This is a genomic window from Micromonospora sp. NPDC049374 (assembly GCF_040677165.1).
Taxonomy (GTDB): domain Bacteria; phylum Actinomycetota; class Actinomycetes; order Mycobacteriales; family Micromonosporaceae; genus Micromonospora.
Map to the genome: position 1 here is coordinate 113,504 of NZ_JBFAQH010000008.1, position 57,671 is coordinate 171,174.

Here is a 57,671-nt window from a genome sequence, read left to right on the forward strand (position 1 = left end):
GACTGGCCGACCTTCGCCGAGAAGGCCGAGAAGCTGATCCGGGAGGACCGCGTCGCGGCCGTCTTCGGCTGCTGGACCTCGGCCAGCCGCAAGGCCGTCAAGCCCGTGTTCGAGAAGAACAAGGCGCTGCTGTTCTACCCGGTGCAGTACGAGGGTCTGGAGCAGTCGCCGTACATCTTCTACACCGGGGCCACGACGAACCAGCAGATCGTCCCCGGCCTGGACTACCTCAAGGCCCAGGGCACCACCTCGCTCTACCTGGTCGGCTCCGACTACGTCTTCCCGCGCACCGCCAACAAGATCATCAAGGCGTACGCCGAGGCCAACGGGATGAAGGTGCTGGGGGAGGACTACGCCCCGCTGGGCTCCACCGAGTTCGGCACCATCACGAACAAGGTGAAGTCCTCCGGCGCGGACGCGGTCTTCAACACGCTCAACGGCGACAGCAACGTGGCGTTCTTCAAGGAGTACAAGTCCGCCGGGTTGACCGCCGCCAGCATGCCTGTGGTGTCGGTGTCGATCGCCGAGGAGGAGGTCAAGAGCATCGGCACCCAGTACCTGGAGGGCCAGCTCACCGCCTGGAACTACTACCAGACCACGCCCGGGGCGGCGAACGAGAAGTTCGTCGCGGCGTACAAGGCCAAGTACGGGGCGGACAAGCCGACGAGCGACCCGATGGAAGCCGCGTACGTCTCGGTCTATCTGTGGAAGGCGATGGTCGAGAAGGCCGGCACCTTCGACGTGGAGAAGGTCCGTGAGGCCTCCGACGGCATCACCTTCGAGGCACCCGAAGGGCTGGTCACCGTGGACGGTGCCACCCAGCACATCGCCAAGACGGCACGCGTCGGCAAGGTCGGTGCGGACGGGCTGATCACCGAGGTCTGGAACTCCGGACAACCGATCACCCCCGACCCGTACCTCAAGAGCTACCCGTGGGCCGGCGGCCTGAGCTGACCCGGTGGGCCCGGGCGGCGCGACCGCCCGGGCCCACCCCCACCAGCAGTTCGGAGTACGCACCGTGACAGTTCTCATCGGCCAACTCTTCACCGGCGTCAGCATCGGGGCGGTGCTGCTGCTCATCGCACTCGGCCTGGCCCTGACCTTCGGCCAGATGGGCGTGATCAACATGGCCCACGGCGAGTTCATCATGGCCGGCGCCTACACCACCTACGTCCTGCAACAGGTCATCACCGCGGCCGGCTGGTCGCTGCTGATCGCCCTGCCGGTCGCCTTCGTGGTGGCCGGCGCGATGGGTGTGCTGCTGGAGATCCTGCTGATCCGCCGCCTCTACGCCCGCCCGCTGGACACCCTGCTGGTCACCTGGGGCGTGTCGCTGATCCTGCAACAGCTCGCTCGGGACATCTTCGGCAGCCCCAACGTGCAGACCCGGGCACCGGAGCTGCTCACCGGCAACATCGCGCTGCCCGGCGGCATCACCGTGGCGAACAACCGGTTGTTCATCCTCGCTCTGGCCGGCGGCGCCGTCGTCGCGTTGACCCTGGCCCTGCGGGTCACCCCGCTGGGTCGCCGGATCCGGGCCGTCGTGCAGAACCGGGATCTGGCCGCCGTCTCCGGCATTCCCACCGCCCGGGTCGACCGGATGACCTTCTTCATCGGCTCCGGTCTGGCCGGCATCGCCGGAGTGGCCCTCACCCTGCTCGGGCCGATCGGTCCCACCATGGGCACCAACCTCATCATCGACGCCTTCCTGGTCGTCGTGGTCGGCGGGATCGGCCAGCTCAAGGGCACCGTCATCGTCGCCTTCGCCCTGGGTGTGCTCCAGGCGAGCGGCGAATACCTCACCACCCTCAGCGTCGCCAAGGTGATGGTCTTCATCGCCATCGTCGCGTTCCTCCAGTGGCGACCCCAGGGCCTGTTCACCCTGCGCACCAGGAGTCTGGCATGACCACCGTCGCCCGAGATCCCGTCGCCGCCGCCGACCCCGCGCCGGCACCACCGACCAGACCGGCGGCCGGACCGTCCCGCCACCGGTACCGGGCCGCCGTCGGGTTCGCCTTCGGCGCGGCCCTGCTCTTCGCCGTCGCGCCGCTGCTGCTGTCGGACTTCCGGCTCTCCCTGTTGGCGAAGTACCTCTGCGTGGCCATGGTCGCGGTCGGCATCGGCCTGGCCTGGGGGCGCGGCGGCATGCTCACCCTCGGCCAGGGCGTCTTCTTCGGCCTCGGCGGCTACGCGATGGCCATGCACCTCAAGCTCGCCGACGCGGGTCCGGGCAACATGCCCGATTTCATGCTGCTGTACGGGCAACTCGACGAGCTGCCACTGTGGTGGCGACCGTTCGCCAGCCCGTGGTTCGCCCTGCCTGCCACGGTGCTACTGCCGATGGCGGTGGCCTTCGTGCTCGGATCGCTTGTCTTCCGCCGTCGGGTGCGCGGTGCCTACTTCGCCATCCTCAGCCAGGCCCTCGCCGCCGCCATGGTGATCCTGTTGATCGGCCAGCAGGGCACCACCGGCGGCACCAACGGGCTCACCGACATCCAGGGCTTCTTCGGCTACGACCTGGACGACCCGGTAAACCAGCGGATGGTCTACTTCATCATCGCCGGCACGCTGCTGGCACTGCTGGCCCTGGCCCGGCACCTGATGCAGAGCCGCTACGGCGAGCTGCTGGTGGCCGTCCGCGACTCGGAGGAACGGGTCCGCTTCCTCGGCTACGACCCGGCCACCGTCAAGCTGGTCGCGTACGTGGTCGCGGCCGGCATGGCCGGGCTGGCCGGCGCGCTTTTCGTGCCGGCGGTGGGCATCATCTCCCCGGCGCTGATCGGGATCGTGCCGTCCATCGAGTTCGTCATCGGCGTCGCCGTCGGCGGGCGGGCCACGCTGCTCGGGCCGGTACTCGGCGCGGTCGCGGTGGCGTGGGCGCGTACCGCCCTGTCGGAGCGCTTCCCGGGCACCTGGACGTACCTTCAGGGTCTGCTGTTCGTGGTGGTGGTGGCGTTCCTGCCCGGCGGCCTGGCCTCGCTGATCGGTCTGGCCCGCCGCCGCGACGACGGCGAACCCCGCCCGAGCCGATTCGGCCGATTTCGACCACGGCGGCGGGAGGGGGCGGCATGACCGGGCGGTTGCACGGGCTCTACGTGCGTGACCTGCGGGTCAGCTTCGACGGGTTCACCGCCGTCGACGGGGTCTCCCTCGACGTCGCCCCCGGCGACATCCGGTTCCTGATCGGGCCCAACGGCGCCGGCAAGACCACTCTGGTGGACGCGGTCACCGGGCTGGTCCGGGCCACCGGCTCGGTGCGCTTCGGCGACCGGGAACTGCTCGGCCGGCCGGTGCACCGGATCAGCCGGCTCGGCGTCGGCCGTACCTTCCAGACCTCGACGGTGTTCGAGGAGCTGACCGTGTTGCAGAACCTCGACATCGCCGCCGGGGCCCGACGCGGCTGGGCGACGTTGCTGCGTCGCCGCCACGGCGTGCCCGACGAGGTGGCCGAGGCGCTCGACGTGATCGGCCTGGCGCGCTGCGCCGACCAACTCGCCGGCACCCTCGCCCACGGGCAGAAGCAGTGGCTGGAGATCGGCATGCTGCTGGTGCAGGACACCCGGCTGCTGCTGCTCGACGAGCCGGTCGCCGGCATGAGCCACGAGGAACGCGACGCCACCGGGCAGCTGCTGGAGAAGGTGAGCCAGGACCGCACGGTGGTGGTGATCGAGCACGACATGGACTTCCTGCGCCGGTTCGCGCGTACCGTCACCGTGCTGCACGCCGGTCGGGTGCTGAGCGAGGGCACCGTCGCCCAGGTGCAGGCCGATCCACGCGTGCAGGAGGTCTACCTCGGTCACCCGGTCGACGCCGGGTCGGCCCCGACGCAGACGGAGGCATGATGCTCGCGATGCGCGGCGTGCACGCCGGTTACGGGCGCAGCCGGGTGCTGCACGGTGTCGACGTGGCGGTGCCCGCCGACGGGGTCGCCACGGTGCTGGGCCACAACGGCGCCGGCAAGTCCACCCTGCTGCGGGTGGCCGCCGGCCTGCTCCGCCCCACCGCCGGACGGGTCGAACTGGACGGCGAGGACATCACCCGGCTGGCCCCGCACGAGCGGGTCGCCCGGGGCATCGCGTACGTGCCGCAGGGGCAGCAGTGCTTCCCGCACCTGACCGCGGCGGAGAACCTGCGCCTGGTCGCCGACGGCCGGCGGGACGGAGCAACCGCCACCTCGGAGGTGCTGGACCTGTTCCCGGCGCTGCACCCGCTGCTGCGTCGACGGGCCGGGCTGCTCTCCGGCGGTCAGCGGCAACAGCTGGCCATCGCCCGGGCACTGATCACCCGGCCCCGGCTGCTGATGCTCGACGAACCCACCGAGGGCATCCAGCCGTCGGTGGTGACCGAGATCCAGGACCGGATCGTGGCACTGATCGCGCAGACCGGGTTCAGCGTGCTCCTGGTCGAGCAGCACCTCGGCTTCGCGCTGCGGGTGGCCGACCGCTACCACGTCCTGGAGTCCGGCCGCGTCACCTCCGCCGGCAACGGCGGCGCCACCGCCGAACACACGGTCCGCGAAGCCCTAGCGGTCTAACCCACCCCTACCTCGTCGATCTTGCACTTTCGGTCGTCGATATGCGCATCCTGACCGCCTTTGCGGCGACGGAAAGTGCAAGATCGCGGAGGTTGCGGGGTGGGTCTTCCGTTGTGGGGGTTGACCGCCTAGGGTGGGCGTGGAAGCGCTCCCACGGTCCCTGGGCAGGACTGTTGTCGACGTGCTCGCTCCCTCACCCACCACCAGAGGAAGTCGCATGTCTGCACGTAGAAAACTCCAGGCCGTCGCGACGGCGGCCGTGGCTCTGCTCGGCCTGACCGCCGCCGCGCCGGCCGCCAGCGCCGCCGCACCAGCCACCGAGGTCGTCACGGCCGCCGCACCCACCGCCGACTGGCTGCACACCGACGGGAACCGGATCGTCGACGAGGCCGGCAACGAGGTCTGGCTCACCGGGGCCAACTGGTTCGGCTTCAACGCCAGCGAGCGGGTCTTCCACGGCCTGTGGTCGGGCAACCTCGAATCGATCACCCGCCAGATGGCCCAGCGCGGCATCAACATCGTCCGGGTACCCATCTCCACGCAACTGCTGCTGGAGTGGAAGGCCGGGCAGACGATCCGGCCCAACGTCAACACGTACGTCAACCCGGAGCTGGAGGGCCTGAACAACCTCCAGGTCTTCGACCACTGGCTCGCGCTGTGCGAGAAGTACGGCCTGAAGGTCATGCTCGACGTGCACAGCGCCGAGGCGGACAACTCCGGCCACGTCTATCCGGTGTGGTGGAAGGGCACCATCACCCCGGAGCTGTTCTTCCAGGGCTGGGAGTGGATCACCACCCGCTACCGGACGAACGACACCATCGTCGCGATGGACGTCAAGAACGAGCCGCACGGTACCCCGAACGATCCCGAGCGGGCCAAGTGGGACTCCAGCACCGACCAGGACAACTTCAAGTACGCGTGCGAGACGGCGGGCCGGCGGATCCTGGCGATCAACCCGAACCTGCTGATCCTCTGTGAGGGCATCGAGGTCTATCCGCGGGCCGGTGCCACCTGGGACTCGCCCAACACCAACCCGGACCGCAGCCCCAACTACCACTACAACTGGTGGGGCGGCAACCTGCGCGGCGTCGCCGAGCATCCGGTCAACCTCGGTGCCCAGCAGGACCAGCTCGTCTACTCTCCGCACGACTACGGACCGCTGGTGTACGAGCAGCCGTGGTTCGAGGGTGACTTCGACAAGGACTCGCTTACCAACGACGTGTGGCGGCCGAACTGGTTCTACATTCACGAGCAGAACATCGCGCCGCTGCTGATCGGGGAGTGGGGCGGCCGGCTGGGTCAGGACGCCCGGCAGGACCGCTGGATGGCCGCGCTGCGCGATCTGATGATCGAGAACGGCATTCACCACACGTTCTGGTGTCTCAACCCCAACTCCGGTGACACCGGGGGCCTGCTGCTGGACGACTGGGCGAGCTGGGACGAGACGAAGTACAACCAGATGCTCAAGCCCGCGCTGTGGCAGCACGACGGCAAGTTCGTCGGCCTCGACCACCAGGTCCGCCTCGGCGGCACCGACTCCACCACCGGCATGAGCCTCGCCGAGCGTTACGCCGGCGGGCCCGGCCCCGGTGACACCACCGCGCCGACCGCGCCCGGGCGGCCGACCGCCACCGACGTGACCGCCACCGCCGCCACGCTGAGCTGGTCAGCCGCCACGGACGACGTGGGCGTCACCTCGTACGAGGTGTTGCGAGCCACCGGTTCCGCAGCGGCCACTGTGGTCGGCACGGTCTCCGGGACCACCTACCGGGCAACCGGTCTGAGCGCCTCGACCAGCTACACCTTCACCGTGCAGGCCCGCGACGCGGCCGGCAACGTCTCGGCGGCGTCGCCGTCGTTGACCGTCACCACCCCGGCCGACAACGGCAACGGCGACGCCGGCTGCGCCGCGACGTACCGGGTAACGAGTTCCTGGCAGGGTGGCTACCAGGCGGAAGTGACCGTCCGCAACACCGGCACGGCGGCCATCACCGGCTGGACGGTCAGCTGGACCGCCCCCGCCGGCACCACGATCGCGTCACTGTGGAACGGCCGGCTCACCACCTCCGGAACCACGGTGACGGTGCGCAACGAGCCGTACAACGGGCAGCTCGCCGCCGGCACCAGCACCACCTTCGGGCTGACCGGCAGCGGATCGGGTACGCCGTCCGGGCTGACCTGCGCCGCGTCCTGACGCTGCGGCGCCCCTGCCCCACCCACGATCCATCGGGTGGGGCAGGGGCCGTCCGGGGGCACGACGCCACCTCGGACGGCCCCGCGCGGCCCGGGCCTGGGTGGGCCGCGTCACCGCGTTCGCATCGCCGAGCGTCGGGTCAGGCCAACCGGATGGCGTCCCCGTCGACGGTCACGTTCGCGGCGGGCAGCGGAGCCCCGGCCGGGCCGCTGCGTACCGAGCCGTCGGCGATGTCGAACACACTGTTGTGGCAGGCACAGACGATGGTGCCGTCGGAGACCGAGGTGACCGTGCAGCCCTGGTGGGTGCAGGTCGCCGAGTACGCCTTGATGTTTCCCTCGGTCGGCTGGGTCACCACCACGCCGGCATCGGCGAAGATCGCGCCGCCACCGACCGGGATGTCGGCCAGCGTGGTCAGTGCCGGCGGGCCGGGGTCGGCGGCGTCGTCGCCCGGAGTGGCGGTGCCGGACGGGTCCGCCCCGGACGAGCCGGACGGATCACCGCTGGCGGCGCCGGCGGGTGGTGCGGCCGGCGGTGCCGCCGCCGGCTGACCGTACGTCGCGCAACCGGTAAGCGCGGCCACGCCCACCGCGCCGGTACCGGCCAGCAGGGCTCGTCGCGACCGGCAGCAGCCAGCCTGCTCGTGGTTCATCTGAGGTGCCTTGCCTTTCCGGGGATCAGAACTGGATGCCGAACGTGGTGAAGTACCAGACCGACGAGGTCAGAAAGACACCGATCAGGGCGACGAACACGACCCCGCCGACCGTGGGGAGCACCCAACCGGCGAGGCCCCGCTTGGGCAGGGTCAGCATCTTGGTGGCGAAGGCCCCGAAGAAGAAGCAGCCCAGCAGGGAGTGCAGCAGCGTACGGGTGTCGTAGTCGGCGAAGCCGAGCGCGTAGAGGCAGTGCACCGCGACCGGCACGGTGAGCAGGAACGCGATCCGACCCGACCAGCGGTGCGCCGAGCCGGCCCAGGACGGGGAGAAGCCGCCGAGCCGACCCCACATCGCCAGCGCGGACAGCAGCTGGATGACGGCGAAGAACGCCGCCCCGGTGCCGAGCCACACCTTCACCGTCAGCGGCGAGGAGAAGCCGGCCACGTTTACCGCGATGCCGGTGGGGGTGTGGGTGCGTCCGTAGATACCGAGCGCCACCGCCACCCCGGCCCCGACGACAAGCGGCACCAGCAGCGAGGGCCGCCGTCGCGGTGCGCTCGGCGGCGGGGCACCGAAGTCCCGCATCACCTCGACCATGGGCTCCGGCGCCCGGCGGGGCACGGTGCGTGCCCCGCCCTGTCGGTGCTGGGACATCACCGCGCCCCGGGGACGACCGGCTCGGCGACGAGGGTCACTCCGTTGACCACGGTGCTGTTGAAGGCGGGGTCCAGCGGCGGTGCCGGAATGGGCTGGCCGTTCCAGGTGACGATGCCGATCTGGGTGCCGTCGGGCAGCATGATCCAGCCGCCGTCGTAGCCGGCCTTGCGGGTCTCGTCGGTCACCCGGTAGATCGCCGGAGCGGTCCCCGAGCCTGACTTCACCACCGCCTCGTCGGCCGACGTGTCGTCGGGTCGGGCGGTGAACTTCCAGCGCCGTACGCCGACGATCATCTCACCGCTGGCGCGGTCGCCCCGGATGACACCGGTCAGCTTCGCGTCCTTGCCGGTCAGCTCGATCTTGCCGTCGCGCACCGTGCCGGACAGCCACAGCTCCATGCTCCGGCCGTCGCAGACGTACGCCTCGGCCTTGCCGTCCTTGACGGTGATGGCGATGGTGGCCCCGTTCTCGAGTTCACCGATCCAGTTCTGTTCGACCGATGTCACCTCGGTGCCGGCCGACGAGGCGTCGGGGTCGGTCGGCGGCGACGTGCCGGCCGGTCGCCGGGCGTCGACGTCGGTGTCGCTCGGTTCCTCCCCGGGCGTAGCCGCGTCGGGGTCCACCTCGGCGTCGGCGTCCGCCTCCACGTCGGCGGGTGGGGCCGGCGCGGCGGCCGGTGCACCTCCTCCGGCGGCGGGTTGGGTGCCCGGCGGGGATGCCTGTGCACTCATTGTGAACAGCACGGCAGCCGTCACCGCCCCCGACAGGAGGGTGAGCAACGGGGTCAGGCGCTTCATGGGCCACTCCCTTCGTACTGAGGTACGGGCGGAGGTGGTGGATGGGTTCAACCGGGCTCCAGGAAACCTCTCGCGGGATGTCGCGGGTGCCCGGTTAGGCGACGTTTTCTCGGCCCTCGCGTGGGAAAACCGCAATTAGCAACATCGTCGAATGTCACTTGCATGTCACATGCCATCCAGTGACAGGATGCATCTAAAGCGATAGGCTTCCGGTCGTTGGAGCCGCTGGCGCGGGGACCGCGGAGCCAATGTCTTGCCTGGTAGTCGAGCTGTCCGGCACGCCATCCGAAGGTTGGAGGGCGGACCGGCGCCCGCGCCGTGGGTCGGGATTCGTGCGACGGAAAGCCCGTTTTGGGCGCTGCTTCGTTCACGCGACGGCAACATCAAGGCATGACTGGGGGAATCACGTGCTTGTCGTACGGGCGTTGGTGCGTGGCGTCGGACACCCTTGGCCACTTCGGACAGCGGTGACCGCTGCGGTGGGCGGCACCCTGGGCATCGGTGCGGTGGGCTCCGTCGCACTGCTGGCCGGCACGCCCCTGCTGATCGCCCCACTCGGCTCCACCTGCATGATGATCTTCGGCGCACCCCAAGCGCCGTTCGCCCAACCGCGAAACGTCCTCGGCGGACACACGATCTGCACCCTCGTCGGCCTGCTCGGGGTACGCGTGCTGGGAAACGCCCCGTGGCTGATCGCCGCCGCGGTGGGCCTGGCGATGGCCCTGATGGGACTGACCCGGTCGTTCCATCCGCCGGCCGGCGGCGACACCGTGCTGGTGATGCTGGCGCAACCCGGCTGGCTGTTCCTCTTCGTACCGGTACTGCTCGGCTGCGTGATCCTGCTCGGCATCGCGATGGCCTTCCACAACACGCACTCCGCCGGGTCCTATCCGGTGTCCTCGGTACCGACCCCGCCGGGACGGGTGGTGATCTCCGCCGAGGAATGAGCAGACCGGCCGGCGGGTGGCGCCCGGCCGGCAGGGACAGGCCGCACCGCCGTGTCCACGTCGACCTTCAACTCCGTTCCGTATGACCAGATCACGTCGAGACGGGAGTGACGAGCAGATGCAGCAGGGTGAGACCGGACCGAGCCTGTCGCTCGGGCAGGAAAGGTCCTGGTTCATCGATCAGTACGTGGAGGCCCCCGTCGAGGTGCTGGTCGAGCAGGTGAGGCTGGGTGGACCGCTGCGGGCGGCCACGCTCGCCGCCGCGCTCGGTGACGTGGTCGCCGCCGAGGCCGTACTCGGCCTGGCGATCGGCACCGAACAGGGCCGGGCCGACCGGCGGCCGGCGGCACCGATGCCGGCGGCGCTGGCAGGCGCGGACCTGTCCCCGCTGCCAGCCAGCGAACGCGAGGAGGCGATCCGGCGAGCCGTCGGGCGGGCCGCCGAGACCCGGTTCGACCTGGGCCGGGGCCCGCTGATCCGGGCCGAACTGCTGCGCCTGACGGCCGACGAACACCTGCTCCTGCTGATCGCGCACCGTGCGGTGGCGGACCCGGCGTCCCTCTCGCTGCTCGTCGCCCGCCTCGGTGCGGCCTACCAGGCTCGGCTCGCCGACCCGTCGGGGCCGGCCGATCCCGGCGTCCGGGACGGGTTCGCCGCGTTCGCGCAGCAGGAACGCGCCACGGCCGAGGCGGCCCGGGTGGTCGCCGGCGCCGCCTGGCGGGAGTACCTCGCCGACGTCGCCCCGCTGGAACTGCCCACCGACCGGATCCGCCCGGTACAACCCCAATACGCGGCGGGCACCGCCGACCTGCGGCTGCCGCCGACCCTGCACGAGCAGGTGGACGGCCTGGCCGCCCGGCTCCGCGTACGACCTTCCGACGTGTTGCGGGCGGGCTTCCAGGCCCTGCTGCACCGCTGGTCCGGCCAACCGGTGCTGGCCCTGGGAGTCAGCGACGAGCGACGGGCACCGGAGACCGCCGACCTGGTGGGACCGGTCGCGACCTGGCGGGTGCTGCGCTGCGAGATCGACGACCGCACCCCGTTCGCCGCGCTGTGCGCCCGCCCCGACACCCCCGAGCCACTGCCGTTCGAAACCCTCGTCGAGGAGGTACGCCCGCCTCGCGATCCGGCCCGCAGTCCGGTGTTCCAGGCCGCGTTCACGGCGCGCCAGGCCACCGCCGCGGCCGACTGCTTCGGCGAGGTCACGGTGCGGGCGCAGACCCTCGCGCCGGCCGCGGCCACCCTGCCCGACCTGGCGTTGCTGACCCAGCCCGACCCGAGTGGCACCCGGCTCACCCTGACCTGGCGGACGGACCTGTTCGACCCGACGACAACCGAGCGGATGCTCGGCCACTACGTGAACCTGCTGCGGGCCGCGGTCGCCGACCCGGACACCGCGGTGGACCGACTGGCCATCCTCGACCATGCCGAGCGGACCCGGCTGCTGGACGAGTTCAACCGCACCGACGCACCGTTCCCGCAGGACGTCACCGTGCACGAACTCTTCGAGGAACAGGTGCTGCGTACGCCGGACGCCCGGGCGGTCACCATCGAGGGGCGACACCTGACCTACCGCGAGCTGAACGAGCAGGCCAACCGGCTCGCCCATCGGCTGCGGGCGGGTGGCGTGGGGCGGGGCACCCTGGTCGCCCTCTGCCTGGAGCGGTCGCTCGAACTCATGGTCGCCGTCGTGGCGGTGCTGAAGTCCGGCGGCGCGTACGTGCCGCTCGACCCGGCGTACCCGACGGACCGGCTGGCCTTCATGCTGGCCGACACGCAGGCCCGCTTCCTGGTCACCCAGCAGCGACTGCGTGAGCTGGCACCGGTCGGCGAGGAGGTCGCGGTGCTGGTGCTCGACGAACCCGCGGACGCCGCGTCGTTGGCCGCGCAACCGGCGGAGAACCCGGTAAACGTGAACACCGCCGACGACCTGACCTACATCGTCTACACCTCGGGCTCGACCGGCCGGCCGAAGGGAGTCGAGACGATCCACCGCGGGGTCGTCCGTCTGGTGATCAACACGGACATTCTCCAACTCGACGAGCGGACCAGCTACCTGCAAATCTCCCCGCTCTCCTTCGACGCCTGCACGCTGGAGATCTTCGGGCCGCTGCTCAACGGTGGGCGGGTGGTCCTGCTGCCGCCCGGGGTGCCGACTCCGGCCCGGGTCGCGCGTACCGTCCGGGAGCAGGGGGTGGACACGCTCTGGCTGGTAGCGCCGCTGGCGAACCTCACCATCGACACCCATCTGGAGGATCTGCGCGACCTGCGCCAGTTCATGGCCGGCGGAGACGTCCTGTCGCTGCCGCACATCCGTCAGGTGCTTGAGCGACTGCCGCACGTGTCGATGGTCAACGGCTACGGGCCGACCGAGGTGACCGCCTTCAGCGTCAGCCACCGGATCACCTACGTGGACCCGGACTGGCCGTCGATCCCGATCGGACGGCCGATGCACAACACCACCGCCTACATCCTCGACCCGCTCGGCCAACCGGTACCCATCGGCGTGTGGGGAGAGCTGTACCTCGGGGGGCCCGGGGTGGCGCTCGGCTACCACAACCGTCCCGACCTCAACGCCGAGCGGTTCCTGCCGGACACCTTCCGCCCGGGCGACGGTCACCGGCTCTACCGCACCGGCGACCGGTGCCGCTGGCTGCCCGACGGCACTGTCCAGTTCCACGGGCGGCTGGACACCCAGGTGAAGATCGACGGGCTGCGCGTCGAGCTCGGTGAGATCCAGAGTGCCGTGGCCGACGACGAGTCGGTCGCCGCCGCCGTGGTGACCGCACCGGTGATCGGCACGCGGCGCACGCTTGTCGCGTACGTCGTGCCGGCCGACGGGCACACCTTCGACCCCGCCGCGGTGCGCGCCCGGGTGGCGGCCGCGCTGCCCAGCGTCATGGTGCCGGCCCACTACGTCACGATTCCCACCATCCCGCTCACTCCGAACAACAAGGTCGACTTCCGGGCGTTGCCCGCACCGGAGCTGGGGGCCGGTGGCGCGCACCGGCCGCCGGAGACCGGCACCCAGCAGACGGTCGCCGAGATCTGGCAGGAGATCCTCGGTGTGCCCTCGGTCGGTCTCGACGACAACTTCTTCGAGCTGGGGGGCCACTCGCTGCGGGCCGTGCCGATGATCGCGGCGGTCAGCATGCGGTTCGGGGTCGACCTGGCCGTTCAGGACATCTTTGAGGCGCCCGTTCTGGAGGCGCTCGCGACGCGTATCGAGGAGCGGATGCTGGAGGCCATTCCCGCCGAGGAGTTGGAGCGTATGTTCGCAGATATCGGCGGCTGAAGCCGCAATTGCGGGCCGGGGTTGGGTGTCGCGCACCCACCCCGACCGCATAACTGTCACGGCACCCGACGGCTAACCTTGTGGGCCACTGAACGCCATCCGCCGCCGGGGTAGTCGAGCACCATTCCATTGGCGTCGACCGTCAATTTGTAGCTGCCGTATCGGCCCTTGTAGCGGTAGGTGTCGCGGTCGATCCGCTGGTATCCCTGTTCGACGGCGCGCAGGCCGAACGAGGGCACCTGGATCCACAACACCCGGGCGGTGGCCTCGGCGCCGACGGCGAGATTGAGCCGTCGGATGGTCAGACCGTTCGTGGCCGCGGTGCACGCCAGATCCACGTCGTCGCAGGGAAACGGCAGGTCGAGTGGGCCGTCGGCGGAGTGCCAGCGTCCCTCGTCATCGGCCCGCAGCGCCAACGTCCGTAGCCCGTTCGGCTCGTCCACCTCGATCCGCACGGACCTGGATCGCCGCGCGGCGTCCGTTTCGACGAGGTAGGTGGCACTGGTCGGGCCGCTCCTGCCCCGGTACAGGGCGGTGCCCGACAGTCGGAAGCCGTCCTTCGTCCGGTCGAGTTTGCCCATTTCCAGGAACAGTCGGTCGGACCGTTCCCAACTGGTCGTACTTAGTCTCTCCAAATCGGACATGCCGGAGATTCTAGTTCCTCGATTCTCCACTGGCGCAAGGGCCCGGTCGGTTGTAACGTCGTTGTCGGAGCGCGATGAGCAGCGATGAGACATTCGCTTCCTGGCACGCCCACGGGTTAACAGTCCAGTTCGGCGACTACTTTCGGTTACACAATTGACGGCGGTTCCGGGCCGGTCCACGAACGTGGATTCGGTCCGGTAGAGGGCCGTACCCGAATGCCCTTTTCCGCTCCTGACCAGAAAGGGGAAAGCCGTGTCAGTGCCGAGGATCGGCGACGCACCCACGTTCGTGGCGACCGCCGACCACGACAGCATGCGACAGCTCCGGGCGTTGCTCGACGACGTGTTGGGCGTCCTTGAGGACGTGGGCAAGGGACGGGCCACCCCGGTGGCGCCGGGCGGCCCGACGGCCGTCCGGGCGTACGCGGACGACGTGCTCGCCGAGCCGCTGCTGCCGGCCACCGGCAGCCGGCCCGCCGAGGTGCTGCGCAAGCTCGTCGAGGCGTACGCCAACTGGTCGGTGGACGTGAGCCACCCGGCGACGGTGGCGCGGATGCAGTGCCCGCCCGCCGCGGTGGCCGTCGCCGCCGACCTGGTGGCCAGCGCGCTGAACCAGTCGATGCACGCCTGGGAGGCGGGCCCGTTCGCGCTGGAGCTGGAGCGTCGGCTGATCGAGGACCTGGCCGCCCTGGTCGGCTACGGTGCCGACGCGGGCGGCACGCTCACCGCCGGCGGGAGCATCTCCAACGTCATGGCCATGCTGGTCGCCCGGGACGAGGCGTACCGGCGTCGCCTCGGTCGGTCCACCTTCGACAGCGGGGTGGCCGTCGGCGGGCTCCGTCCGGTGGTGCTGTGCACCGAGACGGTGCACTTCTCCGTCGACCGGGGAGCGAGCATCGCCGGTATCGGTGCCGACGGCATCATCCGGGTACCGGCCGACGAACTGGGCCGGATGATTCCCGGTGAGGCCGACCGGCTGCTGCGCGAGCTCCCGCCGGACTGCCTGCCGGTGATGCTGTTCGTCTGCGCCGGCTCCACCGACTTCGGCTGGGTGGATCCGCTGCCCGAGCTGGCGCAGGTGGCCCGCGAGCACGGCGTGTGGCTGCACGCCGACGCCGCGTACGGCGGTGGGGCGCTCTTCTCCGAGCGGCTGCGGCCGCTGTTCGACGGGCTCGCCGAGGCCGACTCGGTCACCCTCGACCTGCACAAGTTCGGCTGGGTACCGGCGTCGGCCGGGGTGTTCCTGACCCGGGACGCGGCCACGTTGGATCACCTCGCCGTCCAGCAGACCAGCCTCAACTCGCCCGACGACGTGGCCGAGGGCTTCGTCGGCCGGTACGGACACTCCATCCAGGCCACCCGCCGCTGCGACGCGTTGAAGATCGCCGCCACGCTGCGCGCGTACGGCCGGGACGGCATCGGGGCCATGGTGGACGCCTGCCACGAGCTGGCCTTGTACGGCGCGGCGCGGGTGACCCGGGAGGCGAAGCTCGAACTGGCCGCGGAGCCGGTGCTCAGCACCGTGCTGTTCCGCTACCTGCCCGGCGACGGCAGTGATCTCGACGCGTTCAACAGCACCCTGCGGCGGCAGCTGATGCGTGACGGGCACGCCATGCTCGCCCGGGTCTTCCTGCCGCGTCCCGGTGGCGGCAAGGACGTGTGGCTCAAGCTCATGCTGCTCAACCCCAGCACCACCGGTGAGCAGCTCGACCAGGTTATCGACGACGTGCTGGCCGCGGGCGCGGCACTGGAGGCGGCGGGCCGGTCCTGACGCCCCTCCGGAGAAATCGTCAGGGAGCGCAACGATGGTGACGCAGCAACAGGGTACGACCCTCGCCTACACGCCGACGGACGAGTCGGTGTCGATCCGTGACTCGATGAACGCCCTGCCCCGGGCACTGGCGATGCCGCTGACGTTCCTCACCGGCAAGCCGCACACCGGTCAGCGGCCGTTACGGCTCACGCCCGGTTTCCACCTGTGGGCGGCGACGGCCTCGATGGTCGGTGGACTGGTCGTCAGCTGGGCCGCGTTGGCCAACGGCGGGTGGTGGCTGCTGCTCCTGCTGCTGGGCTGGTCGATGACCCTGCACGGGGCACGCAACCTGCGGATGATGATGTACCACCAGGCGGCGCACCGGAACATGTGGGCCCGGCCGCGCCGGGACCGGGTGGTCGGGCGGCTGGTCGCCGCCGCACTCATGGTGCAGGACTTCGATCGCTACAGCACCGAGCACGTCATCGACCACCACGCGGTGCATCACATGACCGTCCGCGATCCCACGGTCCAGGCGTTCCTGATCGGTCTGGAGCTGCGGCCCGGGATGACCCGCCGGCAGATGTGGCGGCACCTCGTCCGGCACAAGCTGCTCTCCCCGGTGTTCCACCTGAACTTCCTGCTGGGCCGGATCCAGTCGTACTTCGCCCCGGCCAGCCGGTCGCTGCGGGTGGCGACGGTGGCGGGTTACGCCGCGGTGGTCGCGTTGGCCGTCATCTTCGACCAGTGGGTCTTCCTGCTGGTGGCCTGGGTCCTGCCGATGACCTTCTTCTACCAGATCAGCAACACCCTGCGGCTGTGCGTCAAGCACACCTTTCCCGGGCCGGAGGTCACCGAGCGACGCGGTCGGGAGTACTTCGCCAGTCTCACCAACGCCATCCTGATCGGGGAGCGGACGCCGGTCGACCGTTCGGGTGGGCCGCTACGCCGCGCGGCCCGGTGGCTCCGCTGGTCGCTGCGGATGCTCACGGTGCACCTGCCGGCGCGGTACCTGGTGCTCACCGGCGACACGGTGGTGCACGACTTCCACCACCGGCACCCGATGAGCCGCGACTGGGCCAACTACATCTTCGCCCGGCACGCGGACATCGAGGCAGGTCATCGTGGCTGGCCACCGTACCGCGAGGTGTGGGGCCTGGTCCCGGCGATCAACCTGGTCTTCGACTCACTGGGCCGGGCCGATCCACAGGAGTACGACCGGGCCCGGATCGCTCAGGTCAGTGGGCGCAGCGTCTTCTCCGCATTCGACGACTGACGGCCGGCACCGCACTGCGCACATCGGGAGGTACGACCACATGTCCAGTCGCAAGACCCAACGAACCGTCATCATCGGGGTGGCCCGCAGCGACGCCCACGCGGTGGCCAACCATCTCATCGCGATGCGGCTGCGCGAAGCGGGCTTCTGCGTCGTCAATCTCGGCGTCTGCACGCCGCTGGAGGACTTCGCCGAAGCGCTGGTCGCCCACCCGGACGCCGAGGCGGTCCTGATCGGCAGCCTCAACGGCCACGCGTACGAGGACCTGCGGGACCTGCCGGCGTTGCGGGCCGCCGGACGCCTGCACTGCCCACTTATCGTCGGCGGGAACCTCTCGGTGGGCAGTCACAAGGACGGCGACGAGCGGGAGCGGCTGCTGAGCCTCGGCGTCGACCACATCCTCGACGAGGCCGACCAGATCCCGCTGCTGCTGGACCTGCTGCACGCCGCCCGGGCCACCCCGCTTACCGGTGTCTGACCTGCCCGAGCTCGACGTCGAGCCACGAGTCGCGGCCATGCTGCCGCCCTGGACGGAGACCATGCAGTACATCCGCAAGTCGCCGAAGCGAGCACCGGTGGAGGTGCTGCGCGCCGCGGCCGCGCGGGGCCGGCCGGTGGTGCAGCCCCGCTGCGGCGTCGGCGGGCACGACGAGATGCGGACCCTGCTGGCGACTCTGGAGCGGCGCGCCCGGCCCGGCATCCTGACCATCACCATCGACTCGTTCACCCGGCTCAAACAGTTCCGCACCGCGGCACAGACCCTGCAACGCGACCCGGCGGACCTCAACGGTTATCCGCTGGTCACCCACGGCTGGCGGCGCGGCCGGGAACTCAACGAACTGGTGGACGCCCCGATCGAGGTCCGGCACGGCTCGCCCGACCCGCGCGAGCTGTTCGCGGTCTCGCTGGCGTCGGGCTTCACCTCGTTCGAGGGCGGCGGCATCGACTACAACCTGCCGTACTCCAAGGACGTGTCGCTGACCCGGTCCCTGGCGGCGTGGGCGCAGGTCGACCGGCTCTGCGGAGTCCTCGCCGAGGAAGGGGTGATCGTCGACCGGGAACTGTTCGGCACCCTCACCGCCGTGCTGGTGCCCCCGTCGGTGAGCCTGGCGGTCTGCGTCCTGGAGGCGCGCGCGGCGAGCCTGGCCGGCGTGCGCTGCCTGTCCATCGCGTACCCCCAGGGTGGCGAGGTGCACCAGGACATCGCCGCCCTGCGCTCGATCCCGGTGCTGGCCCGCCGGTACCTGCCGGAGACGGTGGAGATCTTCCCGGTGCTGCACGAGTTCATGGGTGTCTTCCCGGCCGACCCGGACGTCGCCGATGCGCTGATCCTGTACGGCGGGCTCACCGCCCGCCTCGGCGGCGCCGCCAAAGTGATCAACAAGACCAATCAGGAGGCCCGTGGCATCCCCGACGCGCAGGCCAACGTCGACGGGATCCGCACGGCCGCGCTGGCCTGCACCGACCTGCTCGACTTCGTCCGCGTCGACGAGGCGACGGTCGAGGAGGAGACCTACTGGCTGCAACGCGAGGTCGCCGAACTGGTCGAGCCGGTGCTGGCGGCCCCGGATCTCGCGGCGGCGATCACCGGTGCCTTCGCCGACGGACGGCTCGACATCCCGTTCAGTGCCAGCGTGCACGCCCGGTCGGAGGTGATCCCCAAGCGGGACGCCACCGGGGCCATCCGCTACCTCAACCCGGGCGGGCTGCCGTTCAGCCGGCCCACCCTGCGCCGCAACGAGCAGTGCCTGCGGGTGGACCGGGCCAGCCTCAGCCGCCGGCTGATCGACGAGATCCGCTCCGACATCAACTTCTTCCTGCACGCGGAGCGGCGGTTCCAGGCGGACCGCGCGACCGTCGAGTGCCCCGGCCCGGCCAACGCCGGCCCGGGTGCCGCCGCGAGTTCGGGAGGTGTCCGATGACCGCCGTCCTGCTCGACCCGGACGAGGTGACCCGCGCCGCGCTCGGCGAGCGTGACGCGTCGGCCGGCACGCTGAGTTTCCAGCCCGCGCTCCACCGGCTGGTGCAGGCGATCAACGAGGAGGCGCGGCTGACCCCGGACGGGGCCCGGGTGGCGCGGGCCTCGCTGGTGCACGCGCTGCGTACCCAGCTGCGGCTGGCCTCCCGACAGCAGCCGCCGGTGGACCGGCCGTCGACCGTGACCGTGGTGACCGGCCTGCACCGCACCGGGACGACGCTGCTCCAACTCCTGCTCGCCGCGCACCCGCAGGTGCGTGCGCCGCAACTGTGGGAGCTGCTGGCGCCGGCCGCACCGCAGCCGACCGAGGAACTGGTCGCCGCGGCCGCCCGCTACGTGGCGGAGTACCACCGGGCCGCTCCGGCCTTCGCCGCGATCCATCCGCTGCATCCCCGCAAGCCCGAGGAGTGCCACCGGCTGATCGCCAACAGTTTCCACTCCGAGATCTTCGGCCTGCGCTACCACGTGCCCGGATACCTCGACTGGCTGTCCCGCCAGGACCACACCGCCGCGTACGCGTTGCACCGCGAACAGCTCGCCGCGATCGTCGGCACCGCACCAGGCCGGCACGTGGTGCTCAAGTGCCCGTTCCACCTGTGGCACGCCGCGGAACTGGCCGCCACCTACCCGCAGGCCCGGGTCGTCCGGCTGCACCGGGATCCGGTGAGCACGGTCGCCTCGGTGTGCAGCCTCACCCGGACGGTGCGGGCGGCCCGCTCCCGGCACGTCGACCCGCACGAGATCGGTGCCTTCTGGTTGGACCGCACCGCCGCCGCCCTGCCGGGACTGCGCGACCCCGAGGCGTTCGCCGGCCTGCCGGTGCTCGACCTGCGCTACCGGGACCTGGTCGCCGACCCCGTGGCGGCGGTCGCCCGGGTCTGCGCGTTCGCCGGGTTGCCGTTCGACCCGCCGGCCCGGCAGGCGGTGCGAGCCGCGATCCACACTGCCGCGCGTACCGGTCCGGGCCGCCACCAGTACCGACTGAGCGACTACGGGCTCGACGCGGACGGCCTGCGCCGTCGCTTCGCCGACTACCGGGCCGCCTACCGACTGTGACCTTGTCCCACCTGGCAATTGCCGACCGCAGAAGGAGAGATGCCGTGCAGACCACCACGACGAACGCCGAGGTTCCCGCGCCGCGCAACCCGCAGCCGACCGCACCGGCGAGCACTCCGATGGAGCTGGCGTTGCAGGAGATCGAGGCGGTGAACTCGGTCGCCGGCGACAACCCGATCAAGATCGGCATCCTCTCGCCGATGAGCCGTCCCGGTGACGCGATGGCCGGCGTACTGGTTTCGCGGGGTGCCCGCCTGGGCGCCGAGTACCTGCGTGAGCACGGCGGTGTGCTGGGCGGACGCAACGTGTCGTTCATCGCCTACAACGACATGGCCACCGCCGCGGAGGAGGGTTTCCCACGCTCCGCCGTCGCGGGCATGGCGAAGCTCGCCATGGTCGACGAGGTGCTCGCCGTGCTGGGCCAGTGGCACCTGCGTACCACCCCGTGGGTGGCGGAGATGTGCGAGAAGATCGGCGTGCCGATGTTCGTCGAGAACGGGCACAGCACGGTGACCCACGGGCGGCGCACGATCTTCCGGACCTACTTCTCGATCGCCGACCGGGTACCGCTGATGATGGACTGCCTGGCCGACATCGGCGCCCGCCGCATCGGCATGATCGCGCCCGACACGGTGTTCGGCAAGACCATGGCCGACACCCTTCAGCAGTACGGCGAGTCGCGGCACGGCATGGAGTTCCTCCGCTTCGACTTCGAGCAGGAGGTCGCGCTCGACTGGCGGGAGCAGCTGCGTCAGATCAAGCAGTGGCAGCCGGACGCGTTCATCAACGGTGGGCTCAACGTCGTCGCCGGTGGCGGCCCGGTCGGCAACAGCTACCACATCCTCCAGCAGGCGATCGAGCTCGGGCTGCTGCCGACGGTGCCGATGATGGTGACCTTCGGGTTCCCGATGCGCTCCCAGGACTACTGGCGGATGGCCGGCGCGGGCGGCAACGGCGTGATGTGGCCGGCGACGAAGTTCCGTCCCTCGTGGTCGGAGATGACCCCGATCGGCCGCTGGTTCACCGAGCGGTTCATGCAGCGCTACGGCTTCGCGCCGCCGGACACCTGCCTGAGCGCGTTCACCGACGTGACCATCATCGGCCAGGCGTTGCAGGTGGCCGGCACGGACAGCCGCGCCGACCTGCTGGACGCCCTGGAGTCCACCGAGTTCGACACCTGGCGCGGGCCGCTGCGCTTCGAGCGGGGCGCCGAGCACTGGCACCACAACCCGCCGGAGCTGGTGGTCATGCAGTACCAGACGGTCGGGCAGACCTTCGACGACGCGGCGATCATCTACCCGCCGGCTCTGGCCGACAGCAAGTTCCGGCCCTCGGTAGCCAACGGGGAACTGCCGTGACGACGGCCCCTGGGGCGGCGGACCGGGCGTCACCGGCACCGCGCACCGTCGCCGGCACCGTGGTGGGTACGCTGCTCGCCCACGGTGTCGACCGGGTCTTCTGCGTCGCCGGGGAGAGCTACCTGGCGGTGCTGGACGAACTGCACGCCACCCCGTCGGTCGACGTGGTGACCAGCCGACACGAGGCGTCCGCCGGTTTCGCCGCGGTGGCCGACGCGAAACTCACCGGGCGGCCCGGGGTGTGCCTGGTCAGCCGGGGCCCGGGAGCCACAAACGCGAGCATCGCGGTGCACTCCGCCTGGTACGACGCCACGCCGTTGGTCCTGGTGATCGGCCAGGTACCCCGCTGCGACCTCGGCACCGAGGCGTTCCAGGAGGTCGACTACGCGCGCGCCTTCAGCGGACTGGCCAAGGAGGTGCTGGTGCTGCTGGAGCCGGCCCGCGCCGGTGAGTTCGTCGCCCGCGCGTTCCGTACGGCCCAGTCCGGAACCCCGGGGCCGGTGGTCCTGGTGCTGCCCGAGGACGTGCTGGGCATGCCGGACCCGGGCGGTGCGGTGCCGACCGGCTGGCGGCCTGGCGCGACCGGAGCCGCGCCGGACGATCTCGACCGGGTGCGGGACCTGCTGCACGGTGCGGAACGTCCCCTGTTGCTGGCCGGTGGCGCGCTCGGCGGCGAGGCCGGGCGGCGGATGCTGGCCGCCGCCGCCCACCGGCACCACCTGCCCGTGCTAACCAGCAACAAGCGGCAGGACCTGTTCGACAACCGGGACCCGTGCTACGCCGGCCACCTGCACAACAACACCCAGGAACGGCAGCGGGCACTGCTCGACCGCGCCGACCTGGTGCTGGCGGTCGGTACCCGGCTCGACGACGTGACCACGCTGTCCCGGCAGCTGCCGAGGCCCGGAAACCCCGCGCAGGCGCTGGTGCACGTCTACCCCGATCCCCAGCGGCTCGGCCGCACCCACCCGCCGACGGTCGGCCTGGCCGCCGACCCGGTGCAGTTCCTGCGGCAACTGGCCGACCTCGAACCGGCCGGAGTGGACGCGGGTCGGGTCGGCTGGGTCGACGAGCTGCACCAGCTCGAAGTGACCAAGGCCCGGTGGTCGGAACATCCCAGCGACGACGGGCTGGCCTTCGGCGCGCTCGTCGCCGGGTTGGACGAGCTGACCGGCGGCGACGTGGTGGTCACCCTCGACTCCGGCACCTTCACCAGCTGGCTCTACCGCTACCTGCGGTTGACCGGCGACGCGAGGATGCTCGGAGTCGGCTCCAGCGCCATGGGTTTCGGGGTGCCCGGTGGCGTGGCCGCCGCGCTGCGCACCGGCCGGCCGACGGTGGTGATCGTGGGCGACGGCGGATTCCTGATGACCGGCTCCGAACTGGCCACCGCGGTGAGCCGCCGACTGCCGCTGATCGTGGTGATCGCCAACAACGGCAGCTACGGCACCATCCGGGCCCACCAGGAACGGACCTACCCCGGACGGGTCATCGCCACGGACCTCGACAATCCCGACTTCGTCGCGCTCGCCCGCGCGTACGGCGCGTTGGGTCTCGCGGTCACCACGGAGCAGGACGTGGAGCCGTGCCTCGCCCGGGCCCTGGCCCACGGTGGCCCGGTCGTGGTCGACGTCCGCACGAGCCTGTCCTGGATCTCGGCGTACCGCCGGATGAGCGTGGGCGGCCCGGTGGGCATGGAGGTGGGTGTCGCGTGAGCCTGCACGAATCGCTTACCGATCTGATCGGTAACACCCCGCTGGTGCGCCTGCGCAGCGTGGTGCCGCCCGGCTCGGCCCCGCTCTACGCCAAGGTGGAGTACCTGAACCCGGGCGGCTCGGTGAAGGACCGCATCGCCCTGCGGATGGTGGAGACGGCCGAGGCGGACGGCCTGCTGCGTCCCGGCGGGACGATCGTCGAACCCACCTCCGGCAACACCGGGGTGGGGCTGGCCATCGTGGCCCAGCAGAAGGGCTACCGCTGCGTCTTCACCTGCCCCGACAAGGTGTCCCGCGACAAGATCGACGTACTGCGGGCGTACGGGGCGGAGGTGGTGGTCTGTCCCGCCGCCGTGCGACCCGAGCATCCCGACTCGTACCGCAGCGTGGCGTCCCGGATCGCCGCTGAACGGCCCGGCGCGATACAGCTCAACCAGTACGCCAACCGCAGCAACCCGGAGTCGCACTACCACACCACCGGGCCGGAGCTGTGGCGGCAGACCGAGGGTCGACTGACCCACTTCGTCACTGGAATCGGCACCGGCGGCACGATCTCCGGCACCGGGCGCTACCTCCGGGAGGTCTCCGGCGGGACGGTCCGGATCGTCGGTGTCGACCCGGACGGTTCGATCTACTCCGGCGGCACCGGGCGGCCGTACCTGGTCGAAGGGGTCGGTCAGCCCAGTTATCCGGACTCCTACGACCCGTCCGTGGTGGACGAGGTCATCGCGGTCGCGGACCATGAGGCGATCCTGATGACCCGCCGGCTGGCCCGCGAGGACGCCCTGCTCACCGGCGGCTCCGGTGGGATGGCCGCCGCCGCGGCCGTACAGGTCGCCGCCGCCGCGGGACCGCAGGCACTGGTCGTGGTGCTGCTGCCGGATTCCGGCCGTGGCTACCTGTCCAAGATCTTCAACGACGACTGGCTCGCCGGCCTGGGCCTGTACGACCCACCCACCGATCAGCCGAGGGTGCGCGACGCCGCGACCGGCGGGCATCCACCGCTGATCCGGCCGGACGAGACGCTGGCCAACGCCGCGAAGCTGCTACGCGACGCCGACACCACGCACCTGCTGGTAAGTGCCGCGCCGCCGCCCCTGCGGCTGGCGGAGATCCTGGGCTGCGTCACCGAGGCGACGCTGGCCGGCGCGTACGCCGTCGGCGCCGGCGCCGACGAACCGGTCGGTGCCCACCTGAGCCCACCGCCGCCGCAGGTCGGTGCCGGCCTGCCGCTGCCGGAGGTGCTGCCGATGCTGTCCGACCCGTCCGCCGCCCTGCTGGTGGTCGACGGAGGACTCCCACGTTGCCTGCTGACCGCCCGCTGCCTGGTCGCGTACCTGGGTGAGGGCCGGGCAGCGAGTGGGTCCGCACCATCATCGCGGGGGACGTCGTGAACGCTGTCATCGAGTACGTGGACCCGATCGAGGGGTTCCGGGGTTGGCTGGTCTACGACGGGCTGGACTGCCGGCTGGCCGCCGGTGGTTGCCGGGTCAAACCCGGGCTGACCGCAGCGGACCTGGGAGAACTGGCGTCCCGGATGACGCTCAAGGAGCGACTGCTGGGCATCAACGTCGACGGCGCGAAATGCGGCATCGACTACGACCCGCGGGCACCGGGCAAGGCGGCAGCACTGCGCCGCTTCCTCCGTTTCCTCCGCGAGCAGCTGCTGACCCGCTTCAGCATGGGCTGCGACATGGGCACCCACTGGGACGAGTTGGAACAGCTCGCCCTGCTGGAGGGCATCCCGTCGATCAAGTACGCCGTCCGCGGCGCCCAGGAGTTCAGCGAGGCGGAGTTCGTCGCCCGGATGGCGCTCCTCGACCAGCACGTCGGCGCGCTGACCCTGGCCCAGCGCCGGGCCGGGCACGCGCTGGCCCAGGCGGCGGTGATGGCCGCCCGGGCCAGTGCCCTGCCCGGCCCGCTGTCCTGCACCTTGCAGGGGTTCGGCAACCTGGGGCGCGCGGCGGCGTACACGCTGGTGCAGGAGGGCGTGCGGATCACCGGGATCGCCGACGAGTACGGCTGCGTCGCCGATCCGCGGGGGCTGGACGTGGCCGCGATGCTGGCCGAGCCGGCCGGCACCCCGGTGCCGCAGTTGGCCCCGCATGCCCGACGGATGCCGGCCGCCGCGCTCCTCGACCTCCCCACCGACCTGGTGCTGCTCGCCGCCGGTGCCGACGGGCTGCCGGCGGAGCGGGCCGGCGGGCTGCCGGCACCGGTGGTGGTGGTCGGCGCCAACTGCGGGCTCAGCCCGCAGGCGGAGCACGCGCTGCACCGGGCCGGAGTGCTGGTGGTGCCCGACTTCGTCGGCGGCATCGGCGGATCCGCGTCGATGGAGGCGCTGTTCGGGCCCGCCCGCTGCCCGAGCCCGCGCGGGGTGCTCGACGGCGTGACGGAGCTGATGCGTCAGCTCATCGACCACCTGACCGACGAGGCCCGTCGCCGTCACCTGCCGCTGCGGCAGGTCGCGTACGACACGGCCGCCGCCGCCCGCGTGGCTTGCGATCAGCCGCCGTACGGCACCAGTCCGTTCCTCACCCGACCACTGACCGCGACCAGCCGACCCGTTCGTCGCTGAACCACGGAGGCACCGATGTCCGTCACCCACGCCCATCAGGCCGACACCTGCCGCCACGAGCGGGGCCACATCACCGACTCCCGCTTCTACGGCAACCGCTACGCGACCGCCGCCAGCCGGCGGATCTACTGCGACGTCTGTCGCAAGCAGCGCTGGCTCGACATCGAGGCGGCGCTCGCCCAGGCGCAGGGTGAGCTGGGCATGATTCCCGGGCACGTGGTCGAGGGCATCGTGTCGGCGGCCCGGCTGGAGCGCATCGACCTGGACGCGGTGCAGGAGGAGATCGAACGTTCCGGGCACTCGCTGGTCGGCCTGCTGCGGGTGTTCCAGGCCGCCTGCCCGGACGGCACCGGAGAGTTCATCCACTTCGGTGCCACCACCCAGGACATCCAGGACACCGGGCAGTCGCTGGAGATCCGGGACACCCTCGACGAGATCGACCGGGAACTGGGCGAGATCCTCGGTTGCCTGGTGGAACTGGCCGAGGAGCATGCCGACACGGTGGCGGTGGGGCGCACCCACGCCCGCGCGGCGCTGCCGATGAGCTTCGGCCTCAAGGCCGCCAGCTGGATCGACGAGATCCTGCGGCACACCGAGCGGCTGGCGACCGTCCGGTCCCGGGTCGTGGTGGCGCAGCTGTTCGGCGGCGCCGGGACCATGGCCGGCTTCGGCACCGAGGGCATCGGGTTGCTGGAGCGCTTCGCGGCCCGGCTGGGTCTGGGCGTACCGACGATCGGCTGGCACGTGGCTCGGGACCGGGTGGTGGAGTTCGTCACCACGCTCGCCATGGTCGCCGGCACCCTGGGCCGGGTGGCCGACGAGATCCGCACCATCGGCCGCCCCGAGTTCGGCGAGGTCACCGAGCCGTGGCGGTACGGCAAGGTCGGGTCGAGCACCATGCCGCACAAGCGCAACCCGGAGCGGTGCGAGCAGGTGGTGGTGATGGCGAAACTCGCCGCCGCCCAGGCGGGCATCGCGTACAGCGGGATGATCGGTGACCACGAGCGGGACTCGCGGGCGTTGCGGGTGGAGTGGGCGTGCGTGCCGGACGTGTCCCACTACACCCTGGCCGCCTGCGAGATCACCCGGGAACTGGTCAGCGGCCTCACCGTCAACGTCGACCGACTGCGGGAGAACACCCGCGTCGTCGCCGACCAGCTGGCCTCCGAGCGGCTGATGCTCGCCCTCGGCGCGCACGTCGGCAAACAGACCGCCCACGAGCGCGTCTACGAGCTCAGCCAGCAGGCCCACGATGCCGGTGGCTCGCTGCGGGAGTCCCTGGACGGCTGCGCCGACCTGCGCCGGTTGCTCCCCGACCACGAGGTGGAGGTGATCTTCGACCCGGCCCGCTATCTCGGTGCGTCGACCGACCTGACCCATCGCGCCGTGGCGGAGGCGCGCAAGTGGCTGGCAGGTCGCGGGTGAAGGGTGACCCGCGACGGGACCGGCCGACGCACCGCCGGACCGGCAGCGTGCCCCACCACGGGCCCGCCCGGCGGCGATCGGCCGGCCCCGGATCAGCCCCGGCCCATCAGCGCACCGCCGTTGATCTGGATGATCTGGCCGGTGACGAAACCTGCCGTGGCACCGGCGAGGTAGCCGACCAGGGCGGCGACGTCGGTCACCGTGCCGCCACGGCCGACCGGCGCCTGCGCCGAACGCTGCCGGTGGAACTCCGGCGTCATCCGGTCCCGGTAGAACTCGGTACCGCCCACGTAACCGGGCGCGACCACGTTGACCGTGACGCCCTCACCGGCGAGCCGCGCGGCCAACTCCGTCGACCACGGGTGCAGCGCCGCCTTGGCGGCCCCGTAGGAGGCGTTGCCACGGAACGCCGCGATGGAGGTCACCGTGACGATCCGGCCGCCCGGGCGACGCAGGGCGGGCAGCAGCGCCTGGGTGAGCAGCACCACCGGCAACACGTTGCCACCGAGGTTGCGCAGATACTGCTCACGCAGGGTGGGCAGATCGTCGGCCGGGTGCGGCGCGAAGTTGCCCCCGGCGTTGTTGACCAGCACGTCGACCGTACGCCCCCCGGCGGTGATCTCCTCGGCGGCGCGGCGTACCTCGTCGGGCTCGCACAGGTCGGCGACGACCGCCCGGACCCGGCGGTCGTCGCCGGACAACTCCTCTGCGGTGCGCCGCAGCACCTCCGCGCGCCGGCCGAGCAGCACCACCTCGTGCTCCGGGGCCAGTTCCTCGGCGATCGCCCGACCGATTCCGGTGCCACCTCCGGAGACCACGGCCAGCTTCGGCACGCCCATCACCCCTCTCGCTCATCGATGCCCGGCAGTATCCACCACTTCAGTCGAACGGGAGCAGCCGCGTGAGCGCGCACGACCACCACAGCGATCCGCTGCCCGACACCGCGCAGGGCATCCTGGCCGAGGACCGGGCCCACCTGTTCTACTCCTGGTCCGCCCAGCGGCAGCTTCGGCCGATGCCGGTCGCCCGGGCGCTCGGCTCGTACTTCTGGGACTACGACGGCAACCGCTACCTCGACTTCGCCTCGCAGTTCGTGCACGTCAACATCGGTCACCAGCATCCGAAGGTGGTGGCGGCGATCCAGCGTCAGGCCGAACGGTTGTGCACGGTCAGCCCTGCGTTCGGCAACGACCAGCGGGCGCGGGCGGCCCGACTGATCGCCGAACGGGCACCGGGCGACCTCGACCGGGTGCTGTTCACCAACGGCGGCACCGACGCGGTGGAGCACGCGGTGCGGATGGCCCGCCTGGTCACCGGTCGGCCGAAGGTGCTGGCCGCGTACCGCTCCTATCACGGCGCGTCGCACCTGGCGCTGCACCTGACCGGCGATCCGCGCCGCTGGCCGGTCGACACCGGCACGGCCGGCGTGGTCCATTTCTTCGGCCCCTACCTGTACCGCACCGCGTTCCACGCCCGCACCGAGCCGGAGGAGGCGCAGCGGGCGCTGGCCCACCTCGAGCAGGTCATCGCGCTTGAAGGCCCGGGCACCGTCGCCGCCGTGATCCTGGAACCGGTGGTCGGCACCAACGGGGTGCTGGTGCCGCCGGAGGGCTACCTGGCGGGCGTCCGCGAGCTGTGCGACCGGCACGGCATCCTGCTGATCGCCGACGAGGTGATGGCGGGCTTCGGCCGGACCGGGCGCTGGTTCGCGGTGCAGAACTGGGACGTCGTACCCGACCTGATCACCTTCGCCAAGGGGGTGAACTCCGGCTACGTGCCGCTCGGCGGGGTGCTGATGGGGCCGCGCGTGTTCGACGCCTTCGCGGATCGGCCCTACCCCGGCGGCCTGACCTACTCCGGCCATCCGCTGGCCTGCGCCGCGGCGGTGGCCGCCATCACGGCGATGAGCGAGGAACGGATCGTCGAGAACGCCGCCCAACTCGGTGCCGAGGTGCTCGGACCCGGCCTGCGGGAGCTGTCCGAACGGCACCCGGTCATCGGCGAGGTACGCGGACTGGGCGTGTTCTGGGCACTGGAACTGGTGCGGGACCGGGACACCCGCGAGATGCTGGCGCCGCTGGGGCCGCCCGGCGGACCGCCCGGCCCGATGGACGAGTTGGGCGCGGCCTGCCGCAAGCGCGGGCTCTGGCCGTTCCTGCACACCAACCGGGTCCACGTCGTGCCGCCGTGCACCGCGACCGAGCGGGAGATCCGCGAGGGCCTGGACATCCTCGACGAGGCGTTGTCCGCCATAGGCAGCCACTACCGATGACTTCCGAACCCATCCGACCGTCGTCACCGCAGTCCGTGCCGAGGAGCGACATGAACCAGCACGCCCAACGCCTCTCCACCCTGACCGCCGAGCAGCGTGCCCTGCTGCTGAAGCAGGTCGGTGCACAGTTGACCGAACGCCAACGCCCGTCGACCCGGATTCCCCGCCGGGTGGGGGACGCCGACCGCGTGCCCGTGTCCTACCTGCAGGAACAGCTGTGGTTCCTCGACCAGCTGGTGCCGGGACAGTCCACGTACAACGTGCCGTCGGTGTTCCGGTTGCAGGGACCGCTGGACCTGTCGGCGTTGCGGCGCGCGCTGGCCGACATCGTCGAGCGGCACGAGGCGCTGCGGACCACCATCCGGGCCGAGAACGGGGTTCCGCACCAGCACATCGCCGAGCCGGGGCAGCAACCGCACCACCTGGTGGTGGACGACCTCAGCGACGTGGCGGACCCGGCGGTGCGGCTGGCGGAGGCGCAGCGGCGGGTGCAGGAGGAGATCCGCCGACCGTTCGACCTGGCGGACGGGCCACTGTTCCGCTCGCTGCTGGTCCGCCTCGACGACGCCGACCACCTGCTCGCGGTCACCATGCACCACATCGCCTCCGACGGTTGGTCGCAGGCGGTGCTCACCAACGAGCTGTCCGAGCTGTACGCGGCCCACCACACCGGCCGCGAACCGGCGCTGGCGCCGCTGCCCGTGCAGTACGGCGACTACGCGGCCTGGCAGCGCAACCAGCTCAGCGACGAGGTCTTCGCCGACCAGCTCGACCACTGGCAGCAGCGGCTGGGCGGGCTGCCCACCCTGGAACTGCCCACCGACCGGCCACGACCGGCGACGATGTCCTACCGCAGCGCCGCGGTGTCCCGCACCCTCGACGGGGACCTGCTGCACCGGCTGCGTCAGCTCTCCGCCCGCAACAACGCCACCCTGTTCATGACGCTGATGACGGCGTACCAGGCGGTGCTGGCCCGCTACAGCGGACAGGACGAGATCGTCGTCGGCACCACCACCACCGGTCGGGAGCCGGCCGAGCTGGAGCCACTGATCGGCTACTTCGTGAACATGGTGGTGCTGCGCACCGAGGTCGCCGACGACCCGACCTTCGCGGATCTGCTGACCCGCGTACGCGGCGTGGTGCTGGAGGCGTGGAAGCACCAGCAGGTGCCGTTCGAGAAGGTCGTCGAGCGGATCCAGCCGGTCCGCGACCCCTCGCGGAACCCGCTGTTCCAGGTGGGTCTGCAACTGCTGGGCAGCGCCACCCAGAGCACCGAGCCGAACCTGCCCGGCCTCACCGTCACCTCGCTGGACGCCAACCCGGGCGGGCACCCGTTCGACCTGTCCATCACCGCCACCGAGAGCCCCGACCAGCTGCGGCTGGTCGCCGACTACTCGGTCGACCTGTTCGACGAGCCGCGGATGGCGCGGCTGCTGCGGCACCTGGAACGGGTGTTGCGGACCGCCGTCGACGCACCCGACACCCCGCTGTCGGCGCTGCCGCTGCTCGACGAGGAGGAGCGGACGCTGCTGCTGCACACCTGGCAGGGACCGCAGGGGGAGCGCGCCCGCGAACCGGTGCACGTGCAGATAGCGCGGCTCGCCGCCGAGCGGCCCGACCTGGTGGCGGCCACCCTGAACGGGGCCGAACTGACCTACGGCGAGCTGGATCGCCGCGCCCGGGTGCTGGCGCACCGCTTCCGGGCGCTTGGCGTGGGCCGGGACGACATCGTGGCGTTGCTGCTGGAGCGGGGCTTCGACCTGATCGTCGGCATGGTCGCCGCGCAGCAGGCCGGCGGCGCGTTCGTGGTGATGGATCCGGGCCACCCGGTACGCCGGATCGAGTTCATTCTCGACGACACCGCGGCCAAGGCGGTGGTCACCCGCAGCGCGTTGGCCGACCGGCTGCCCGAAGGCACCGCCGCCACGCCGGTGCTCGTCGACACCGAGTGGGACGGGTTGGTGGCGGCAGCGGCCGGGGCGGCGCCGCTGGAGGAACTGGCCGACGAGAACTCGCTGGCGTACGTGCTGTACACATCGGGATCGACCGGCAAGCCCAAGGGCGTGATGATCGAGCATCACGCGCTGAACACCTTCCTGCTCTGGCTCGGCAACATCTTCGACTTCGGTCCCGGCGACCGGCTGCTGCAACACATGGCGCCGATCTTCGACTTCGCCGAGGGGGAGATCTTCACCGCGCTGACCCGTGGGGTGACCATGGTCTTCGTGCCGGAGGAGCACCGCACCGACCCGGACGTGATCGGGCAGTTGCTGATCTCCGAGAAGATCACCTACATCGGCGGGCCGCCGGCCATCCTGGGCCGCATCCCGCCGGGCGCCTACCCCGACCTGAAGTACATGATCGCCGGTGGCGAGGCGGTGACGGGTGACCTGATCAATCGCTGGAACACCCCGGGTCGCCGGTTCATCAACGGCTACGGACCGACCGAGGCCGCCGTCGGCTGCATCTTCTACGAGTGCGAGCACCGCACCTGGATCGGCCAACCGCCGATCGGCCGGGCCATGCCCAACCGGGTGGCCTACGTGCTGGACCGGTGGAACAACCTGCAACCGGTGGGGGTACCCGGCGAAGTGATCACCGGCGGTGAGGGTCTCGCCCGGGGCTACCTCAACCGGCCCGAGCTGACCGCCGAGAAGTTCATCGAGGACCCGTACCGGCCGGGGGAGCGGATGTACCGCACCGGCGACCTGGGCGTGTGGACCGAGGACGGCCAGATCCAGTTCCTCGGCCGCATCGACACCCAGGTCAAGCTCAACGGGCTGCGCATCGAGCTGGAGGAGATCGAGTCGACGCTCACCGCGCATCCCGGCGTCGCCGAGGCGGCGGTGGCGCTGCGCGAGGACAGCCCCGGCAGCAAGCGGCTGGTCGGCTATGTCGTGCCGGCCGGTGCGGCGGCACCGCCGACCGAGGAACTGCGCGAGCACCTGCTGGCCGACCTGCCGCCGTACATGGTGCCGCACGTCTTCGTGGCGCTGGAGGTCCTGCCGCTGACAAGCGTCGGCAAGGTGGACCGTAACCGGCTCCCGGTCCCCGAGGAGACCGGATCGACCGAGGTGGAGCTGATCGCGCCGCGCACCCCCGAGGAGGAGCGGGTCGCCGAGATCTTCGCGGCGGTGCTCGGTGTCGAGCGGGTCGGCGCCGACGCGAACTTCTTCGAGCTGGGCGGCAACTCGCTGATGGCGGCCCGAGTGCTGTCCCGGATCACCGAGCTCGGCGGGGCCAGTGCGACGATGCGTGACTTCTACACCAAGCCGCGGGTCAGTGAGATCGCGCAGCTGCTCGCCGGGGCGGAGTCGAGCGCCGACACCGCGACCCCGGCCGGCGCCGACCCGGCGCCGGTGACCGACCCGACGCGGGCCCGGCTGGAGCAGGAAATCGCCGACCTGGAACAGCGGCTGCGGGCCGCGCGGGCGGCGCTCGCCGGCCAGGACGGTCCGGCAGCCGATGGGCACGAGGGGCAGCGGTTGCCGCTGTCGCCGACGCAGGAGCAGCTCTGGTTCCTGGAACAGCTCGCGCCCGGTCAGCCGACCTACCACATCCCGGTGCCGGTACGGCTTACCGGACCGCTCGACGTCGAACTGCTCGGCCGGGCGTTGACCGCCGTCGTGGCCCGCCACGAGGCGCTGCGCACCACGTTCGGCACCGACGACGACACTCCCTACCAGCTGGTGTCACCGGCCGGTGAGGTGCCGCTGACGGTGCACGAGCTGGGCGGGGTGGCCGCCGACGAGCGGGAGCAGGCGCTGCGGGTCGAGTTGGAACGCGACGCCACCGAGCCGTTCGACCTGGGTCGCGACCTGATGCTGCGGGCCCGGCTGATCCGCCTCGACGGCCAGGAACACGTGCTCAGCATGGTGCTGCACCACATCTGCGCCGACGGCTGGTCGGCCGGGCTGCTGGTGCGTGATCTCGCCGAGCTGTACGACGCGTTGCGGCACGACCGGCAGCCCCACCTGCCCGCCCTGCGGTTGCAGTACGCCGACCACGCGTTGGCGCAGCGCCGGCAACTCGACGACGGTGACCTGGAGCCGCAGCTGGCGTACTGGGCGCAGCAGCTGGGCGACGCGCCCACCCTGGACCTGCCCACCGATCGCCCCCGCCCGGCCACGGCCAGCAACCGCGGTGCCCTGCTGGTGCGGCGGATGCCCGTCGACGTGCTGGAGGGCCTGCGCCGGGTCGCCCAGCAGGAGCAGGCCAGCACGTACGCGGTGCTGCTCGCCGGCTTCAAGACGGTGCTGATGCGCTACACCGGCGTCGACGACGTGGTGGTCGGCACCGCCGGTGCCGGCCGCAGCCGTCCCGAGCTGGAGGATCTGGTCGGCTTCTTCGTCAACATGCTGGCCCTGCGCACCGACCTCTCCGGCGACCCGAGTTTCGGCGAGGCGGTCCGCCGCACCATGGGCACCCTGCTGGCCGCCTGGGATCACCAGGACGCGCCGTTCGAGCGGGTCGTCGGTCGACTCAACCGGCGTCGTGACCCGAGCCGTAACCCGGTCTTCCAGGTTTCCATCGACCTGCTCAGCGGCGACCTGGTGGATTTCCGGTTCCCCGGGCTGGCCGCCGAGTTCCTCGATGTCGACCCCGGCGTCTCCCGCTTCGACATGGCCATCAACGCGTACGAGGAGACCGACGGGATCACCTTCCGGATCGAGTACGCCACGGACCTGTTCGACACCGCCCGGGTCGAGGCGATGTTCGGCCACCTGGAGCGGCTCCTGCGGGCCGCGGTGGCGGCACCGCAGACACCGCTGTCGGCGCTGCCGCTACTGGAGGACACCGAACGGGCCGAACTGCTCGCACTGGCCCAGGGCGAGCGGCGGTCGCACCGACCGGCCACGCTGCCGGAACTGTTCGCAGCGAGCGTGACCCGTACCCCGCAGGCCACCGCGGTCATCGCCGCCGACGGCACGCTGAGCTACGCCGAACTCGACGAGCGTAGCCGTCGGCTCGCCACCCGGTTGCGCGCCGCGGGGGTGGGCACCGGGGATGTCGTGCCGGTGCTGCTGGAGCGCAGCGTGGCCGAGGTGGTAAGCGTGCTGGCCGTGCTGCGGGCCGGCGCCGCGTACGCCCCGATGGACCCGGCGGCGCCGGCGAGCCGGTTGGCCTTCCAGGTGCGAGACACCGGCGCCCGGGTGGTCGTCGGCGACCCGGCGCGGCTCGGCACCCTGACCGAGGTGACCGTCGTCGACCCGGCGGCGGAGCTGCCGGCGGCGGCCGACGAGCCGTGGCTGGCCGAGCTGACCCCCGCCTCGCTGGCGTACGTGCTGTACACCTCCGGTTCCACCGGCGAACCGAAGGGCGTGCTGATCGAGCACGGCATGGTCGCCGGCTACCTGGACTGGATGGTGCGGGACTTCGGTATCGAGCCGCGGTCCCGGATGATGCACTGCTGCGCGCCGGTGTTCGACCTGGCCGTCGGTGAACTGTTCGGCGCCCTGACGGCGGGCGCGGCCGTGGTGGTGGCCGGTCACGACGACGTGCACCGCCCGGGCGCGTTGACCGAGCTGGCCCGCGAGACCGGCGCGACGCACATCTTCACCACACCCACGGTGCTGGGTCTGCTCGATCCGAGCGGGCTACCGCAGTTGCGCTCGGTCATGATGGCCGGCGAGCCGGCACCGCCGTCGCTGGTGGCCGCCTGGCAGGGCGACGGCCGGCGGGTGCTCAACCTGTACGGGCCGGCCGAGGCCACGGTGGGCTGCACCTGGTACGAGTGCCCGGCCGGCACCGAACCGGCCGCGACGGTGCCGATCGGCCGTCCGATGCCGAACCGGCGGGTCTACGTCGTCGACGACACCGGCGACCTGGCGCCGGTCGGTGTGCCCGGTGAGCTGGTCATCGCCGGGCCTGGGGTGGCGCGCGGCTACCTCGACCGGCCCGAGCTGACCGCCGCGGCGTTCGGTGCCGACGAGCGGGCCGGCGAAGGACGGGCGTACCACAGCGGTGACCTGGCCCGGTGGAACCGGGACGGCCAGTTGGAGTTCCTCGGCCGTCGGGACGGGCAGATCAAGCTGCGTGGCCTGCGGGTCGAGCTGGGCGAGGTCGAGCAGGCCCTGCGTACGGCGACCGGCGTGCGCGGTGCCGCCGCGGCGGTGCACGGCACGGGCGCCGAGGCGGTCCTGGTCGGGTACGTGGTCGGTGAGCTGTCGGACCACGACGTCGAGGCGCTGCGCGCGACGCTGGCCGGGAAGCTGCCCGGGTACATGGTGCCGAATGTGGTGCTGCGCCTCGGGCAGCTGCCACTGACCCGCACCGGCAAGGTGGACCGCAAGCGGCTGCCCGCCCCCGATGCCGGTGCGGCGCGTTCGGCGTACGTGCCGCCCGGCACCGACGACGAGCGGCTCGTCGCCGGGGTCTTCGCCGAGCTGCTCGGCCTGGACCGGGCGGGCCGCGAGGACGAGTTCTTCCTCAGCGGCGGCAACTCGCTACAGGCGATCCGGGCGGTGGGTCGGCTCAACGACGCGCTCGGTGTGCCGCTGACCGTGCGGGACTTCTACGCGGCACCGACCGTCGCGGCCCTGGCCGAGCTGGCCGGACGTCGGCGGGCCGCCGAGCAGGCGGCGCAGTGGCAGTTGCTGGACGAGATCGAGCAGCTCAGCGACGACGAGGTGGAACGGCTGCTGGCGGCGGAGTGATCGCCGGTCGCGTCCGCGGGCCCCGCCGCCGTGGCGGCGGGGCCGGCGGTGTCCTGAAAGGAGTGAAATGTCCGACGAGACCTTCGACGGCAGGGTAGCCCGACTGGACGAGCGCCGGCGGCTGCTGCTGGAACGGATGCGTCAACAGCGCCGGCAGGCGCCGGCGACGATCAGCGCGCGCCCGGCCGGTGACGAGCAAGTGCCGCTGTCGCGGGCCCAGGAGCAGTTGTGGTTCCTCGCCCAGCTCGCGCCGGCCGAGCCGACGTACAACCTGGTGCAGGCCTCCTACCTGGTCGGCGAGCTGGACACCGCCGCGCTGCGGCGGGCGTTGGACGACGTGGCCGGGCGGCACGAGGCGTTGCGCACGGTCGTGGCGAGCGTCGAGGGCACGGCGTACCAGCGGGTGCTGCCGCCGGGGCCGGCCAGCCTGGTCGTCGACGACGTGTCCCAGCTGCCCGAGGAGCAGCGCCGGCCGGCGGCGCTGGCCCTGCTCCAGCAGCAGGAGGTGCACCGCCCGTTCGACCTGGCCGGTGGCCCGCTGTTCCGGGCCCGGCTGGTCCGGCTCGGCCCCACCGAGCACGCTCTCGCCGTCGCGGCGCACCACATCGTGGTGGACGGCTGGTCGATGGGGCTGATCCTGCGGGAACTGGCTGCCGCGTACGACGCCCACCGGCACGGCACGCGAGCGCCGATGACCCCGCCGTCCCTCCAGTACCCGGACTTCGCCCGCTGGCAGCATCAGCAGCTGGCCACCGCCGAACTGGACAACCACCTGAGCTACTGGGCGCAGCGGCTGGCCGACCTGCCCACCCTGGAGCTGCCGGCCGACCGGCCCCGGCCGGCGACCGCGTCGTTCCGGGGTGCGCTGCTGGAGCAGCCAATGGATCCGCAGCTGCACGCCGGGGTGCAGGCGTTGGCCAAGGAGACCGGTGCGAGCCCGTTCATGGTGCTGGTGGCGGCCTTCGCGGCGATGCTCGCCCGCTACACCGGCACCGACGACCTGGCCGTCGGCACCACCTTCAGCGGGCGCAGTCGACCCGAACTGGAGAGCGTCGTCGGGTTCTTCGCCAACATGGGGGTGCTGCGACTGGACACCTCGGGCGATCCCAGTTTCGCCACCCTCGTCGACCGGGCCCGGGACACCTGCCTGGGCGCGTGGGAGCACCAGGACGCACCGTTCGAGCGGGTGGTGCAGCGTCTCGCCCCGCCCCGCGACCCGGGCCGCAATCCGCTGTTCCAGGTGGCCGTGCAGCTGCTCGACGGGTCCACCTGGGGTGGACCGACGCTGCCCGGCACCGACAGCACCCCGGTCGACCTGCGGTTGGACCGGTCCCGCTTCGACATGATGGTCAGCCTGGTCGACCACGGCGACCGGTACTCGGTGCTCACCGAGTACTCCACCGACCTGTTCGACGCGCGGCGGGTACGTGCCATGCTCGACCACGTCGCGCGGCTGCTCGACGCGGGTCTGGCCGACCCGGCCACGGCGCTGTCCCGGTTGCCGATGCTCGATCCCGCCGAACGGGAGCGGGTGCTGACCCTCGGTGCGGGCGAGCGACGTGAGGTGACACCGGCCACCGTTCACCAGCTTGTCCGGGCCCAGGCCGAGCGCAACCCCGACGCGGTGGCCGTCCGGCACGGCGATCACGAGCTGACCTACCGGGAACTGCTGGACCGGGCCGCGCGGCGGGCGGCCGGCCTGCGCGCCGCGGGTCTGCGCCCCGGCGACCGGGTGCCGGCGCTGCTGGACCGGGGCGTCGACGAGGTGCTGACGCCGCTGGCGATCTGGCACGCCGGTGGGGTGTACGTGCCGCTGGACACCGCCGCCCCACCGAACCGGCTGCGCCGGATCCTGACCAACTGCGCCGCCCGGCTGCTGCTCACCCGCACCGAGCATGCCAGCGGGGTGCCGGACGGTCCGTGGCGGACACTCCTGCTCGACACCGGCGACCTGGATTCCGGCGCCGGGCTCGACCCGGAGCCGTCGACCGGCCCGGACGACCTGGCGTACGTGCTGCACACCTCGGGCACGACGGGTGATCCGAAGGGCGTCCAACTGCCGCACCGGGGCTTCGTCACCTACCTGGACTGGATGCGCGACCAGTGGCGCTGCAGGCCCGGTGACCGGGTGCTGCACGGCTGTGCGCCGGTGTTCGACCTGGCTGCGGGTGAGGTGCTGGCGGCGCTCACCTCCGGCGCCACCGTGGTGGTGATCGGCAAGGACCGGCTGCTCTCGCCGGGCGGGCTCGCCGAGGTGCTGGCGGCCGAACGGATCACGCACCTGTTCCTGACCCCGACCACCCTCGGTCTGGTCGAGGACGACACCGACCGGTTCGACACGCTGCGGGAGGTGCTGGTCGGCGGCGAGGTCTGCCCCGCCGACCTGGTGGCCCGGTGGGCCCGCCCCGGCCGGCGTCGGTTCGTCAACCTGTACGGTCCGACCGAGGCCACGGTGGGCTGCCTCGCCCACGACTGCACGGACTGGTCGGCACCCACCCCACCGCCGATCGGCCGGACGATGCCGAACCGCCGCACCTACCTGGTCGACCGCTGGGACAACCCGGTCCCGGTCGGGGTGCCGGGGGAGATCCTGATCGGTGGCGCGGCGCTGAGCACCGGCTATCTCAACGACGACGAGCTGACCGGGCGTCGATTCACCGCGGATCCGTTCGATCCGCAGGGGCGGGTCTACCGCACCGGCGATCGTGGTCACTGGGACGCGGAGGGACGGCTGCACTTCGGCGGCCGGCTGGACGGTCAGGTGAAGTTGCGCGGCCTCCGCGTCGAACTCGACGAGATCGAGGCGCTGCTGAGCCGGCATCCCGGGGTGACCCGAGCCGCGGTGACCGTGGTTCGCGACGGCAACGGCGTGCAGCGGCTCGTCGGGTACGTGGTGGACGCCGCCGAACCGGCCGACGACGCGGCGCTGCGGACGCACCTGACCACCGAACTGCCCGCCCACCTGGTGCCCGGCCGGTTCGTCCGACTGCCCGCGCTGCCCCTGACCACCAGCGGCAAGGTCAACCGGCGGGCGTTGCCGGCACCGCAGGCGGCGGACACCGACGACACCGGCGCGGCCCCCGCCACCGCGGCCGAACGCCAGGTCGCGGAGATCTTCGCCGAGGTGCTGGGGGTGCCGCGGGTGGGTACGGAGGCGTCCTTCTTCGACCTTGGCGGGCACTCGCTCCAGGCGGCGCACGTGCTGGCGCGGATCGCCGGACGGATCGGCACGTCGGTGTCGCTCAAGCAGTTCTACGCCACGCCGACCGTCCGGGCGGTGGCCCGGCTCGTCGACCATGGACCGGTCGTGGACGCGTCGCCCCTGGTCACCCTCAAGGCCACCGGCTCGCGGCCCCGGCTCTACTGCCCGCACGCGGTCTCCGGTTCGCCGTACTGGTACCTGCCGCTGAGCCGGGCGTTGGATCCGGAGCAGCCGGTGGACGGCTTCGAGGCGCCGGGGTTGGAGGGCGGCATCGAGCCGGTCGACGACCTGGTGGCGCTCGCCGGGCGGTACGTCGCCGCGCTGCGCGAGCGGCAGCCGCACGGGCCGTACCTGCTCGCCGGCTGGTCGATGGGCGGATTCCTCTGCTTCGAGATGGCCCGGCAGCTCGCCGCGGCGGGTGCGGCACCGGACCTCGTGGTGATGATCGACTCCAATGAGCCCGGTCCGTTGCCCCTGCCGAGTGAGCGCCAGGTGATGGAGACCTTCGTCGCCGACCTGGCCGGACTCTCCGCCGCACCGGCGCCGGCGCTGAACGGTGCGGTGGTCGAGGCGGTCGACCCGATCGCGGCGCTCACCGACTTCCTCGTCCGGCAGAACCTGATCCCGTCGGACGTGCGGGCCGACTTCGTCGCCAACCGGTACGCGGTGTTCCGCGCCAACATGCGGGCGATCTACGGGTACCAGCCGGCACCGTACGCCGGCCGGACGGTGCTGGTGCAGGCGGAGCGGGAGGTCAGCCGCGCGGCCTGGCGCCGGTGGAGCCCGGCGATGGAGGTGGTGACACTGCCGGGCGACCATTACTCGATGTGGTCTCCCGCGCACCTGCCCGCGCTGGCGTCCCTCATCGACGGCCACGTGGCGCGGGTGCTCGACGCCGGCTGACCTCCGACACGGCGTCATCGGCCGCGTCGCCTTCCCGATGTCCGGGTACGGCGACGCGGCCGATGACGCGGGCGACGCCGCTCTCACCTCGGGGCGGGGCGCGCTCCGGTCGGTGCGGGAGCCTCCTCGCCGGAGTCCGACGCCGGCTCGGCCTCGACCTCCTCGGCGGCTCCGGTGCTCGGTGCCGCCTCGGCCTCGACCCGGGTGGACAGCCGCCAGGTCCGGTAGGCCAGCAGGAAGCCCAGCATCAGCAGACCGGCGTCGACCCAGAGGCTACGGCTCAGTCCGAGAGCGGAGCGGCTCGGGTCGTTCTCGGCGGTCGCCAGGTAGATGCCGCCGACGACGACCACGCTGACCACACTGGCCAGCAGCGTTCCGGTCGAGACCAGGGCCGACAGCGCGGCGGCGTAGCGGGGGCCCACGGCCGCGGCCGTCTGCTCCACCAGCGTGCTGAAACCGGCCGCCATGCCCGCGCCGGCAAGCATCAACAGCACCGACACCACCGGAATGGGCCAGCCGCCGGCCACGACGACCGCCAGTGCGGCCAGGGCCAGGGCGAACACCAGCAGGCCGGCCACCGGCAGCGGACGGTGGAAACGTTTCGGTAGCCGCGTCCAGGTGAGGCTGACGGCCGCGAAACCCACGGGGTATGGAATGAACATCAACCCGGCCTGTAGCGGCGTGTAGCCCAGCCCGTTCTGCACGTGCAGGGTGAGCGGGAACAGCACCCCGGCGAAGGCGAAGTTGAGGATGCAGCAGGCCAGCAGTCCCGACTTGACGCCTCGCGGCCGTAGCGCGTCGATCTCCAGCACGGGCTGTCCGCCCCGGGCGGCCAGCCGCAGCTCGTACAGCACGAAGAGGACGAGCCCGGCCGTGCCGGCGGCGACGCTGGCCAGCGCCCACGCGGGCCAGCCCTGCTCGCGCCCGAAGACCAGCGGTGCGACCACGGCACCCATCGAGGTGGCGAGCAACAGGATGCCGGTGATGTCGGGCTGGAACCGCGAGCCGGGCGTGTGTCCGGGCAGGTAGCGTGGTGCCGCCGCGAGCAGGGCCAGACCGATCGGCACGTTGACCAGGAACGCGGCTCGCCAGCCGCTACCCAGCACGTCGGCGCTGACGATCACGCCACCGGCGATCTGGCCGGCGGCCACTCCGAGCGCCAGGACCATCGAGTAGAGCCCGATGGCGCGGGCCCGGGCCGACCCGGTGAAGACGAGCTGGATCACCGAGAGCACCTGCGGCACCATCATGGCTCCGAAGGCCCCTTGCAACAGGCGGGCGGCCACCAGTGTGCCCGCGGTCGGGGCGATCCCGCAGATGAGGGAGCTGGCGGTGAAGCCGGCCAGCCCGATCATGAACAGCCGCCGGTGCCCCACGTCACCGCCGAGGCGCGCGCCGGTGACGACGAGCACCGCGAACACGAGCGTGTACCCGGACAGGATCAGTTGCAGAACGGCGCCGGATGTCTGCAGGTCATCCTTGATGGTCTTGGTGGCCACGGCGACGATGGAGTTGTCCATCGTCGCCATGATCTGTGCCACCAAGAGGATGAGCAGCACCAGCCGGGCGCCCCGTGGTCGACCTTCGTCCTCAGTGGCCATCGATGCTCCTCGTTCGTCTTTGGTTGTCACGCCCGCCGCCGTGGTAGAGGCTCCCGTGCCGACAGTGGTTGCGCAACTACATGCGGGTGGGTGTCGCGGCGGTGCGGGCGTCCTTCGGATCGTCGTCGTCGGACGCCGCCGGCCGGGTCGCCGTCGCGTCGAGGCCGGGCGACAGGCGCGGTGCCGCGTCGGTGGGTGGCGGGGCGCCCGTCCGGTCCACCGGTACGGTGCCGCCCCCGCGACGCGCGAGTGGCCCGACGGAGGCGCCCAGCTCCGGCCCGAACACCAGCAGCAGTACGGTGGCGACCAGGCACAGCACACCCAGCGCGATGGCTGGCAGCACGAGCCCGCCACCGAGGGAGAGCACCAGCAGCATGGTGGATGGTCCGAGGATGCCGCCGACCTTGGTGGCCGCACCGGCGAAGCCGGAGCCGGTGGCCCGCATCGCGGTCGGGTAGATCTCGGCGCTGTACGGCAGCAGCATCGCGTTGACCGCGGACAGCGACAGCACCAGCAGGCCGATGGAGGCCAGCAGCAGCAGCGTCCCGCCGCTGGTGGTGGTCCAGACGGCCACTCCGCCGAGCCCGATCGCGGTGATCGCGATGAACAGCGCCAGCGCGCGGCGCCCGCTCCAGGCCGCGTAGAGCAGCACGACGAGAGCCAGGGCCGGGGTGGAGTAGAGAGCCGAGTCGGCCAGCAGCCCGCTCGCGACACCACCGGCCAGGCCCGCCTCGCGCAGTTGCGCGGGCAGCATGACCAGGAAGCCGAAGTTCACCAGGCCCCAGACGACACCGACCACACCGATCACCGATGTCACGACGGGATACGCCCGGAGCATCGCCCCGACGCCGGGGCGTGTCGCGGCGGTGCCGGTGGCCGGTGAGGTGGCACCGTTGGCCGGTGGGGTGGTGCCCAGATGGGAACCGTAGCGGCGGAGCACCGCCTCCGCCTCGGTGCGCCGCCCGGCGCGCAGCAGGTACAGCGGCGATTCGGGGATCAACGGCGCCATCAGCAACAGCAGCAGACCGGAGGGCAGCCCGATCAGCCAGAGAGCGCGCCAGGTCAGCGCCGGCTCGAGGTGGCGTGCCGCCTCGCTGGCCGCCAGGTAACCGCCCAGACCACCGATGCCACCGACGGTCACCGCGACCCAGCCACGGTGCCGGCGTGGGGTCAACTCGGCGATCAGCGTGAACACCAGGGGCAGCAGGCCCCCGGCGGAGGTGCCCATCGTGAAGCACATGACGAGGTTCCACTCGAAGGTGGGCATGGCGCCGCACGCCGAGGTCGCGATGAACAGCAGGGTGGCCAGGAGCAGGGCGGTCCGCCGACCGTACCGGTCGCCGAGCAGGCCCCAGACCACCGAACCGACCGCGGTGCCGGTGAGGGCCACCAGCGGCAGGATCGAGATCGATTCGAGCGACATGCCGTACTCGTCGCTCATGCCGGGCATGACGAAGCCGAGGGTGAGTGGCTTCATGATGTCGACCACCAGGGCGATGGTCAGCACCGCGCAGGTGATCAAGTAGGCCGGTCGCAGCCGACCATGCTCGATCGACTCCACGGTGACGCTCTCGGAATCCGGGCGCTGGACCCCCGCGAACAACGCCCGCCCGGCCACCAGCAGGCCGACGAGGAGCATTAGCATGCCGAGGATCATGGTGGGCGTCCACATGTCCATCGGCTCGCCGGGGGCCATACCCTCCATGCCGGGCATATCCTTCATGCCGGGCATGTCTTCCATGCCGGGCTCCGCCGGCCCCATCCGGGCATGGTCGATCATCATCTTGACGTCGGGCAGCTGGCACAGGACGCCGGCCGTCACCAGCGCCACACCGAGCAGGAACCCGAGCGTTCCGCGGCGTTTCGCGGGTCTGACGTCGACATTGCGGGATTCGGGCATGGATTACCGACCTCCGAGCTGTCCCGAGACGAGAAGAACGTCGGTGAATTGGCGACCACCGAAATCTACATAGGTGTTTCGCGGGTGACAACCGTCAATTATATGACTCATATCGGTAAGTGGTTCTGAATTGCTGCCTCCGGGGTGGCTCACCCTGTTTACGACCAGTTTGATGGGCTCTGATCGGTCAGTCAGCCGGCGTTCGTTGCACGACTGCATCGATCGATGCTAGGCTCACCCTAGGTGATCAAGTGACCCGCCGAGCGCTATCTGCGCGATGGTGGGCGTCCTCGCTTCTTAGCTGCTCAGCGCCCTTTTTCAGGCCACAGTTCAAGAATCGCGCGCACCGCGCCGGTGTCGCGTCCGCCGGCGGTACCGTTCCCGCAGGAAGCCTCGGACGGTGCGTCCGGCGACCGTCTCCGCAATTAATCGAGCAATTTGATCGTGAATTGCAGTCAACCTTCCCGTAACGTGCCACGGTCCATATAAATGCTAGAGTCGGGCATGGTGACCGCTGGCCACCATCGTTCGGTCGACGCCGACCTCGTGGAGATCAGGCGTGAGCTGCACCGTTTCCCGGAAATCGGTCTCCAGCTGCCCCGTACACAATCGACGGTGCTCTCCGTAGGCACGACCTGCACACCGCCGCGCTGATCGGAGCCGCCCGCCGCCCGGCCGCCGCCCGTGACCACCTCGCCGGCGACGTGGTGTCATGTTCCAGCCGGCGGAGGAGGGGCACGACGGCGCGGGCGCTGGAGCGCGTTCCCGGGGCGATGGTGCTGCTCGGCGCGGGCCTGGCACACCCTCTCCGTCGTGTCGTAGCCGGCGGCGACCGTTCGGCGAAGGCCCGGCCGACCCGGAACCGTCGGCCATTGTCGATGTTGTCAGCTGCGTCCCATCTGAACGGGTCAGCCCGATCCGGCCGTGTTGTGCCAGCATGGAGGACATGACCATCCAGTCCGAACCCATGGCGATCGACGGCGAGGTACGTGGCGAGCCGGCTGACGAGTTCGTCGGTGCCCTCGTCTCGCTGAGCCGGGTGATGGTGGCCGTCGCCATGCGGACGCTGGCGCGTATCGACGCCGATGTCACGCTGCAACAGTTCCGCACGCTCGTGGTGCTGGTGCCGGGGCCGCAGCGGATGATCGACCTGGCGAAGCTGCTCGGCGTGCAGTCATCCACTGCCACCCGGATGTGCGACCGGCTGGCTCGCAAGGGGTTGGTGGCACGCCACGAGCGGGAGGCGGACCGTCGGGCCGCCTGGGTCGGGCTGACCGTCGCGGGGAAGGAACTGGTCGGCCTGGGTATGCGAGCCCGGCAGCACGAGTTGGAGCGGATGCTGGCCGACCTGCGACCCGGCGACACCGACACCGGCGCGCTGGTGTCGGTGCTGCGCGTGGTCGGTGAACTCACCGACGAGGCCTGGTGGCAGCAGTGGGCGGAATCGGTGGTGGAAGGGCCGACCGAGGTCAGACGGTGACGCGGCTTGTCCGACGGCGGCGGGCCGTGGGCCTCGACGGCACGTCGGCGGCGGGCCGCGGAACGTCGACCGGCGTGACGTCGACCGACGAGATGCCGGCCGGTACGGCGTTCTGCGACGCTGCGGTCCGCAGCTGATCGAGAGCGGCGTCGAGGCTGTCGAAGATCGGAAAAACCCCGTCGAGCTTCATCGTGTGCAGCACGGTACGGATGAACCTCGACGGTGCGGCAAGACACAGCCGCCCGCCCTGCTCGCGTACGTCCCGGTGCGCCCGGACGAGCATGCCCAGCCCGAGTGAGTCGATCACCTGCACGTGGGTCAGATCCACCACCACCGTCCCGGCCACGTCGAACGCCCCACGCAGCGCGGCCCGCAGCGCGTCGCCGGCGTCCGGGTCGAGGTCGCTGTCGGCGGGTGCCGCCGCCACCTCGGCGACGCCGCCCGACCCGCCACGGTCGCCGTCACCGGGTGGGGCGCCCGGCGGCAGCGCACTGCACCGGGGGCAGCGGTGCGGACCGGTGGCGAACGGTGAACCGCTCCAGCCGTGGTCGGAGACCAGCGTCCAGACAACCTCGGCGTCGGGCAGCACGCAGGCGGTGCCGGTGGTGGTCTCACCACAGACGTCGCAGATCAGGGTCATCAGGTTGTCGTCCGGTACGACGGTCATCCTGCTTCCTCTCCGGTGCCGCGGCCGGTGGGCCGGGGTACGGGACTCGGGGCGGCGGCGGAGCACCGACGCCGTGCGGACTCCCTAGCGGGAGTCGGAGCGTTCCTTGCCGGTGGTGGCGACCACGACCACCACCGCTATCGCGGCGAGCCCGGCCTGCACGACCAGGCCCAGCAGGCTGAACCCCTGCACGCCGGCGAGCCAGGCGGTGATGGCACCGAGCAGCGCGGCAACGGCACCGATGGTCATGGTGAGCCACAGCGGCACGGCCGGTCGGCCGGGCAGGACGAGTCGGCCGAGCGCGCCGACGGCAAGGCCGACGGCGAGAGCCGTGACGATCCCGGCGCTGGTCATGCTGCTCCTCGTACTCACGATCTGATGCGGTCGGCTGCGGTGTGTCAGGTGCGCACGGTGACCGCGGCGCGGCCGTACGCGGCAGCGCGCGGCTGCGGCGCCTCGCCGCCCGGCGAGGCACCCGGTGCGGCGGAAACCGACGTGGCTCCCGCCTCCGTCAGCGGGGCCGCAGCGGCGGCGGCGTCGGTGTGCACCGGCAGGATCTGGTCCAGCCGGGCGGTCTGCAGGATGCGGGTGATGCGCGGGTTCGGATTGCGTACCGCCAGCACACCTCCGGCGCGGACCATCCGGCGGTGCACGTCGAGGAGCAGACCGATGGCGGCGGCGTCGATGTGCCGGCAGCCGGCCAGATCGATCACGACCTGCTGGGGACGCAGGGCCAGCAGCTGATCGAGGACCGCGCCGGTCTCCGGCAGGCAGCTCAGATCGAACTCGGTGATGGACACCTCCACCAGCGGCACCGAGCACTCGGGGCGTCGTGGTGCGGTCACGGCCAAGGCCCCCTCTCCTGCGGTCTCCGAGTGGCTCTCACCCTGCCCAGCGGGGTTGGCGGGCACCGCGCGGACGGATGACAGTTGCGTGACAAAACACCCTGTTGCCGATCGCGGTTGGCCCGGCGGTCAGGGCTTGGGGATGATTCCGGTATGACAGCGGTACTGGTGATCGAGGACGACGACCGGATCCGGTTGGCGTTGCTGCTCGCTCTGGAGGACGAGGGCTACGAGGCCCGGGGAGCGGCCACCGCCGAGGAGGGGCTGCGCACGCAGCGCCGGGATCCCGCCGACTACGTCCTGGTCGACCTGATGCTGCCCGGCATCGACGGCTTCGAGGGCATCCGCCAGCTGCGCCGGGACGACGACGTGCCGATCGTCGTGGTCAGTGCCCGCGACGACACCCACGACATCGTCGCCGCCCTGGAGGCCGGTGCCGACGACTACGTGGTCAAGCCGGTGGCGATCAAGGAACTGACCGCTCGGCTGCGCGCCCTGCGCCGACGCGGCCGCACGGTGACCGCGCCGGACGGCCCGGAGCCGGTGCCGGTGCTCGCCTTCGGTGAGTTGGAGGTGAGCCCCGAGGCGGGGGAGGTACGCCGGTCCGGCGAGCCGGTCGCGGTCACCCGTACCGAGTTCCGGCTGCTGTGCGAGCTGGCCGAACACGCCGGCCGGGTGCTCTCGCGCCAGCAGCTGCTCAGCCGGGTCTGGGGTTACGACAGCGGCGACGAACGGCTGGTCGACGTGCACGTCGGTCGGCTGCGCCAGAAGATCGAGGCCGATCCGGCCAACCCCCGGCACCTGGTGACGTTGCGCGGCCTGGGTTACAAACTGCAACGATGAGACGTCTCGGACTACGTGCCCGGGTCACCGCCGCGTTCGCGATCGGCGCGCTGCTGCTGTCCGCCTCGATGGCCCTGGTGTCGTACGAGCTGACCCGCCGCACCCTGCTCGACGAGCGGGAGCGCACCCTGCTGCGGGCGGCGTACTACGACGCGGCGGTGGTCCGCGCCGGCCTGAACACCGAGAACCCGGACGTCGCGGAGGCGCTGCGGGCGTTGGACACCGGCACCGGCCGACGACCCCTGGTGCTGCTCGACGGCGAGTGGTACGCCCGCAGCGCCGACAACGGGCTCACCACCATCGTTCCGGCCCGGCTTCAGGGCCTGGTCTCGGCGGGGGAGCCGGCGGTGCAGCGGGTCCGCGTCAACGACAATCCGGTGCTGCTGGTCGGCGTGCCGCTGTCCGAGTCGACCGCCTTCTACGAGATCGCCTCACTGCGGGAACTGGAGCAGACCTTCCAGGTTCTGGCGCTGGCGCTCACCGCGGTGGCGATCGTGGTCGCCGGGTCGGGGGCGGCCCTCGGCTGGTACGCCACCCGGCACGGATTGCGCCCGCTGACCGCCGTCGCCGACGCGGCCGAGCGGATCGCGGCCGGTGACTTCACCACGCGGCTCGCCCCGGACACCGACCCGGACCTGACCCGCCTCTCCACCTCCTTCAACCGGATGGTCGACGAGTTGGCCGGGCGGATCGACCGGGACCGGCGCTTCGCCGCCGACGTCAGCCACGAGCTGCGCTCGCCGTTGCAGACCCTCGCCGCGGCGGCGAGTGTGCTGTCCCGCCGTCGGGAGGGCCAGGACGAGCGGACCGCCACCGCGGCCCGGCTCGTCGCCGACGAGATCGACCGTTTCCAGCAACTGGTCAACGACCTGCTGGACCTGGCCCGTGGTGACCAGCCGGTGCACCGGGAGCCGGTCGACCTGCCCGAGTTGGCCCGCCAGGCGTGCCGCGACCGGGACCTGCCGGAGTCGATGGTGCAGCTGGCGGCGGGGACGCCGCCCAGTTGGCGGGTGGACCGCCGCCGGGTCACCCAGGTGTTGACCAACCTGCTGGACAACGCCGAGCGGTACGGCGCGGGGCCGGTCGGGGTGCGGCTGTCCCACGCCGCGGACATGGGCGTGATCGAGGTCGACGACGAGGGCCCGGGAGTGCCGATGGAGGACCGCAAGGTGATCTTCGATCGCTTCGTCCGGGGTCGCGCGGCCAACTACCGCGGCGGCGGCGACGGCACCGGCCTGGGGCTGGCCCTGGTGGCCCAACACGCCGCCGCGCACGGCGGAGACGCCTCGGTCAGCGACCGCCCCGAGGGCGGCGCGCGGTTCCGCATCACCCTGCCCGGGAGCATCTCATGACCCCTTCCGCCGCCGTCAGGTTCGGGCGTACCGTCCGAGCGGCGCGCACCGTCCGGGTCGGGCGTACCGTCCGCGCCGGTCGGATGGCCGGGGTTGCGGTGGGCGCCGCCGTGTTCGCCCTGCTCGGAGCCTGTGGGGTGCCCGCCGAGGACCGACCCCGGGCGGTCACCCCGCCACCCGTCCCCTTCCCGTCCACCGCCACGGCGGCACCGACGGCGGCGGAGACCGGCGCGGTCACCGAGGTGCTCTACTTCTCCCGGGACGAACGCCTGGTGCCGGTGATCCGTCGCGCCGACCAGGTGCCCGCGCTCGACGCGCAGTTGCGGGGCCTGCTGGCCGGGCCGACCCCCGCCGAGCGCGACGACGGGCTGACCAGTGCCCTGCCGGGCGCCTTCACCAGCGCGGTGGTCGAGCTCGTCGACGGGCTGGCCCGGGTCACCGTCCGGCTGACCGCCGTGGACACCGGCCGCAGCGACGGTCGGCTGGCGTACGGTCAGATCGTCTGCACGCTCAGCGCCCGCACCGACGTCACGGCGGTGCTGTTCCTGGAGGGTGACACGCCGCTGAGCGTCCCCCGGGCGGACGGCTCACTGTCGTCCGGGCCGCTCACCGCGGCCGACTACGCAGTGCTGATCAACCCGCGTTGACGGTCCGGATGACGGAAGCCCTTCGGTTGCACGACGGTTGCGTGACAAAGGTCGCGGAGGTCCGGTGCGGCGTTTGCCGGCCCTGCGGGGCAGGGCACCTCGTCGTCGCTCAACTCTGACGTCGAAGGGACGGCTCTCGTGGAAATCAGTGGCTTCTTCACCGCCATCCTCATCGGTCTGGTCATCGGTGCCCTCGGCCGGCTCGTCGTGCCGGGCCGCCAGCGCATTCCGATCCTGCTGACCATCCTGATCGGTATCGTCGCCGCGATCCTCGGCACGCTGCTCGCCGGTGTGCTCGGCGTCGACGAGACCGCCGGCATCGACTGGATCGAGCTGTTCATCCAGATCGCCTTCGCCGCCGTCGGCGTCTCGTTGGTCGCCGGCACCTACGGCCGTCGACGCTGACCCGGTCCCGGACGCCGGCCCGCCCCGAATCCCGGGGCGGGCCGGCGTCGTGCCGGGCACCGACCGGTGACACGCGCGGTGCCGATGCCCACGGACCGGACCACCCGGCGCACGCGTAGCGCGACGACTCGTATCCTTTCCGCGAACCGTCGTGTTGACGATCGGAAAGGGACTTGGTGTGAACGACCGGGCCGAGACGTTGGAGTTCCAGGCCGAAGCGCGTCAGCTGCTCCGGCTGATGGTCCACTCGATCTACTCGAACAAGGATGTCTTCCTCCGCGAGTTGATCTCGAATGCCAGCGACGCGCTGGACAAGCTGCGCCTGGCGTCGATGGTCGACAAGGACCTCGCCGTCGACACCGGCGACCTGCACATCGCGATTGAGGTCGACCGGGACGGCCGCAGCCTCACCGTGCGGGACAACGGCATCGGCATGAGCCGCGACGAGGTCGTCTCCGTCATCGGCACGATCGCCAAGTCCGGCACCGCGGAGCTGCTGCGGCAGCTGCGTGAGGCCAAGGACGCGGGTGCCTCGCAGGAGCTGATCGGTCAGTTCGGCGTCGGCTTCTACGCCGCGTTCATGGTCGCCGAACGGGTCGAGCTGGTCACCCGGCGGGCCGGTGAGCGCGGCGGTACGCGCTGGGAGTCCACCGGCGAGGGCACCTACACCATCGAGACGCTCGACGACGCTCCCCAGGGCACGGCGGTGACCCTGCACCTCAAGCCCGCCGACGCCGAGGACAACCTGCACGACTACACCGCCGAGTGGACGATCCGGGAGATCGTCAAACGCTACTCCGACTTCATCGCCCACCCGATCCGGATGACCGTCGAGCGTCCGGGCGCGGACGACGCCCCCACCACCATCGAGACGGTCACGCTGAACTCGATGAAGGCGCTGTGGGCCCGCCCGCGCGGCGAGGTCGAGCCGGCCGAGTACCACGAGTTCTACAAGCACGTCAGCCACGACTGGGCGGACCCGCTGGAAACCATCCACATGCGGGGGGAGGGGACCTTCGAGTACGAGGCGCTGCTGTTCATCCCCTCCCACGCGCCGCTGGACCTGTTCTCCCCTCAGGGGCGCCGCGGGGTGCAGCTCTACGTCAAGCGCGTGTTCATCATGGACGACTGCGACGCGTTGATGCCCAACTACCTGCGGTTCGTCAAGGGTGTGGTGGACGCCCACGACCTTTCGCTGAACATCTCCCGGGAGATCCTCCAGCAGGACCGGCAGATCCGCGCCGTACGCCGCCGCCTGGTCAAGAAGATCCTCGCCACGGTCAAGGAACTCAAGACCGACCAGCCGGAGCGCTACCGCACCTTCTGGTCCGAGTTCGGGCCGGCGGTGAAGGAGGGCCTGCTGGCGGACACCGACAACCAGGAAACCCTGCTGGAGATCCTGTCGGTGGCCTCCACCCACGACCCGGCCGAGCAGACCGACCTGGCCGGCTACGTCGAACGCATGCGCGAGGGTCAGCACGACATCTACTACGCCACCGGCGAGAACCGGGCCACCATCGAGAACTCCCCGCACATGGAGGCGTTCCGCGCCAAGGGCTACGAGGTGCTGCTGCTCACCGACCCGGTCGACGAGGTCTGGGTCGAGCGGGTGGGCAGCTACGCGGGCAAGACACTGCGCTCGGTCGCCAAGGGGCAGGTCGACCTGGACACCGAGCAGGAGCGTACCGAGGCCGAAGCCGAACGTGAGCGGCAGCGCACCGAGTACGCCGACCTGCTCGGCTGGATGAGCACCGTGCTGGCGGACAACGTCAAGGAGGTCCGGCTGTCGTCGCGGCTGACCACCTCACCCGCCTGCGTGGTGGGCGACGCGCATGACATCACGCCCACCTTGGAGAAGATGTACCGGGCGATGGGGCAGGAGGTGCCGAAGGTCAAGCGCATCCTGGAGATCAACCCGACCCACCCGCTCGTCACCGGCCTGCGCAAGGCACACGAGCAGGGCGCCACCGGCGACTCCCTGGCGGAGACCGCCGAGCTGCTCTACGGCACCGCGCTGCTCGCCGAGGGTGGTGACCTGGCCGACCCGTCGCGGTTCGCCCGGATCCTCGCCGACCGCCTCGCCCGCACCCTGTAGCCGGACCGCCGTCGGAGTCGCGCCCGCTGCCGGGATCGAGTGGCACCAACTCGATCCCGGCAGCGGGCATGACCGTGGCGGTGGGCGTCAGGAACGTGTCAGGGGCTGCGGCTCGTCCGAGAGGGGGGACGATGTCGGTTCCAGTGTCGTCGGGGCGGCAGGTCAGCGGGTGAGGCCGGCGAGGGTGGTCAGCCGCGCCACGCCGGCCGGTGCGGGTCGACCGCGGGCGATCTCGGCCAGCAGCGTACGTGCCGACGACCGCGACCGGACCTCGGCCGGTGCCACCGCGTCGGCGGCGACCAGCATCCGGCCGGCACCGAGCAGGTCACCGGCGAGCAGGTACGCCCGTGCGGCGTCCACCAGGTAGGCGCCCCGGTACTCGGCCGGCAGCCGTCGCCACCCGTCGCGCCGGATCACCATCTCGTGCCGGCACACCGCCTCGGCCGCGTCGCCCCGTTCGACCGTCACGAGCACCCGCGCCAACTCCACGACGACCGGCCCGAAACACGTGCGCTGCCAGTCCTCCCCGGGGATTCTGCTCGCCGTTCTGGCCGACGCCGGCACGATCGCGAGCGCCGGCTGCGAGGCCGGCGGCCCGGTCGAGCAACTGCCCGGCCTGGCGGACCTCGCCGCAGGTGGCGGCGGCGAAGGCGGCCTGGAGCAGCAGCGTCCCACCCACCGCAGATGCACCCGGTGTCGGCTCCGGCGCGTCTCCCGCCGTCCCGGCCAGCGCCGGCACCAGCCGTACGGCGGCGTCGAAGGTCGCAGTCAACGCGAGCCGTTCCCGACCCGCGGCGCGCAACGCCTGCCCGACCGCGACGGCCGCCGTGCCGGCCAGGAGCGCGTCACCACCCGCCACCGTCGCCGCCCGGTCGGCGGCCAGCCAGGCGAGATCCGGTTCGCCCAGCTTCACCAGCACCGACGAGGCGATCCGGTACACCTGCACCAGCAGTTCGGCGTCGTCGCGAGGGATGCCCCGGGCGGCGTCCAGCAGCCCCGGCAGTAGCCGGACCACCTGCGGATACCGCGCATGCTGATAGCTCAGCCAGGCGTGCCCGACCTGCCGGCGCACCTCGACCGCCGGCACCTGGCACCCCACCTGGGGAAACCCTCCGTAGCGGGCCAGCGCGGTCCGCACCCCGTCGAGCCCGTCCACCGGCACTGCGCCGACCAACATCGCCGGCCGTTCGCCGAGCAACACCGCCGGCTCGACCCGCAGCACGTCGGCGATCTGCCGGATCAGCGAGAACTTGTCCAGGGCGCGGGCACCCCGTTCCACCTTGTCCACCCAGCTCTTCGACTTGCCCAACCGGTCGGCGAGCGCCTGCTGGGTCATCCGCCGCCGGGCCCGCCACTGCGCCACCCGCCGCCCGATCGGCACCTCGCCCCTACCGGTCACGCCGCCACCGCCGATCCGGCACCGCCCGCGTGATGTCTTCCACGGGAATTCGCTCCGCCTCGGCCTGCTCCAGCAGCCGCCGCCGCGCGGCGTCCCGCTCAGCGGTCCCGATCTGCTCGCCCCGGCTCCCCGCCGTGCCGTCGTCCTGCGCGTTCATTCCACCTCCACCGATCTCTGCCGCGAGACCTCGGTCAAGAGGGGCTGACCACTGAACCCTTCGCCCGGACGGCCTGGCGCGCAGCGCCTCCGACCGTGCGGTCCGTCGGACCGCGTGAGGAGGGTGAGAAGGGTTTGTCTCTCTGGCCGAAGAGGACGGCTGCCCTCTCCGAACCGGACAGTAGGGCGAGTTGGTGACTGCGTAATTACTCGCAGTTATGTGGCGAGCCTGATGCCCATTCGACCCGCGAGCAGCCGAAGATCATCTGGGACGGCCCGACGCCTGGCCCGCTGGGCGAGGGACACCACCGCGTCGCGAGCGAGGGGATTCAGCGCGAACGGGACGGGTGCGGCTCGCTCGGCCTGCACGAATGCACCCAGCGCTTCCGCGTCTCGACGGCCGGTATCCGCCAGAGCGCGGCCGAGGTCGAGCCAGTAGGACAACTGCCGGATCGTCGCCGCGAGCACCTGCGGTCGGACCGTGCGGGACAGCTCGATCACCCGGCCCATCTCGCCCTGCTCCGCCGCAATGGACATCTGCCACAGCCCGACGTTGGTCGGCCCGAAGCCGCAGCCATTGAAGCCACCCCCGTCGACAGGATCGCCGAGACTGGCCGCCTCCCGGTTCGCCTCGGCAAGATGGTCGCGAGCAACGTCCAGGCGACCGTCCACGGTCGAGGTCAACGCAGCCGAGAGGTGCAGTTGGCCGAGCATCTGACGCACCCGCACATCGCCGGCGTCGGCCTGCAACTCGGCAAGTGAGCGGTCGGCGGCCTTGGCCGCGAGTGCCGCCGACTCGATCGGCAGGCTCTGCACGTAGGCGAAACGCGCCGCCGCTATCCAGGCAGGATCCTCGACGCTCCCGGCCGCCGACACCGCAACCCGGGCTGCATTGAGCGCCAGGTGCCGGTATCCGAGATGCCGAAGACATGTCGACGCCTGGTAGGCAGCCTGTGCCAGTGTCGGACCGCCCACGGCGGCGGCCTCCACCAGCAGGTTGGGAAGCATCCGGGCCATGGCCGGGTAGTTGCAGGTCATGCGGAGCCGGTCGCTTCGTTCGATGTCGCCGGCCAGCTGTTCGCGGGCACGAGTCGAGGGCCGCCGCTCGCCGTCCTCGATCTCGATCAGCGCCGACCAGATCGCCGGCACGCACTCCGCCGCCCTCTCCCGGGCGGGGTCGCCGGTCTCGGTGCCCTGGCCGAGCAGGTCGGCCACGGTGACCTGGAGAGCGGCAGCGAAAGCAACGAGGGTGGAGCGCCGGTCGATGGTCTTCCGCCCCGACTCGATCTGTGAGACGTACGACTGGCTGACTCCGGCGAGCCCGGCGAGGACGGCCTGGGACATACCGCCCCGACGCATCCGCCAGTAGCGGATCCTCGCACCCACGGTGTCGGCACTTTTCACCATGCTTACCGCCTACCTCCCGAGTAGCCTGCTCGGTCAACGCCACAAGCCACAAGTTGGACGGTACCCGCTTCGGTACCGTCGAGACCCATTCCCGAACTGGCCGTTTCGCACAAACGGTTCAGCTCGGCAGGGCCCACACACCCTGCACAGGCCACCTCCCCGGCCGTGCACGGATCTCCTCGATCCGGGTGGCAACCCGGCTCTAGGTAACCCAGCCTGAGCGGAGGAAGGGAGCCACTGCGTCCGCAGCCGCCGACCGAGCCGAACCAACTAAACGAAGCCGCCAGATACCACCACCGGCCGATTCTGATTCACGGTGGCCGCTCACCTGAGTGCCTGCCACTGTTCTAATCTGAGTCGCCCTCGACGTATGACACGCTCTCGCGTTTCCGGATGCGAGGTTCTGCCCCAGAGTGAGCGTCGGGGTGCTGGCGAACGTGGTGGGCGTCGGGAGTAGACGGGGCGCGGACATGAATGGCGGCACGTTGCTAGATCAGCTGGATCAGTGGGCGCGGCGAGGGTGGGGCCGGTTTCTGCTGCTGGTGGTAGCGCTGGTGGTCGTGGGGACGGTCGTCGTCGTGTTCCTGACCGTCGCGCTTGCCGCGTCCGGTGTATTGGCCGAAGACTCGCGATTCTGGCGCGGTGACGGGCCGGACTGGGCATGGCCCGTCGGCGTCGTCTTCTACCTCGCCGGCCTGGCCTGCTTGGGGGGCGGCTTCTGGTGGCTCGTGCGCAACGGTTACTACAAACGCCACGCCCGCACCCGGCTATGGGCAACGAGTTGGTCTCGTGGCCGGCACCTGGTCCGGCAGGTACGCGGCACCGCCGCACGCCGGGACGAGGATCGGCAGTTGCTGCCCTTGGTTGCGAAACATCTGATCGACCAGCCGAAGTTCATGCCGCCGCTCTGCGGCGTGGCGCTGCTTCAGGTCGGGCAGATGTTCATCCGGTGGGCACCGGGCTTCGTCCTCATCGCCGCGCTCTTCGTCGGGGCGCTCACTGTCGGGGCCCTTCGGTCCCTTCAAAGCGCGCGCCGGGCGAGAGCGTTCCTCACCGAACACGCAAACGGCGAGACCTCACGCGCCGACCGCTGACGGCGGCACCTCGGCCATTCGGCGGCGCGCGGTTCACACCAGCACACCACTGCCTGTCCTCAGTCTCGTCGGGTCGGTCGGCCGGTGAATGTGACTCTACGCCCGACCCTCTCCGGACCACATCCACTAGGCGTGAAATCGCGGGCCGACGGGTACCACTGGCCGGCATGAGTGCGAGTGTGCTTGTGGATCCGGACCGGCCGGCCCCCGTCGTGGCGGTGGGCACCGTCGCGGTCGTGGCCCACCGGAAGAAGACCCTCGGTGGGGGCCTGGACGAGCTGCGGGCCGCCCTCGTCGGCGCGGGCGTCGAGCACCTGCTCTGGTACGAGGTGCCCAAGAGTCGCAAGGCGCCGAAGAAGGTCCGCAAGGCGCTCGACAAGGGTGCCGAGCTGGTCTTCGTCTGGGGCGGCGACGGGATGGTCCAGCGCTGCTCCGACACCCTCGCCGGATCCCGGGTCCCGATGGCGATCCTGCCGGCGGGCACCGCCAACCTTTTCGCCACCAACCTGGGCATTCCCGAGGACCTGCGGGAGGCGGTGCGGATCGGTCTGCACGGGCAGCGTCGCCGCCTCGACCTGGGCAAGCTCAACGGCGAGCACTTCGCGGTGATGGCCGGTGCCGGCTTCGATGGTGACCTCATCCGCGAGGCGGACCGGGAGATGAAGGGACGCCTCGGCCGGCTCGCCTACGTGTGGACCGGGCTGCGCCACGTGCGCGGCGAGCTGACCCGGACCCGGATCACCGTCGACGGTGCCCTCTGGTTCGACGGTGAGGCAAGTTGCGTGCTGTTCGGCAACGTCGGCACCATCACCGGCGGGATTCCGGCCTTCGACGACGCCCGCCCCGACAGCGGCGCGCTGGAGATCGGGGTCTCCACCGCCAGCGGCGCCGTCGACTGGGCGCGCACCCTCGGCAAGATGGCCACCGGCCGTTCCGAGGACTCGAAGTTCGTGCGGATCACCCGGGGGCGCAAGGTCAAGGTCCGCTTCGCCGAGCCGAAGACGTACGAGTTGGACGGCGGTGCCCGCAGCTCGGCACGGAAGCTGAAGGTACGGGCCGTGCCCGCCGCCCTGACCGTCTGCTGCCCCGACCGGTACGCCGAGGAAGCGTCCGCATCGCGGTGAGAGGCGTGACGCTGGAGGCGGCGGCTACCGCCACCACTACGGATGACCGGTCGCCAGCGGACCGGTGGGCCGCTGGCATCGGCTGCGAACGCGGCGTCCGATCTCCGCCGGACAGTTGACCCTCGGTCGACCAGGCTTTGCGTCATGAACGACGCACTTGACGGCAAGGTGGCTCTGGTCACCGGCGGTAGTCGTGGAATCGGCGCGGCGGTGGCGTTGCGCCTGGCCGAGGAGGGCGCCGACGTGGCGCTGACGTTTCAGCGGAATCAGCAACGCGCCGACGACATGGTCGATCAGATCAAGACCGCGGGACGGCGGGCTGTCGCCGTGCGGGCGGACAGCGCCGACCCGGCGGCCGTGGTCGGCGCGGTGGACCGGGTAGCCGACGAATGGGGTCGGTTGGACATCCTGGTCAACAACGCCGGCGCGTTCCTGCTCGGCCCGCTGGAGCACCTGAGCATGGACGAGTTCGAACAGACCGTCGCGGTCAACGTCCGGGCGCCGTTCGTCGCCTCCCAGGCTGCGGTGCGCCACATGTCGGCCGGTGGGCGGATCATCAACATCGGTAGCAACGTGGCCGAGCGGGCAGTCTTTCCGGGCTTCTCGTTGTACGCGATGAGCAAGACCGCCCTGATCGGACTGACCAAGGCACTTGGACGCGAACTCGGTGGCCGGGCGATCACCGTCAATCTGGTGAACCCAGGGGCCACGGACACCGAATTGAACCCGGCCGACGGCCCCAACGCCGAGACGATCAACG

44 protein-coding genes (2 of these 44 running past the window's edge) are annotated in these 57,671 nt (G+C 71.3%); 30 read left to right on the forward strand and 14 right to left on the reverse strand.

All coding sequences use genetic code 11. From position 1 onward, the window contains the following. The 6 genes from urtA to AB0J93_RS15655 all read left to right on the forward strand — a co-directional run. On the forward strand, positions 1 to 954 hold the 3' portion of the coding sequence (urtA, locus tag AB0J93_RS15630; protein WP_363922272.1) for an urea ABC transporter substrate-binding protein. The gene continues 291 nt to the left of window position 1, outside the view; 954 of the gene's 1,245 nt are visible here — the last part of the coding sequence; its start codon lies beyond the left edge, outside the window; it ends in the stop codon at positions 952 to 954. Between the two features lie 64 nt (positions 955 to 1,018). Next, positions 1,019 to 1,906 (forward strand): urea ABC transporter permease subunit UrtB, encoded by an 888-nt coding sequence (urtB, locus tag AB0J93_RS15635; RefSeq protein ID WP_363922274.1) that lies wholly within the window; start codon positions 1,019 to 1,021, stop codon positions 1,904 to 1,906. Then, positions 1,903 to 3,072, forward strand: coding sequence for an urea ABC transporter permease subunit UrtC (gene urtC / locus AB0J93_RS15640; protein WP_363922276.1), 1,170 nt, complete (start codon positions 1,903 to 1,905; stop codon positions 3,070 to 3,072). Before urtB ends, urtC begins: the two co-directional genes overlap by 4 nt. Next, a complete protein-coding gene (urtD, locus tag AB0J93_RS15645) occupies positions 3,069 to 3,842 on the forward strand; it encodes an urea ABC transporter ATP-binding protein UrtD (RefSeq protein ID WP_363922278.1) in 774 nt (257 codons plus the stop codon). The genes urtC and urtD overlap by 4 nt, the downstream gene beginning before the upstream one ends. 8 nt (positions 3,843 to 3,850) lie before the next feature. After that, positions 3,851 to 4,534 (forward strand): urea ABC transporter ATP-binding subunit UrtE, encoded by a 684-nt coding sequence (gene urtE, locus AB0J93_RS15650; RefSeq protein WP_363922280.1) that lies wholly within the window; start codon positions 3,851 to 3,853, stop codon positions 4,532 to 4,534. A 217-nt stretch (positions 4,535 to 4,751) separates the two neighbouring features. Further along, complete coding sequence (locus tag AB0J93_RS15655) at positions 4,752 to 6,728, forward strand: cellulase family glycosylhydrolase (RefSeq protein WP_363922282.1); 1,977 nt, start codon at positions 4,752 to 4,754, stop codon at positions 6,726 to 6,728. A gap of 139 nt (positions 6,729 to 6,867) precedes the next feature. On the opposite strand, the gene AB0J93_RS15660 is transcribed toward AB0J93_RS15655, so the two are convergent. The 3 genes from AB0J93_RS15660 to AB0J93_RS15670 all read right to left on the reverse strand — a co-directional run bounded on the left by AB0J93_RS15660 (position 6,868) and on the right by AB0J93_RS15670 (position 8,838). Continuing rightward, positions 6,868 to 7,380 carry a Rieske (2Fe-2S) protein gene (locus tag AB0J93_RS15660; protein ID WP_363922284.1) on the reverse strand — a complete coding sequence of 171 codons (513 nt, stop codon included), beginning with the start codon at positions 7,378 to 7,380 and terminating at the stop codon, positions 6,868 to 6,870. A 25-nt stretch (positions 7,381 to 7,405) separates the two neighbouring features. Further along, positions 7,406 to 7,969, reverse strand: coding sequence for a DUF6529 family protein (locus tag AB0J93_RS15665; protein WP_363922550.1), 564 nt, complete (start codon positions 7,967 to 7,969; stop codon positions 7,406 to 7,408). Between the two features lie 68 nt (positions 7,970 to 8,037). Beyond that, positions 8,038 to 8,838: a hypothetical protein gene (locus tag AB0J93_RS15670; protein ID WP_363922286.1), complete on the reverse strand. Its 801-nt coding sequence runs from the start codon at positions 8,836 to 8,838 to the stop codon at positions 8,038 to 8,040. Positions 8,839 to 9,305: 467 nt separating this feature from the next. Between AB0J93_RS15670 and AB0J93_RS15675 the strand changes: the two genes are divergently transcribed. Continuing rightward, on the forward strand, positions 9,306 to 9,785 hold the full coding sequence (locus tag AB0J93_RS15675) for an HPP family protein (RefSeq protein ID WP_363922288.1): 480 nt from the start codon (positions 9,306 to 9,308) through the stop codon (positions 9,783 to 9,785). 118 nt (positions 9,786 to 9,903) lie between these two features. Beyond that, positions 9,904 to 13,080 carry an amino acid adenylation domain-containing protein gene (locus tag AB0J93_RS15680; RefSeq protein ID WP_363922290.1) on the forward strand — a complete coding sequence of 1,059 codons (3,177 nt, stop codon included), beginning with the start codon at positions 9,904 to 9,906 and terminating at the stop codon, positions 13,078 to 13,080. Positions 13,081 to 13,136: 56 nt separating this feature from the next. On the opposite strand, the gene AB0J93_RS15685 is transcribed toward AB0J93_RS15680, so the two are convergent. Beyond that, on the reverse strand, positions 13,137 to 13,724 hold the full coding sequence (locus AB0J93_RS15685) for a putative glycolipid-binding domain-containing protein (RefSeq protein WP_363922292.1): 588 nt from the start codon (positions 13,722 to 13,724) through the stop codon (positions 13,137 to 13,139). A 253-nt stretch (positions 13,725 to 13,977) separates the two neighbouring features. Between AB0J93_RS15685 and AB0J93_RS15690 the strand changes: the two genes are divergently transcribed. The 10 genes from AB0J93_RS15690 (at position 13,978) to AB0J93_RS15735 (ending at position 26,863) form a co-directional block, all read left to right on the forward strand. Continuing rightward, a complete protein-coding gene (locus tag AB0J93_RS15690; protein WP_363922294.1) occupies positions 13,978 to 15,495 on the forward strand; it encodes a pyridoxal-dependent decarboxylase in 1,518 nt (505 codons plus the stop codon). A gap of 34 nt (positions 15,496 to 15,529) precedes the next feature. Continuing rightward, complete coding sequence (locus AB0J93_RS15695) at positions 15,530 to 16,753, forward strand: stearoyl-CoA 9-desaturase (RefSeq protein WP_363922296.1); 1,224 nt, start codon at positions 15,530 to 15,532, stop codon at positions 16,751 to 16,753. A gap of 40 nt (positions 16,754 to 16,793) precedes the next feature. Further along, complete coding sequence (locus AB0J93_RS15700) at positions 16,794 to 17,231, forward strand: cobalamin-dependent protein (protein ID WP_363922298.1); 438 nt, start codon at positions 16,794 to 16,796, stop codon at positions 17,229 to 17,231. After that, positions 17,224 to 18,675, forward strand: coding sequence for a methylaspartate mutase (locus AB0J93_RS15705; RefSeq protein WP_363922300.1), 1,452 nt, complete (start codon positions 17,224 to 17,226; stop codon positions 18,673 to 18,675). The genes AB0J93_RS15700 and AB0J93_RS15705 overlap by 8 nt, the downstream gene beginning before the upstream one ends. Further along, the gene (locus AB0J93_RS15710; RefSeq protein ID WP_363922302.1) at positions 18,672 to 19,787 is read left to right on the forward strand and encodes a sulfotransferase; all 1,116 of its coding nucleotides are present in this window, start codon (positions 18,672 to 18,674) and stop codon (positions 19,785 to 19,787) included. Before AB0J93_RS15705 ends, AB0J93_RS15710 begins: the two co-directional genes overlap by 4 nt. Before the next feature lie 119 nt (positions 19,788 to 19,906). Next, positions 19,907 to 21,145, forward strand: coding sequence for an ABC transporter substrate-binding protein (locus tag AB0J93_RS15715; protein ID WP_363922552.1), 1,239 nt, complete (start codon positions 19,907 to 19,909; stop codon positions 21,143 to 21,145). Beyond that, entirely contained in the window at positions 21,142 to 22,860 is a 1,719-nt protein-coding gene (locus AB0J93_RS15720; RefSeq protein ID WP_363922304.1) for a thiamine pyrophosphate-dependent enzyme, read from the forward strand. Before AB0J93_RS15715 ends, AB0J93_RS15720 begins: the two co-directional genes overlap by 4 nt. Next, positions 22,857 to 24,254 (forward strand): pyridoxal-phosphate dependent enzyme, encoded by a 1,398-nt coding sequence (locus AB0J93_RS15725; RefSeq protein ID WP_363922306.1) that lies wholly within the window; start codon positions 22,857 to 22,859, stop codon positions 24,252 to 24,254. Before AB0J93_RS15720 ends, AB0J93_RS15725 begins: the two co-directional genes overlap by 4 nt. Next, entirely contained in the window at positions 24,251 to 25,438 is a 1,188-nt protein-coding gene (locus tag AB0J93_RS15730; protein ID WP_363922308.1) for a Glu/Leu/Phe/Val dehydrogenase dimerization domain-containing protein, read from the forward strand. The genes AB0J93_RS15725 and AB0J93_RS15730 overlap by 4 nt, the downstream gene beginning before the upstream one ends. Before the next feature lie 15 nt (positions 25,439 to 25,453). After that, positions 25,454 to 26,863, forward strand: coding sequence for an adenylosuccinate lyase family protein (locus AB0J93_RS15735; protein WP_363922310.1), 1,410 nt, complete (start codon positions 25,454 to 25,456; stop codon positions 26,861 to 26,863). Positions 26,864 to 26,955: 92 nt separating this feature from the next. Here the strand turns inward: AB0J93_RS15735 and AB0J93_RS15740 are convergent, their stop codons facing one another. Beyond that, positions 26,956 to 27,696: an SDR family oxidoreductase gene (locus AB0J93_RS15740; protein ID WP_363922554.1), complete on the reverse strand. Its 741-nt coding sequence runs from the start codon at positions 27,694 to 27,696 to the stop codon at positions 26,956 to 26,958. 68 nt (positions 27,697 to 27,764) lie between these two features. On the opposite strand from AB0J93_RS15740, the gene AB0J93_RS15745 reads away from it, so the two are divergent. The 3 genes from AB0J93_RS15745 to AB0J93_RS15755 all read left to right on the forward strand — a co-directional run bounded on the left by AB0J93_RS15745 (position 27,765) and on the right by AB0J93_RS15755 (position 39,896). Further along, the gene (locus AB0J93_RS15745; RefSeq protein ID WP_363922312.1) at positions 27,765 to 29,135 is read left to right on the forward strand and encodes an aspartate aminotransferase family protein; all 1,371 of its coding nucleotides are present in this window, start codon (positions 27,765 to 27,767) and stop codon (positions 29,133 to 29,135) included. A gap of 50 nt (positions 29,136 to 29,185) precedes the next feature. After that, the gene (locus AB0J93_RS15750) at positions 29,186 to 35,791 is read left to right on the forward strand and encodes an amino acid adenylation domain-containing protein (protein WP_363922314.1); all 6,606 of its coding nucleotides are present in this window, start codon (positions 29,186 to 29,188) and stop codon (positions 35,789 to 35,791) included. A gap of 67 nt (positions 35,792 to 35,858) precedes the next feature. Next, positions 35,859 to 39,896, forward strand: coding sequence for an amino acid adenylation domain-containing protein (locus AB0J93_RS15755; protein ID WP_363922316.1), 4,038 nt, complete (start codon positions 35,859 to 35,861; stop codon positions 39,894 to 39,896). A gap of 83 nt (positions 39,897 to 39,979) precedes the next feature. Here the strand turns inward: AB0J93_RS15755 and AB0J93_RS15760 are convergent, their stop codons facing one another. Further along, the gene (locus tag AB0J93_RS15760; RefSeq protein WP_363922318.1) at positions 39,980 to 41,497 is read right to left on the reverse strand and encodes an MFS transporter; all 1,518 of its coding nucleotides are present in this window, start codon (positions 41,495 to 41,497) and stop codon (positions 39,980 to 39,982) included. A 76-nt stretch (positions 41,498 to 41,573) separates the two neighbouring features. Beyond that, a complete protein-coding gene (locus AB0J93_RS15765) occupies positions 41,574 to 43,397 on the reverse strand; it encodes an MFS transporter (RefSeq protein WP_363922320.1) in 1,824 nt (607 codons plus the stop codon). 946 nt (positions 43,398 to 44,343) lie between these two features. On the opposite strand from AB0J93_RS15765, the gene AB0J93_RS15770 reads away from it, so the two are divergent. Further along, a complete protein-coding gene (locus tag AB0J93_RS15770; RefSeq protein ID WP_363922322.1) occupies positions 44,344 to 44,877 on the forward strand; it encodes a MarR family transcriptional regulator in 534 nt (177 codons plus the stop codon). On the opposite strand, the gene AB0J93_RS15775 is transcribed toward AB0J93_RS15770, so the two are convergent. The 3 genes from AB0J93_RS15775 to AB0J93_RS15785 form a co-directional block, all read right to left on the reverse strand. Continuing rightward, entirely contained in the window at positions 44,867 to 45,544 is a 678-nt protein-coding gene (locus tag AB0J93_RS15775) for an STAS domain-containing protein (protein WP_363922324.1), read from the reverse strand. The two genes, AB0J93_RS15770 and AB0J93_RS15775, sit on opposite strands and share 11 nt — an antisense overlap. Before the next feature lie 84 nt (positions 45,545 to 45,628). Next, positions 45,629 to 45,898, reverse strand: a complete 270-nt coding sequence (locus AB0J93_RS15780; RefSeq protein ID WP_363922326.1) for a GlsB/YeaQ/YmgE family stress response membrane protein — start codon at positions 45,896 to 45,898, stop codon at positions 45,629 to 45,631. A 44-nt stretch (positions 45,899 to 45,942) separates the two neighbouring features. After that, positions 45,943 to 46,389 (reverse strand): STAS domain-containing protein, encoded by a 447-nt coding sequence (locus AB0J93_RS15785; protein ID WP_363922328.1) that lies wholly within the window; start codon positions 46,387 to 46,389, stop codon positions 45,943 to 45,945. A 153-nt stretch (positions 46,390 to 46,542) separates the two neighbouring features. Here AB0J93_RS15785 and AB0J93_RS15790 point away from each other — a divergent pair, with 153 nt between their 5' ends. The 5 genes from AB0J93_RS15790 (at position 46,543) to htpG (ending at position 51,731) form a co-directional block, all read left to right on the forward strand. Then, a complete protein-coding gene (locus AB0J93_RS15790; RefSeq protein WP_363922330.1) occupies positions 46,543 to 47,232 on the forward strand; it encodes a response regulator transcription factor in 690 nt (229 codons plus the stop codon). After that, positions 47,229 to 48,584 (forward strand): HAMP domain-containing sensor histidine kinase, encoded by a 1,356-nt coding sequence (locus AB0J93_RS15795; RefSeq protein ID WP_363922332.1) that lies wholly within the window; start codon positions 47,229 to 47,231, stop codon positions 48,582 to 48,584. Before AB0J93_RS15790 ends, AB0J93_RS15795 begins: the two co-directional genes overlap by 4 nt. An 83-nt stretch (positions 48,585 to 48,667) precedes the next feature. After that, positions 48,668 to 49,231: a GerMN domain-containing protein gene (locus AB0J93_RS15800; protein ID WP_363922556.1), complete on the forward strand. Its 564-nt coding sequence runs from the start codon at positions 48,668 to 48,670 to the stop codon at positions 49,229 to 49,231. A 138-nt stretch (positions 49,232 to 49,369) separates the two neighbouring features. Continuing rightward, positions 49,370 to 49,636 carry a GlsB/YeaQ/YmgE family stress response membrane protein gene (locus AB0J93_RS15805; RefSeq protein ID WP_363922334.1) on the forward strand — a complete coding sequence of 89 codons (267 nt, stop codon included), beginning with the start codon at positions 49,370 to 49,372 and terminating at the stop codon, positions 49,634 to 49,636. A gap of 178 nt (positions 49,637 to 49,814) precedes the next feature. Beyond that, complete coding sequence (htpG, locus tag AB0J93_RS15810; RefSeq protein ID WP_363922336.1) at positions 49,815 to 51,731, forward strand: molecular chaperone HtpG; 1,917 nt, start codon at positions 49,815 to 49,817, stop codon at positions 51,729 to 51,731. A 162-nt stretch (positions 51,732 to 51,893) separates the two neighbouring features. Here the strand turns inward: htpG and AB0J93_RS15815 are convergent, their stop codons facing one another. The 4 genes from AB0J93_RS15815 to AB0J93_RS15830 all read right to left on the reverse strand — a co-directional run bounded on the left by AB0J93_RS15815 (position 51,894) and on the right by AB0J93_RS15830 (position 54,693). After that, complete coding sequence (locus tag AB0J93_RS15815; RefSeq protein ID WP_363922338.1) at positions 51,894 to 52,091, reverse strand: hypothetical protein; 198 nt, start codon at positions 52,089 to 52,091, stop codon at positions 51,894 to 51,896. Next, complete coding sequence (locus AB0J93_RS15820; RefSeq protein WP_363922340.1) at positions 52,057 to 53,130, reverse strand: helix-turn-helix domain-containing protein; 1,074 nt, start codon at positions 53,128 to 53,130, stop codon at positions 52,057 to 52,059. Before AB0J93_RS15820 ends, AB0J93_RS15815 begins: the two co-directional genes overlap by 35 nt. After that, a complete protein-coding gene (locus tag AB0J93_RS15825) occupies positions 53,120 to 53,287 on the reverse strand; it encodes a hypothetical protein (protein WP_363922342.1) in 168 nt (55 codons plus the stop codon). Before AB0J93_RS15825 ends, AB0J93_RS15820 begins: the two co-directional genes overlap by 11 nt. 215 nt (positions 53,288 to 53,502) lie before the next feature. Next, positions 53,503 to 54,693, reverse strand: coding sequence for a helix-turn-helix transcriptional regulator (locus AB0J93_RS15830; protein ID WP_363922344.1), 1,191 nt, complete (start codon positions 54,691 to 54,693; stop codon positions 53,503 to 53,505). A 413-nt stretch (positions 54,694 to 55,106) separates the two neighbouring features. On the opposite strand from AB0J93_RS15830, the gene AB0J93_RS15835 reads away from it, so the two are divergent. From AB0J93_RS15835 to AB0J93_RS15845, 3 genes are all read left to right on the forward strand, one after another. Then, on the forward strand, positions 55,107 to 55,787 hold the full coding sequence (locus AB0J93_RS15835) for a hypothetical protein (protein WP_363922346.1): 681 nt from the start codon (positions 55,107 to 55,109) through the stop codon (positions 55,785 to 55,787). A gap of 167 nt (positions 55,788 to 55,954) precedes the next feature. Further along, complete coding sequence (locus tag AB0J93_RS15840) at positions 55,955 to 56,911, forward strand: diacylglycerol kinase family protein (protein ID WP_363922348.1); 957 nt, start codon at positions 55,955 to 55,957, stop codon at positions 56,909 to 56,911. A 144-nt stretch (positions 56,912 to 57,055) separates the two neighbouring features. After that, positions 57,056 to 57,671 carry the 5' portion of a 3-oxoacyl-ACP reductase family protein gene (locus AB0J93_RS15845; RefSeq protein WP_363922350.1) on the forward strand. Its footprint extends 128 nt past the window's final position, so 616 of the gene's 744 nt are visible here — the first part of the coding sequence; its start codon is at positions 57,056 to 57,058; its stop codon lies beyond the right edge, outside the window.

Bases quoted from the DNA above. Each gene is read 5' to 3' on its own strand.
- urtC (WP_363922276.1), top strand. From the start codon at position 1,903: ATGACCACCGTCGCCCGAGATCCCGTCGCCGCCGCCGACCCCGCGCCG.
- urtD (WP_363922278.1), top strand. From the start codon at position 3,069: ATGACCGGGCGGTTGCACGGGCTCTACGTGCGTGACCTGCGGGTCAGC.
- urtE (WP_363922280.1), top strand. From the start codon at position 3,851: ATGCGCGGCGTGCACGCCGGTTACGGGCGCAGCCGGGTGCTGCACGGT.
- AB0J93_RS15655 (WP_363922282.1), top strand. From the start codon at position 4,752: ATGTCTGCACGTAGAAAACTCCAGGCCGTCGCGACGGCGGCCGTGGCT.
- AB0J93_RS15660 (WP_363922284.1), bottom strand. From the start codon at position 7,380: ATGAACCACGAGCAGGCTGGCTGCTGCCGGTCGCGACGAGCCCTGCTG.
- AB0J93_RS15665 (WP_363922550.1), bottom strand. From the start codon at position 7,969: ATGCGGGACTTCGGTGCCCCGCCGCCGAGCGCACCGCGACGGCGGCCC.
- AB0J93_RS15670 (WP_363922286.1), bottom strand. From the start codon at position 8,838: ATGAAGCGCCTGACCCCGTTGCTCACCCTCCTGTCGGGGGCGGTGACG.
- AB0J93_RS15680 (WP_363922290.1), top strand. From the start codon at position 9,904: ATGCAGCAGGGTGAGACCGGACCGAGCCTGTCGCTCGGGCAGGAAAGG.
- AB0J93_RS15685 (WP_363922292.1), bottom strand. From the start codon at position 13,724: ATGTCCGATTTGGAGAGACTAAGTACGACCAGTTGGGAACGGTCCGAC.
- AB0J93_RS15695 (WP_363922296.1), top strand. From the start codon at position 15,530: ATGGTGACGCAGCAACAGGGTACGACCCTCGCCTACACGCCGACGGAC.
- AB0J93_RS15700 (WP_363922298.1), top strand. From the start codon at position 16,794: ATGTCCAGTCGCAAGACCCAACGAACCGTCATCATCGGGGTGGCCCGC.
- AB0J93_RS15710 (WP_363922302.1), top strand. From the start codon at position 18,672: ATGACCGCCGTCCTGCTCGACCCGGACGAGGTGACCCGCGCCGCGCTC.
- AB0J93_RS15715 (WP_363922552.1), top strand. From the start codon at position 19,907: ATGGAGCTGGCGTTGCAGGAGATCGAGGCGGTGAACTCGGTCGCCGGC.
- AB0J93_RS15735 (WP_363922310.1), top strand. From the start codon at position 25,454: ATGTCCGTCACCCACGCCCATCAGGCCGACACCTGCCGCCACGAGCGG.
- AB0J93_RS15750 (WP_363922314.1), top strand. From the start codon at position 29,186: ATGAACCAGCACGCCCAACGCCTCTCCACCCTGACCGCCGAGCAGCGT.
- AB0J93_RS15755 (WP_363922316.1), top strand. From the start codon at position 35,859: ATGTCCGACGAGACCTTCGACGGCAGGGTAGCCCGACTGGACGAGCGC.
- AB0J93_RS15760 (WP_363922318.1), bottom strand. From the start codon at position 41,497: ATGGCCACTGAGGACGAAGGTCGACCACGGGGCGCCCGGCTGGTGCTG.
- AB0J93_RS15765 (WP_363922320.1), bottom strand. From the start codon at position 43,397: ATGCCCGAATCCCGCAATGTCGACGTCAGACCCGCGAAACGCCGCGGA.
- AB0J93_RS15770 (WP_363922322.1), top strand. From the start codon at position 44,344: ATGACCATCCAGTCCGAACCCATGGCGATCGACGGCGAGGTACGTGGC.
- AB0J93_RS15775 (WP_363922324.1), bottom strand. From the start codon at position 45,544: ATGACCGTCGTACCGGACGACAACCTGATGACCCTGATCTGCGACGTC.
- AB0J93_RS15780 (WP_363922326.1), bottom strand. From the start codon at position 45,898: ATGACCAGCGCCGGGATCGTCACGGCTCTCGCCGTCGGCCTTGCCGTC.
- AB0J93_RS15790 (WP_363922330.1), top strand. From the start codon at position 46,543: ATGACAGCGGTACTGGTGATCGAGGACGACGACCGGATCCGGTTGGCG.
- AB0J93_RS15795 (WP_363922332.1), top strand. From the start codon at position 47,229: ATGAGACGTCTCGGACTACGTGCCCGGGTCACCGCCGCGTTCGCGATC.
- AB0J93_RS15800 (WP_363922556.1), top strand. From the start codon at position 48,668: ATGGCCGGGGTTGCGGTGGGCGCCGCCGTGTTCGCCCTGCTCGGAGCC.
- AB0J93_RS15825 (WP_363922342.1), bottom strand. From the start codon at position 53,287: ATGAACGCGCAGGACGACGGCACGGCGGGGAGCCGGGGCGAGCAGATC.
- AB0J93_RS15830 (WP_363922344.1), bottom strand. From the start codon at position 54,693: ATGGTGAAAAGTGCCGACACCGTGGGTGCGAGGATCCGCTACTGGCGG.
- AB0J93_RS15840 (WP_363922348.1), top strand. From the start codon at position 55,955: ATGAGTGCGAGTGTGCTTGTGGATCCGGACCGGCCGGCCCCCGTCGTG.